The 56,166-nt window shown below is 62.1% G+C and carries 51 protein-coding genes, 2 tRNA genes and 1 pseudogene; 32 read left to right on the plus strand and 22 right to left on the minus strand.

Annotation, left to right across the window (positions count from 1 at the left end; genetic code table 11):
* Window positions 1-53: 53 nt before the first annotated feature.
* Window positions 54-254, minus strand: a complete 201-nt coding sequence (locus KHP60_RS08250) for a hypothetical protein (RefSeq protein ID WP_213563421.1) — start codon at window positions 252-254, stop codon at window positions 54-56.
* A 398-nt stretch (window positions 255-652) separates the two neighbouring features.
* On the opposite strand from KHP60_RS08250, the gene KHP60_RS08255 reads away from it, so the two are divergent.
* The 3 genes from KHP60_RS08255 (at window position 653) to speB (ending at window position 3,528) form a co-directional block, all read left to right on the plus strand.
* Window positions 653-1,168 carry an Lrp/AsnC family transcriptional regulator gene (locus KHP60_RS08255; protein ID WP_213563422.1) on the plus strand — a complete coding sequence of 172 codons (516 nt, stop codon included), beginning with the start codon at window positions 653-655 and terminating at the stop codon, window positions 1,166-1,168.
* Window positions 1,169-1,268: 100 nt separating this feature from the next.
* Complete coding sequence (gene rocD, locus KHP60_RS08260) at window positions 1,269-2,468, plus strand: ornithine--oxo-acid transaminase (RefSeq protein ID WP_213563423.1); 1,200 nt, start codon at window positions 1,269-1,271, stop codon at window positions 2,466-2,468.
* A 19-nt stretch (window positions 2,469-2,487) separates the two neighbouring features.
* A complete protein-coding gene (gene speB, locus KHP60_RS08265; RefSeq protein WP_213563424.1) occupies window positions 2,488-3,528 on the plus strand; it encodes an agmatinase in 1,041 nt (346 codons plus the stop codon).
* A 134-nt stretch (window positions 3,529-3,662) separates the two neighbouring features.
* On the opposite strand, the gene KHP60_RS08270 is transcribed toward speB, so the two are convergent.
* On the minus strand, window positions 3,663-4,622 hold the full coding sequence (locus KHP60_RS08270; protein WP_213563425.1) for a DUF1624 domain-containing protein: 960 nt from the start codon (window positions 4,620-4,622) through the stop codon (window positions 3,663-3,665).
* A 102-nt stretch (window positions 4,623-4,724) separates the two neighbouring features.
* Here KHP60_RS08270 and KHP60_RS08275 point away from each other — a divergent pair, with 102 nt between their 5' ends.
* The 4 genes from KHP60_RS08275 to KHP60_RS08290 all read left to right on the plus strand — a co-directional run bounded on the left by KHP60_RS08275 (window position 4,725) and on the right by KHP60_RS08290 (window position 7,087).
* A complete protein-coding gene (locus KHP60_RS08275) occupies window positions 4,725-5,438 on the plus strand; it encodes a Sir2 family NAD-dependent protein deacetylase (RefSeq protein ID WP_213563426.1) in 714 nt (237 codons plus the stop codon).
* Between the two features lie 127 nt (window positions 5,439-5,565).
* The gene (locus tag KHP60_RS08280) at window positions 5,566-6,186 is read left to right on the plus strand and encodes a cold-shock protein (protein WP_249688612.1); all 621 of its coding nucleotides are present in this window, start codon (window positions 5,566-5,568) and stop codon (window positions 6,184-6,186) included.
* Window positions 6,186-6,653, plus strand: coding sequence for a DUF192 domain-containing protein (locus KHP60_RS08285; protein WP_213563427.1), 468 nt, complete (start codon window positions 6,186-6,188; stop codon window positions 6,651-6,653). The genes KHP60_RS08280 and KHP60_RS08285 overlap by 1 nt, the downstream gene beginning before the upstream one ends.
* 218 nt (window positions 6,654-6,871) lie before the next feature.
* The gene (locus tag KHP60_RS08290) at window positions 6,872-7,087 is read left to right on the plus strand and encodes a hypothetical protein (RefSeq protein WP_213563428.1); all 216 of its coding nucleotides are present in this window, start codon (window positions 6,872-6,874) and stop codon (window positions 7,085-7,087) included.
* A 243-nt stretch (window positions 7,088-7,330) separates the two neighbouring features.
* Here the strand turns inward: KHP60_RS08290 and KHP60_RS08295 are convergent, their stop codons facing one another.
* Entirely contained in the window at window positions 7,331-7,591 is a 261-nt protein-coding gene (locus KHP60_RS08295; RefSeq protein WP_213563429.1) for a PilZ domain-containing protein, read from the minus strand.
* A 368-nt stretch (window positions 7,592-7,959) separates the two neighbouring features.
* Between KHP60_RS08295 and KHP60_RS08300 the strand changes: the two genes are divergently transcribed.
* The 4 genes from KHP60_RS08300 to KHP60_RS08315 all read left to right on the plus strand — a co-directional run bounded on the left by KHP60_RS08300 (window position 7,960) and on the right by KHP60_RS08315 (window position 8,833).
* A complete protein-coding gene (locus KHP60_RS08300; RefSeq protein WP_213563430.1) occupies window positions 7,960-8,130 on the plus strand; it encodes a hypothetical protein in 171 nt (56 codons plus the stop codon).
* 186 nt (window positions 8,131-8,316) lie between these two features.
* Window positions 8,317-8,393 (plus strand) — tRNA-Pro (locus tag KHP60_RS08305).
* A gap of 37 nt (window positions 8,394-8,430) precedes the next feature.
* Window positions 8,431-8,736 carry an ETC complex I subunit gene (locus tag KHP60_RS08310; protein ID WP_213563431.1) on the plus strand — a complete coding sequence of 102 codons (306 nt, stop codon included), beginning with the start codon at window positions 8,431-8,433 and terminating at the stop codon, window positions 8,734-8,736.
* 20 nt (window positions 8,737-8,756) lie between these two features.
* Window positions 8,757-8,833: transfer RNA gene (locus KHP60_RS08315), tRNA-Arg, on the plus strand.
* A 20-nt stretch (window positions 8,834-8,853) separates the two neighbouring features.
* Here KHP60_RS08315 and KHP60_RS08320 read toward each other — a convergent pair.
* Both KHP60_RS08320 and adh read right to left on the minus strand, forming a co-directional pair.
* Window positions 8,854-9,234: a DUF779 domain-containing protein gene (locus KHP60_RS08320; RefSeq protein ID WP_213563432.1), complete on the minus strand. Its 381-nt coding sequence runs from the start codon at window positions 9,232-9,234 to the stop codon at window positions 8,854-8,856.
* Between the two features lie 61 nt (window positions 9,235-9,295).
* Window positions 9,296-10,813 (minus strand): aldehyde dehydrogenase, encoded by a 1,518-nt coding sequence (gene adh, locus KHP60_RS08325; protein ID WP_213563433.1) that lies wholly within the window; start codon window positions 10,811-10,813, stop codon window positions 9,296-9,298.
* Window positions 10,814-11,059: 246 nt separating this feature from the next.
* On the opposite strand from adh, the gene KHP60_RS25115 reads away from it, so the two are divergent.
* Both KHP60_RS25115 and KHP60_RS08330 read left to right on the plus strand, forming a co-directional pair.
* Complete coding sequence (locus tag KHP60_RS25115) at window positions 11,060-11,527, plus strand: hypothetical protein (protein WP_249688613.1); 468 nt, start codon at window positions 11,060-11,062, stop codon at window positions 11,525-11,527.
* On the plus strand, window positions 11,473-12,909 hold the full coding sequence (locus tag KHP60_RS08330) for a sigma-54-dependent Fis family transcriptional regulator (protein ID WP_249688615.1): 1,437 nt from the start codon (window positions 11,473-11,475) through the stop codon (window positions 12,907-12,909). The genes KHP60_RS25115 and KHP60_RS08330 overlap by 55 nt, the downstream gene beginning before the upstream one ends.
* Window positions 12,910-12,959: 50 nt before the next feature.
* Here the strand turns inward: KHP60_RS08330 and KHP60_RS08335 are convergent, their stop codons facing one another.
* Both KHP60_RS08335 and KHP60_RS08340 read right to left on the minus strand, forming a co-directional pair.
* On the minus strand, window positions 12,960-14,834 hold the full coding sequence (locus KHP60_RS08335; protein WP_213563434.1) for an alpha/beta fold hydrolase: 1,875 nt from the start codon (window positions 14,832-14,834) through the stop codon (window positions 12,960-12,962).
* 335 nt (window positions 14,835-15,169) lie between these two features.
* On the minus strand, window positions 15,170-15,451 hold the full coding sequence (locus tag KHP60_RS08340) for a hypothetical protein (RefSeq protein ID WP_213563435.1): 282 nt from the start codon (window positions 15,449-15,451) through the stop codon (window positions 15,170-15,172).
* Window positions 15,452-15,632: 181 nt separating this feature from the next.
* Here KHP60_RS08340 and KHP60_RS08345 point away from each other — a divergent pair, with 181 nt between their 5' ends.
* Window positions 15,633-15,830 (plus strand): hypothetical protein, encoded by a 198-nt coding sequence (locus KHP60_RS08345; RefSeq protein ID WP_213563436.1) that lies wholly within the window; start codon window positions 15,633-15,635, stop codon window positions 15,828-15,830.
* 63 nt (window positions 15,831-15,893) lie between these two features.
* Here KHP60_RS08345 and KHP60_RS08350 read toward each other — a convergent pair whose 3' ends face one another.
* Both KHP60_RS08350 and KHP60_RS08355 read right to left on the minus strand, forming a co-directional pair.
* A complete protein-coding gene (locus tag KHP60_RS08350; protein WP_213563437.1) occupies window positions 15,894-16,886 on the minus strand; it encodes a phasin family protein in 993 nt (330 codons plus the stop codon).
* An 81-nt stretch (window positions 16,887-16,967) separates the two neighbouring features.
* Window positions 16,968-17,165, minus strand: coding sequence for a hypothetical protein (locus tag KHP60_RS08355; protein WP_213563438.1), 198 nt, complete (start codon window positions 17,163-17,165; stop codon window positions 16,968-16,970).
* A gap of 350 nt (window positions 17,166-17,515) precedes the next feature.
* Here KHP60_RS08355 and KHP60_RS08360 point away from each other — a divergent pair, with 350 nt between their 5' ends.
* Both KHP60_RS08360 and KHP60_RS08365 read left to right on the plus strand, forming a co-directional pair.
* Complete coding sequence (locus KHP60_RS08360; protein ID WP_213563439.1) at window positions 17,516-18,721, plus strand: efflux RND transporter periplasmic adaptor subunit; 1,206 nt, start codon at window positions 17,516-17,518, stop codon at window positions 18,719-18,721.
* A complete protein-coding gene (locus KHP60_RS08365) occupies window positions 18,721-21,867 on the plus strand; it encodes an efflux RND transporter permease subunit (RefSeq protein ID WP_311924713.1) in 3,147 nt (1,048 codons plus the stop codon). Before KHP60_RS08360 ends, KHP60_RS08365 begins: the two co-directional genes overlap by 1 nt.
* 33 nt (window positions 21,868-21,900) lie before the next feature.
* Here KHP60_RS08365 and KHP60_RS08370 read toward each other — a convergent pair whose 3' ends face one another.
* On the minus strand, window positions 21,901-22,275 hold the full coding sequence (locus KHP60_RS08370) for a hypothetical protein (RefSeq protein ID WP_213563441.1): 375 nt from the start codon (window positions 22,273-22,275) through the stop codon (window positions 21,901-21,903).
* A gap of 146 nt (window positions 22,276-22,421) precedes the next feature.
* Here KHP60_RS08370 and KHP60_RS08375 point away from each other — a divergent pair, with 146 nt between their 5' ends.
* The gene (locus KHP60_RS08375; protein ID WP_213563442.1) at window positions 22,422-24,467 is read left to right on the plus strand and encodes a prolyl oligopeptidase family protein; all 2,046 of its coding nucleotides are present in this window, start codon (window positions 22,422-22,424) and stop codon (window positions 24,465-24,467) included.
* Window positions 24,468-24,773: 306 nt separating this feature from the next.
* On the plus strand, window positions 24,774-27,203 hold the full coding sequence (locus KHP60_RS08380) for a helicase-related protein (protein ID WP_213563443.1): 2,430 nt from the start codon (window positions 24,774-24,776) through the stop codon (window positions 27,201-27,203).
* On the opposite strand, the gene KHP60_RS08385 is transcribed toward KHP60_RS08380, so the two are convergent.
* Window positions 27,190-28,368 (minus strand): M20 aminoacylase family protein, encoded by a 1,179-nt coding sequence (locus tag KHP60_RS08385; RefSeq protein ID WP_213563444.1) that lies wholly within the window; start codon window positions 28,366-28,368, stop codon window positions 27,190-27,192. The genes KHP60_RS08380 and KHP60_RS08385 overlap by 14 nt on opposite strands.
* 96 nt (window positions 28,369-28,464) lie before the next feature.
* Between KHP60_RS08385 and KHP60_RS08390 the strand changes: the two genes are divergently transcribed.
* From KHP60_RS08390 to KHP60_RS08415, 6 genes are all read left to right on the plus strand, one after another.
* Window positions 28,465-29,148 (plus strand): phosphoribosyltransferase, encoded by a 684-nt coding sequence (locus KHP60_RS08390; protein ID WP_213563445.1) that lies wholly within the window; start codon window positions 28,465-28,467, stop codon window positions 29,146-29,148.
* A 187-nt stretch (window positions 29,149-29,335) separates the two neighbouring features.
* Window positions 29,336-30,376: a PotD/PotF family extracellular solute-binding protein gene (locus KHP60_RS08395; RefSeq protein WP_213563446.1), complete on the plus strand. Its 1,041-nt coding sequence runs from the start codon at window positions 29,336-29,338 to the stop codon at window positions 30,374-30,376.
* A 10-nt stretch (window positions 30,377-30,386) separates the two neighbouring features.
* Window positions 30,387-31,235 carry an ABC transporter permease gene (locus KHP60_RS08400; protein WP_213563447.1) on the plus strand — a complete coding sequence of 283 codons (849 nt, stop codon included), beginning with the start codon at window positions 30,387-30,389 and terminating at the stop codon, window positions 31,233-31,235.
* A complete protein-coding gene (locus KHP60_RS08405; RefSeq protein WP_213563448.1) occupies window positions 31,232-32,023 on the plus strand; it encodes an ABC transporter permease in 792 nt (263 codons plus the stop codon). Before KHP60_RS08400 ends, KHP60_RS08405 begins: the two co-directional genes overlap by 4 nt.
* A gap of 6 nt (window positions 32,024-32,029) precedes the next feature.
* Window positions 32,030-33,097 carry an ABC transporter ATP-binding protein gene (locus KHP60_RS08410; RefSeq protein WP_213563449.1) on the plus strand — a complete coding sequence of 356 codons (1,068 nt, stop codon included), beginning with the start codon at window positions 32,030-32,032 and terminating at the stop codon, window positions 33,095-33,097.
* Window positions 33,097-34,419, plus strand: coding sequence for an amidohydrolase family protein (locus KHP60_RS08415; protein ID WP_249688619.1), 1,323 nt, complete (start codon window positions 33,097-33,099; stop codon window positions 34,417-34,419). The genes KHP60_RS08410 and KHP60_RS08415 overlap by 1 nt, the downstream gene beginning before the upstream one ends.
* Window positions 34,420-34,422: 3 nt before the next feature.
* Here KHP60_RS08415 and KHP60_RS08420 read toward each other — a convergent pair.
* A pseudogene (locus tag KHP60_RS08420) lies at window positions 34,423-36,296 on the minus strand (adenine deaminase).
* Between the two features lie 83 nt (window positions 36,297-36,379).
* Between KHP60_RS08420 and KHP60_RS08425 the strand changes: the two are divergent.
* Complete coding sequence (locus tag KHP60_RS08425) at window positions 36,380-37,303, plus strand: nucleoside hydrolase (RefSeq protein ID WP_213563451.1); 924 nt, start codon at window positions 36,380-36,382, stop codon at window positions 37,301-37,303.
* A 36-nt stretch (window positions 37,304-37,339) separates the two neighbouring features.
* Window positions 37,340-37,867, plus strand: a complete 528-nt coding sequence (locus KHP60_RS08430; RefSeq protein WP_213563452.1) for an ankyrin repeat domain-containing protein — start codon at window positions 37,340-37,342, stop codon at window positions 37,865-37,867.
* Window positions 37,868-37,869: 2 nt separating this feature from the next.
* On the opposite strand, the gene KHP60_RS08435 is transcribed toward KHP60_RS08430, so the two are convergent.
* The 6 genes from KHP60_RS08435 to KHP60_RS08460 all read right to left on the minus strand — a co-directional run bounded on the left by KHP60_RS08435 (window position 37,870) and on the right by KHP60_RS08460 (window position 43,130).
* Window positions 37,870-38,727, minus strand: a complete 858-nt coding sequence (locus KHP60_RS08435; RefSeq protein ID WP_213563453.1) for a cyclopropane-fatty-acyl-phospholipid synthase family protein — start codon at window positions 38,725-38,727, stop codon at window positions 37,870-37,872.
* Window positions 38,724-39,878, minus strand: a complete 1,155-nt coding sequence (locus KHP60_RS08440; protein ID WP_213563454.1) for an NAD(P)/FAD-dependent oxidoreductase — start codon at window positions 39,876-39,878, stop codon at window positions 38,724-38,726. Before KHP60_RS08440 ends, KHP60_RS08435 begins: the two co-directional genes overlap by 4 nt.
* Entirely contained in the window at window positions 39,875-40,588 is a 714-nt protein-coding gene (locus tag KHP60_RS08445; protein ID WP_213563455.1) for a methyltransferase domain-containing protein, read from the minus strand. The genes KHP60_RS08440 and KHP60_RS08445 overlap by 4 nt, the downstream gene beginning before the upstream one ends.
* A gap of 7 nt (window positions 40,589-40,595) precedes the next feature.
* Window positions 40,596-41,678, minus strand: a complete 1,083-nt coding sequence (locus KHP60_RS08450) for a type III polyketide synthase (RefSeq protein ID WP_249688620.1) — start codon at window positions 41,676-41,678, stop codon at window positions 40,596-40,598.
* A 126-nt stretch (window positions 41,679-41,804) separates the two neighbouring features.
* Window positions 41,805-42,734, minus strand: coding sequence for a DMT family transporter (locus tag KHP60_RS08455; protein WP_213563457.1), 930 nt, complete (start codon window positions 42,732-42,734; stop codon window positions 41,805-41,807).
* A gap of 90 nt (window positions 42,735-42,824) precedes the next feature.
* Window positions 42,825-43,130 (minus strand): hypothetical protein, encoded by a 306-nt coding sequence (locus tag KHP60_RS08460; protein WP_213563458.1) that lies wholly within the window; start codon window positions 43,128-43,130, stop codon window positions 42,825-42,827.
* A gap of 390 nt (window positions 43,131-43,520) precedes the next feature.
* Between KHP60_RS08460 and purT the strand changes: the two genes are divergently transcribed.
* From purT to KHP60_RS08480, 4 genes are all read left to right on the plus strand, one after another.
* Complete coding sequence (purT, locus tag KHP60_RS08465; protein ID WP_311924708.1) at window positions 43,521-44,693, plus strand: formate-dependent phosphoribosylglycinamide formyltransferase; 1,173 nt, start codon at window positions 43,521-43,523, stop codon at window positions 44,691-44,693.
* A 170-nt stretch (window positions 44,694-44,863) separates the two neighbouring features.
* Window positions 44,864-46,984, plus strand: a complete 2,121-nt coding sequence (locus KHP60_RS08470) for a PAS domain-containing protein (RefSeq protein WP_213563460.1) — start codon at window positions 44,864-44,866, stop codon at window positions 46,982-46,984.
* A complete protein-coding gene (locus KHP60_RS08475; protein ID WP_213563461.1) occupies window positions 46,984-47,415 on the plus strand; it encodes a response regulator in 432 nt (143 codons plus the stop codon). Before KHP60_RS08470 ends, KHP60_RS08475 begins: the two co-directional genes overlap by 1 nt.
* On the plus strand, window positions 47,412-48,464 hold the full coding sequence (locus KHP60_RS08480) for a histidine kinase dimerization/phosphoacceptor domain -containing protein (RefSeq protein ID WP_213563462.1): 1,053 nt from the start codon (window positions 47,412-47,414) through the stop codon (window positions 48,462-48,464). The genes KHP60_RS08475 and KHP60_RS08480 overlap by 4 nt, the downstream gene beginning before the upstream one ends.
* 212 nt (window positions 48,465-48,676) lie before the next feature.
* On the opposite strand, the gene KHP60_RS08485 is transcribed toward KHP60_RS08480, so the two are convergent.
* Entirely contained in the window at window positions 48,677-49,018 is a 342-nt protein-coding gene (locus tag KHP60_RS08485) for a hypothetical protein (RefSeq protein WP_213563463.1), read from the minus strand.
* A gap of 419 nt (window positions 49,019-49,437) precedes the next feature.
* Between KHP60_RS08485 and KHP60_RS08490 the strand changes: the two genes are divergently transcribed.
* Window positions 49,438-51,081 carry a Na/Pi cotransporter family protein gene (locus tag KHP60_RS08490; protein WP_213563464.1) on the plus strand — a complete coding sequence of 548 codons (1,644 nt, stop codon included), beginning with the start codon at window positions 49,438-49,440 and terminating at the stop codon, window positions 51,079-51,081.
* Window positions 51,082-51,089: 8 nt separating this feature from the next.
* On the opposite strand, the gene KHP60_RS08495 is transcribed toward KHP60_RS08490, so the two are convergent.
* Window positions 51,090-51,290: a hypothetical protein gene (locus KHP60_RS08495; protein ID WP_213563465.1), complete on the minus strand. Its 201-nt coding sequence runs from the start codon at window positions 51,288-51,290 to the stop codon at window positions 51,090-51,092.
* 127 nt (window positions 51,291-51,417) lie between these two features.
* Here KHP60_RS08495 and gcvA point away from each other — a divergent pair, with 127 nt between their 5' ends.
* Window positions 51,418-52,350, plus strand: coding sequence for a transcriptional regulator GcvA (gene gcvA, locus KHP60_RS08500; RefSeq protein WP_213563466.1), 933 nt, complete (start codon window positions 51,418-51,420; stop codon window positions 52,348-52,350).
* Between the two features lie 195 nt (window positions 52,351-52,545).
* On the opposite strand, the gene mdoH is transcribed toward gcvA, so the two are convergent.
* A complete protein-coding gene (mdoH, locus tag KHP60_RS08505) occupies window positions 52,546-54,741 on the minus strand; it encodes a glucans biosynthesis glucosyltransferase MdoH (protein ID WP_213563467.1) in 2,196 nt (731 codons plus the stop codon).
* Window positions 54,717-56,147, minus strand: coding sequence for a glucan biosynthesis protein (locus KHP60_RS08510; protein WP_213563468.1), 1,431 nt, complete (start codon window positions 56,145-56,147; stop codon window positions 54,717-54,719). The genes mdoH and KHP60_RS08510 overlap by 25 nt, the downstream gene beginning before the upstream one ends.
* Window positions 56,148-56,166: the final 19 nt, after the last annotated feature.

Here is a 56,166-nt window from a genome sequence, read left to right on the forward strand (position 1 = left end):
CATCGAGCCCGTTGCCGACAGGCGCTAGTAGTTGGCAAAGATGGGGTCCGGTTTCAACCTTTTGCGGCGTGGGGGCCCAGAAACCGCATGAGGTGGGAAACGGCACTGCGAAGGGTCTCGCGGCCATCTGTGCTGTGCTCGATGAACCAGTCCTCGAGGGCAACCCCCGGATACAGCGCCTCCACGCCGGCAAAGAACTGCATGAGCTTCATGGAATCGAAGGCGAGAGAGTGCGTCAGTGACATGTCCAACATGACCGCTCTCGTGCTGTCGTCGCTGAGTGAGCGGCAAAGCGAGATGATGTGCCTGGTGACATCCGCTTCCAGGAGAAGACTCATTGTTTCTGCCCCCTTGCTCTTGACGTTGAGTCATATCGGCAGAGATCGTGGTTTCAATGATGAAACGATATAAAACTGTGCAAAACAACATGAAATTGCATTTCAATTATGTAACATAATCTCTTATTCTCTTGCCTTCCTTCTGGTGGGATACTCGCATCGAGCGCAGGTTCCCGATCTCTTTGCCAACCGCCGGCCGGCAATGGCTCTGTCTCAGTCCTTATGTGGAATTGCAAGGCTTGTGCCTCCTAGGATAGAGACCTGACAATGCATCCCGGACCCATTTCGTTTTCGGGTCCCGTTCGAGCTGAACCATGAAGCCGCCCTCGAAGCTGCTGAGCCGCAGCGTCAAACTCTCTCTCGATCGTATCGATCTGATGATCCTCGACGCGCTCCGCGACAACGGGCGCATCACCTACCAGGCTCTGTCGGAGCGGGTCGGACTTTCGGCGCGTCCCTGTCTCGAACGGGTCAGGCGTCTGGAGCAGAGGGGCGTGATCCGCGGCTACACGGTTCTGATCGAGCCGGCGGCCCTCGGCCATGACATCATCGCGCTGGCAGGGATCAGCATGCGCGATCCTTCGACCGGCACCCGGCAGCGGCTCGAGCGGGCTTTGACGGCCAATCCTGCTGTGATCGAGTTGCAGGTGGTGAACGGCGAGTATGATTATATCGCCAGGATCGTGGCGCCGACCCTTGCTGCCTACGAGGCCCTGACTGAAGCCTATCTTGCCGATCCGGGATTTGGAATCGGCCGGGTTCACACGACCTTCGTCTTGAAGACCCTGAAAGATTTCGAGGGCTATCCGGTAGCCGACAACCCGGATTGATCCCCATTGCGGCGCCGGACGACAGAAACGGCTGCCGCCGAGGGAGATTTCAGCCTCAACCGGAGCGCTCTGTCCGTAAGCTTGTCCATGGAGGACTTCCATGGACTTCATTGCTCTCGAACGATCCGTTACCGCCGCCAATTATGATTCCTTGCCTGTCGTCCTGAGGGAGGCGAAGGGCGTCTGGGTCACCGATACGGAAGGGAGGCGCTATCTCGACATGATGAGCGCCTATTCGGCCGTAAGCCTCGGCCACGGCCATCCGCGCATCCTTCAGGCGATGATGGAGCAAGCCTCGAAGCTCGCCGTCACCAGCAGGGCCTATCACACGGAACTTCTTGGGCCCTTCCTGGAGCGCCTCGTCCAGATCACCGGCCTCGACATCGCGCTGCCGATGAACACGGGTGCGGAGGCCGTCGAGACTGCCATCAAGGCGGCCCGGCGCTGGGGCTATGCCAAGAAGAGGATCGCCCCGGACCAGGCGGAAATTATCGTTGCGAACAATAACTTCCACGGCCGCACGACTACCATCGTCGGGTTCTCGTCCGACGGGTCCTATCGCGAGGGCTTCGGTCCGTTCTCCGGCGGCTTCAAGCTGGTACCCTTCGGGGATGCAGGCGCGATCGAGCAAGAGATCACCGGCAACACCTGTGCCGTCCTGATAGAGCCGATCCAGGGCGAGGCGGGCATTGTGGTGCCGCCGGAGGGTTACCTGAGAGACCTGCGCGCCATCTGCGACAGGCACAACGTCCTTCTGATCCTCGACGAGGTCCAATCGGGCCTCGGCCGCACGGGCCGCTGGTTCGCCCATCAGCATGAAGACATCAAACCGGACGGTCTGATCCTGGGAAAGGCCCTGGGCGGCGGCGTCTATCCGGTCTCGGCTTTCGTGGGCACGCGCGAGGTCATGAGCGTCTTCAATCCGGGTTCCCACGGCTCGACTTTCGGGGGCAACGCCCTGGCGGCCAGGATAGGGCTGGAAGCTCTCGCCGTGATCGAAGAGGAGCATCTCGTCGAGCGCAGCGCGGAAATGGGCGGCTACCTCCAGGATCGCTTGCGCGCGATGCGCAGCAACATCGTGAAGGACGTCCGCGGCCGCGGTCTGTGGGTGGGGGTCGAGGTGGATGGCAACGTGGTCTCCGCTCGTGCGGTCTGTGATGCACTGCTCGAGAATGGCGTCCTCTCGAAGGACACTCACGGCACGGTGCTGCGCTTCGCGCCGCCTCTCACCGTCACGCGCGATGAAATCGACTGGGGGATGGAGCGGATCGAGCGGGTTTTCGCCCGTGCCATTCATTGATGCAGAGGAACGAAGATCGATGGCACAGAACCTGATGAAAAAGACGGAACCTGCAACCCGCGAGCAGCGCCTGGAGGCCTATCAGCCCTTGTCCGGGATGGTGGTGCCGCGCTTTGCCGGCATCTCGACCTTCATGAGGCTGCCCTATCTTGCGCCGACACAGGCCCCGGGCGAGATCGACATCGCGATCCTGGGCATCCCCTTCGACGGAGCCACCACCAACCGACCCGGAACCCGCCTTGGGCCGCGTCAGGTGCGCGAGGCATCGTCGCTCATGCGCATGGTCAATTACGGTACGCTGGTGGCGCCTTACGATCTCTGTGCCTGCGCCGATGTGGGCGACGTGCCGGTCAATCCCGTCGATGTGCAGGATACCCTCCGCCGCATCGAGGCCGAGGTGTCCTATCTCTACCAGGGCGGCGTGACGCCTCTCTCCATCGGCGGCGACCACATCATCTCGTATCCGATCCTGCGCGCTCTCGCCTCGAAGAGCGGTTCGATGGGCATGATCCATGTGGATGCGCACAGCGATACGGGCGACACTTATTTCGGCGGCCAGAAACTCACGCACGGCACGCCGTTCCGCCGGGCCATCGAGGACGGTGTGCTCGATCCGAAGCGCATGGTGCAGATCGGCATTCGGGGGCACATGTATTCCGCCGACGAGCGCGAATGGGCGCTCGACCAGGGTATCCGCATCATCGACATGGAAGAGGTGGCCGAGAAGGGCATTCCCTATGCGATCGCCGAGGCCCGCCGGGTGGTCGGCATGGAGACGACCTATTTCACCTTCGATATCGATTCCATCGATCCGGCCTTCGCGCCGGGCACCGGAACGCCGGAGATCGGCGGCTTCACGAGTCGTGAGGCGCTGCAGCTCGTTCGCGGCTTCCGGCACCTGAATCTCGTAGGCGCCGACATGGTCGAAGTGTCGCCGCCGCTCGATCAGTCCGGCGGCACCGCGCTGGTGGGGGCTTCCATTGCCTTCGAACTGCTCTGCCTGCTGGCAGAGGCGAGGGCGGAGCGCACCTCCAAGGAGACCCGGCTGAACGTGGTTTAGCCCTCACATCCGTTCCGTAGAGCACGCAACCACGTCATCACCGGCCTTGTGCCGGTGATCCCGATTGCACGAAGCGCCGAGCCTCTCCTTATCGGGATGGCCGGCACAAGGCCGGCCATGACGAGGAGATCGATCTACGACGGCGGGCTTTGACGCATGCATTGTTGCGCGGCACGCGAAATCCGCGTGGTGTCATCGCCAGCGGCATTGTTGTCGAGGAGGCGCTTCCAGATATCCCGCTCTGGGACCTGCTGCAGAATGCAGGAGCAGACCGGCGGGCACAGCTCCGGGTTGCCGTTCTGCGCCAGGCAGATCTGCCTGCAGGCCGCTGACGGGTTTGGGCCTAGGATCTGCGCGACGCCGTACAGGGCTCCAAGCAAGATGATTTGGTGGGTGAGGTAGATCGGCAGGCTTTTGCGCCCACCCCATACCATTAGCCTGGCGAGGGGATTGTCGGCGCGCCAGCGCGCCAGGCCGAGCGTCTCCTGTTGCGACAGCAGCATCTTTCCGACGGCCACGCCAATCAGCACGAGCCCGAACCACGGAAAGATCGGCACGTAATCGTTCGTCACCGGATCGGAAGCGCCAAGACCGAGCCAGTCGAGCCAGGGTGCATCGAAGGCCGGGCTCGTGAACAGCCAGGGGGCGATCAGGCAGAAAACGGCGAAGACGAACGTGAGAGCAGGGTTCAGTCGCAGGAAGGGCAGGGCCAGAACGCTCGAGACGGCGATACAGTGAAGGATGCCGAAGAAGATATAACTTTGGGGAAAGGCGAAGTAGGTCACCAGAGTCACGGCCAGAGCCGCACCGCCGACCTTCATGAGGCGTCTGAGGAACGGTACTCGCCGGAAGCCCTGAACATGGGCCAGGGCCAGGCCGAACCCCGCGAGAGCCAGAAACGAACCGGCGATCGCGCGTGCAAACCAGCGCCAGGCCGGGACCTGGAGGATGTTCGTCCCGATCAGCTGCAGAAAGCTGAGGTCCCAGCTGAAATGGTAGACGATCATGGCGGCAATCGCGATGCCGCGGGCGACATCGATGGCGTCCCAGCGCTGAGAGGCGGCGGCTCGGGCGTGAGGGGAGGTGGCGGTCAAGTCTGTTTGTCTCATGAGTGACGGCATTCCCTCCCGGCTCCTGGGCCTTATGTGAATGAGATGACCGAGAGCCTTAATGCATCAATCGCCACATTACAGGACATGATTCAAGACGCTCGTGTCGTGGCGGGCTTTACCGGGGCCGGGATCTCGACCGAGAGCGGCATCCCGGATTTCTGCTCGCCGGACAGTCCCTGGATGCGCCACAAGCCGATTTCGTTCGAGCTTTTCGTGAAGAGTGCGGAAGCACGCCGTGAGGCATGGCGGCGGAAATTCGCCATGGACGATCTCTATCGAGGCGCACGTCCAGGCATGGGACACCTCGGTTTCGCGTCCCTTGTCGCGGCTGGTCGAATGCCGGCCGTCATCACCCAGAACATCGATGGGCTCCATCAGGAATCCGGCCTCGACCCGGAACAGGTCATCGAGCTGCATGGCAACGGCACCTATGCCAAGTGTCTGGCCTGCGGCAGCCGGCACGAGCTCGACTGGGTGAGGCGCCGTTTCGATGCGGATGGCGACCCGCCCGATTGTCGCGTCTGCGGGGGGATCCTCAAGGCGGCGACGATCTCCTTCGGACAGGCCATGCCGGAGGGTCCGATGCGGCGGGCCCAGAAACTGACGGCATCGTGCGACCTGTTTCTGGTCGCGGGCTCGTCTCTGGTCGTCTATCCGGCAGCGGCTTTTCCGGCCTTCGCCAAGGAAAACGGGGCGCGGCTCGTGATCGTCAATCGGGAGCCGACACCCCTGGATAAGGCTGCCGATCTGGTGATCCGCGCGGAGATCGGCTCCGTCTTCTCAGTATTTCTGCCGTAACTTCAAGAACATGCAGGCTGCCGAAAATTTCATCGCCCTCGGATGCGCGTTTCTGGCTTCCCCTGATTCAGGACGATGTTATCCTCTTGTTAAGAATCGGGTTCATGATTCGAGTTTGGGTAATTTCATGACTGGCGATTACGGCTCCAATTCTTTCAGTCTCCGCGAGGAGAATTCCTCTATAGATCAGGGCCACCGCGAGGTCGCTCAGCCGACCTCGGAAGAGGCCGCGCTTGAACTCGTTCAGGTCAGCGGTCGCATCAAGTGGTTCGACGTCGCCAAGGGGTTCGGTTTCATCGTTCCCGACAATGGCATGGCCGATGTTCTGCTCCATGTGACTTGCTTGAGACGGGACGGCTATCAAGCCGCCAATGAAGGCGCTCGCATCGTGGTCGAGGCGGTTCAGCGGCCCCGTGGCCTTCAGGCCTTCCGCATCCTCTCGCTGGACGAATCCACCGCGCTGCACCCCTCCGAGCTTCCGCTGCCTCGCACCCATGTTCAGGTGGTGCCGACCAGCGGTCTGGAGCCGGCGGTCGTGAAGTGGTTCAACCGCCTGCGCGGCTTCGGCTTCCTGACTCAGGGAGAGGGGAAGCCGGACATCTTCGTCCATATGGAAACCCTGCGCCGCTACGGGATTGCCGAGCTGAAGCCGGGTGAGCGCGTCTTCGTGCGCTTCGGCGACGGCTCGAAAGGCCTCATGGCCGCCGAGGTTCGCCTGGCCGACATGGCCCTGCCGCACTCCCACTGATGGACTTGCCTGTGCTGTCGCGTATCCGGCTGGCGTTCTCGGCCTTAGGCTTTCTCGTTCTGATCGCCGGCGCGGTTTACGCGCAGGCGTTCGAAACCCTGTCCATTGCCACACAGGCGGGGCAGCGGCAAACCTTCAGGGTTGAAGTCGCACGCAACGATGCGGACAGGGCACAGGGTCTGATGTTCCGCCGATCCATGCCAGCCGACCAGGGCATGCTGTTCGATTTCGGGCGGGTCGAGCCCGTGTCCATGTGGATGCAGAATACGTATCTCCCCCTCGATATGCTGTTCATCCGGGCCGACGGGACGATCGCTCGGATCGCGGCCAATACCGAGCCCCTGTCGACCCGAACCATCTCCTCGGGCGAGCCGGTTCTCTCGGTTCTGGAGCTAAATGCCGGCATGGCAGCCAAGCTCGGGATCAAGCCAGGCGACCGGGTGGAGCACCCGATGTTCAAGCGTTGATGCAGGCCCCGGCCTGAATGCTCGGCAAGCTGGGGTGTCTCGCCACTTCCATGATTGCGGCTGTTCTGCCGGTTCCGGCAATGGCGGAGGTTGGTCCGCACGCTGTGATCAACGTCTCTCAAGAACTGCTTCGCGCCTACAAAGCTGAGGACGCTTCAGCTCTCCATGGACTTCTCGCTCCGGTGTTGCAAGCAGAATACCCTGTCGACAGGCTTCGCATGATCCTGGCCAGATGTCGGGCTCTGACGCATGAGATCGACCGTTTCAGCATTCCTTCCTGGGGAGCGCGCCACTACGGGTTCTTCGGTGTCTATGCGGAAACTGCCGTGTTCGAGATGATCCTTGAGATCGACGACAACGAGAAGATCGTCCATTGGGTGATCACGGACGACGTCACGTCGAGCAATCAGCAATGTATCGTCAGCCGTGCCTGAAAGGTCCGCCGGTTAAAACGGGGCAAGCCGGACCTCGTGACTGCGCCCTGACAGACGGTCGGACGGTGGGGTTCTACGGGAGCCCCTTGCGCATCGTGCGGACCCAGAGGGTCCTGTCGGCGACCCGCAGGGCCACGCTAGTGAAAAGCGAACCCGGTTCTCCGCTCCGAGCGACGCCCCGCTCAAGAGATTGAGCATCGGATCGATCCCAAAAAGGGCAGATCCCCTTTCGGGTCCGATGCGCTAGTCCGTGAACCTTGCTCCGTAGTGAATCCCGGTGGTCCACACCAATCGGACATTCGCTTTCGCACCCTCCGAGGGAATCTGCAGCTCGAATTCCAGCGGAACATCGGCAGGTGGAGACACCACCAGACGCACCCCGGCTTCCGACAAATCCCAAATCAAGCATTCGATCGGTGCCTGAGCGGTCCTGCTCGCGATGCGTCCTTCGAGATAGGCAAGATGACGCTGACTTGATCGGCGCTCGGGTGTCGGATGGCTCATCCCTGGGATCCTGCCTTTGAGGAAGGAACCCTTCTAGAGAGGGAAGCTGGCGTGAAAATGTTCTTTGCGTTCGCGAGCCGGGGGGGCGGACAAGTCGAATCCGGCGATGCCAAAAAAGAAGCGCCTCCCAACGGTCGGCGCTTAGTGACGATCCGTAGGGGCAAACCTGGATCGGAGTTGGGATTATGGCCTGATCCCTCGCGGAGGGAAGGATCAGGCCTCTGGTCATGAGGGGTAGGTGTGTCCCGGAAGAATAAGGCCTTTGGGATAGCGTGTCGGCCCGTGCTCGCGCGGCGCTTGTCGGAAATCCGAGGAACCGACCCGTCCGGTGAGAGTTCAGAACTTCTATGATCGGACAGGAGAGCATTATGGGAACACGAAGCTGGGCGGCATTGGCAGTCATCGCAGTCGCCGTCGTGGCGATCTTTTTCGCCCTTCGCGAGACGCATTCCGATCCCGAGGCTGCCCCAGGTCGCGCAGCCAGCCAGGATACGGTCAAGCCGGTCCCGTCCAATCCTGATACGGTCACTCCACGGTAATGTCCGTCTGACGCTTCCTGTACCCTCTGGCTTCTAACCACCTGCAGCGCCGCATCGTTTCCGGGATCTGCTCTGCGGCCTTCCATCACCCGATGGACCATAAGTTCGTTTTCGGTTGCCTCGACGAAACCGAGGGCTTGCCTAGGTGTTCTCAAATCGATAGAGAAACCAAGCTGTTGAGGATAACGGGGTGTAGCGCAGTCTGGTAGCGCATCTGCTTTGGGAGCAGAGGGTCGCGGGTTCAAATCCTGCCGCCCCGACCATCTTCGGCGGTTGAGTCTTGGAGAGAGTCCAAAACCTATGCCTGCACGGATCTACAAGCCCGCCAAATCCGCTACGCAGTCCGGGATGGCCCGGACCAAGCAATGGCTTCTCGTTTTCGAGCAGGACAAGCCCCGCGAGATCGAGGCCCTCATGGGCTGGACGAGCTCGGGCGACACCCGTCAGCAGCTCCGCCTTTGGTTCGACACGAAGGAAGAGGCTATCGCCTATGCGGAGCGCGAGGGTATCGCCTACCGGGTCGAAGAGCCGCACGAGGTCAAGCGCCGGACGATCTCCTACTCCGACAATTTCAAGTTCAACCGCGTGGGCCCCTGGACCCACTAGGCCAGGGTCTTCGGCCGAATGGCTCCGTAGCTCAGCTGGATAGAGCAGCCGCCTTCTAAGCGGCAGGTCGTAGGTTCGAGCCCTACCGGAGTCGCCACTTTCCAGAAGAATCGACGCTCAGACTGCCGAGCCTGTCAGATTGAGGGCTGCCGCCTCCTCATCGGTAAAGAGGCGTGACCGGGTCAGGAAGCGGATACCGCGGCCGTTTTCGAGGGAGAACATGCCACCCTTGCCGGGCACCACGTCGATGATCAGCTGGGTGTGCTTCCAGTATTCGTATTGCGACGGGCTCATATAGAACGGTGCCCCGCCGATGGTGCCGAGGCGCACGTCCTCCTCCCCGACAATGTAATCGCCCTGCGGATAGCACATGGGCGAGGATCCATCGCAGCAGCCGCCGGACTGGTGAAACAGAACCGGACCATACTCGCTCTGCAGGGTCGCGATCAGATCGAGTGCGGCAGGCGTCGCCGTCACGCGCAGAATATCGCCATTCATGTGACTTCTCCGGTGAATGGAGACCGGAGCACGGCAATCGCGCTCCGGTCCATTGGTGGTATCAGAAGAAGCCGAGGGCCTTGCTGCTGTAGCTGACCAGCAGGTTCTTGGTCTGCTGATAATGATCGAGCATCATCTTGTAGGTCTCGCGACCGATGCCCGACTGCTTGTAACCGCCGAAGGCCGCATGGGCCGGATAGGCATGGTAGCAGTTCGTCCAGACGCGACCCGCCTGGATGGCGCGTCCGAAACGATAAGCGCGATTGCCGTTGCGGGTCCACACGCCGGCGCCGAGGCCATAGAGGGTGTCATTGGCAATTGACAGAGCGTCTTCGTCGTCCTTGAAGGTCGTGACGGAAACGACCGGCCCGAAGATCTCCTCCTGGAACACGCGCATCCGGTTGTGACCGCGGAACACCGTGGGCTTCACGTAATAGCCGCCGGCCAGTTCGCCCGGCAGGTTGTTGCGCTCGCCGCCCGTCAGCACCTCGGCGCCTTCCTGCTTGCCGATATCGATATAGCTGAGGATCTTTTCCAGCTGTTCGCTGGAAGCCTGAGCGCCGATCATGGTCGATGGATCGAGCGGGCTGCCCTGCCTGATCGCCTCGACCCGCTTGAGGGCCTTTTCCATGAAGCGGTCGTAGATCGATTCCTGGATGAGCGCACGGCTCGGGCAGGTGCAGACCTCGCCCTGGTTGAGAGCGAACATCACAAAGCCTTCGATGGCCTTGTCCAGGTAATCGTCATCCTCCGCCGTTACGTCCGCGAAGAAGATGTTGGGCGACTTGCCGCCGAGTTCGAGCGTCACCGGGATCAGGTTCTGGCTTGCGTATTGCATGATCAGGCGGCCGGTAGTGGTCTCGCCGGTGAACGCGATCTTCGCGATGCGCGAGCTGGAGGCCAGCGGCTTGCCCGCTTCGAGGCCATAGCCGTTGACGATGTTGAGGACGCCGGGCGGCAGCAGATCCCCGACCAGCTCGGCCCAGACCAGAATCGAGGCCGGCGTCTGCTCGGCAGGCTTGAGGACGACGCAGTTTCCGGCCGCGAGAGCGGGCGCGAGTTTCCACGTCGCCATCAGGATCGGGAAGTTCCAGGGAATGATCTGCCCGACGACGCCGAGCGGCTCATGGAAGTGATAGGCGACGGTATCGTGGTCGATCTCCGCGACCGAACCTTCCTGAGCCCTGATGCAGGCGGCAAAATACCGGAAATGGTCAATGGCGAGCGGGATGTCGGCTGCCGTCGTCTCGCGGATCGGCTTGCCGTTGTCCCAGGTCTCCACCAGGGCGAGGGTGTCGAGATTTGCTTCCATCCGGTTCGCGATCTCGTTGAGGATGCGCGACCGCTCGGCCGGAGCCGTCTTGCCCCAGGCATCCTTCGCGTCGTGCGCTGCGTCGAGGGCCTTCTCGATATCGTCCTTGTCGGAGCGGGCCACCTCGCAGATGACCTTTCCGGTGACGGGAGAGGTGTTCTCGAAATAGCGGCCATTGACCGGCTCGACCCATTGCCCGCCGATGAAATTGCCGTAACGGTCCTTGAACGGCGCATTCGAGACGCTCAGAAAATCTGGCTTGTTCATTGGTTTCCTCCCTGGATGAACATGCCCGATTGAGCAATTTTCGTGCCATTTCGCTGCCGTGCCGGAAACCTCTGCATTTGCGACGCGGTAAGTCATTGAAAACGAACGAGCCAGGCCGTGGCTCTGCTTCTTGGTCCCTCGATGACTTCTTTTTGCCTTAGCTTCGCCTATCATGGAGCCTGCCGCGGAAAGAAACGCATCTGCAACACCTGTTGCAATTTGCGACACCGGGATGGGAGGACGCCATTGTCGCCAGATGCAATCCAGCATGCCCGTCAGCATTTCTTCTCGCAGAAGGCCGTCCCCGGTGGGCTCATTCCGCAATCCATTCTTCGGTCTTGGGCCCGTTGTCAGGCACTCGGCCTTGAGGGCAGGTCCAACTCGCTCCCGGAGCCCCTAACGGATTACGAATTCGCGCTCACGGCCGAAGAGGCGGAGGCTTTCAAACGCCTCTGTCGGCCGGAGGTCGAAGCGCTCTATGCGGATGCCCAAGCCACGGACAGCATCGTCATTCTCACCAACGGCTCCGGTCTCGTGCTCGACACCATCGGGAGTCTGGATTTTGCGGAACGGGCGGCTCGGGTTGCCCTAAGGCCGGGCGTTCCCTGGAGTGAGCAGATCGCGGGAACGAATGCGATTGGAACGTCCCTTGCCGAGGGTTGCCCATCGAAGTCCGCGGCGCGGAGCATTACCTCGAATGCAACCGGATTCTGAGCTGCTCCGCCATCCCGATCATCGGCCCGCAGGGAAATGTGTTGGGCGTCCTGGACCTGTCAGGGCCGGCCGAAACGCATCATGCGCATGCGCTCGGCCTCGTGAGGCTGGCGGCCGAACAGATCGAGCACCGGCACTTCGAACAGGACTTCGGAGGCGCCGACGTGGTGCGGCTCCACGTGGATCCGGCCATGCTGGGGACCTCGCGGGAAGGGATCCTGGTCTTCGAGGATGGGCGGCTCAAAGCCGCCAATCGCCATGGCCTGGCGCTTATCGGGCGACAATACGATGCGATCGGCAAGACCTCATGGGCGGACCTGTTCCGCGACCGGCTTGCCGCCTTCGCCGATGGCGGCAGCCTCAAGCGTGAGAACGGCACGACGCTCGTGGGACGCCTCGATGGGTTCAGGAAGGTCCCCGCACCGGCCAGCCGGGTTGCGCGGCCTGTACCGCCCGCAGTCCCAAGGCCGATCTTCGACCTGGAGGCCTCTCACGCCATTGCACGCGCCGTCCGGCTGCTCGATGCCGCGGTCCCGGTTCTCATCCGCGGCGAAACAGGAACCGGGAAAGAAATCTTCGCCCGCGCCGCCCATGCCGGATGTGCGCGCTCCGACAAGCCGCTGATCGCGGTCAATTGCGCGGCTCTGCCCGAAACACTGATGGAGGCCGAGCTTTTCGGCTATCAGGCAGGTGCCTTCACCGGGGCCCGGCCGGGCGGATCGAAGGGCTATCTCCGGGAGGCCGACGGCGGCGTTCTGTTCCTGGACGAGATCGGCGATATGCCCCTTACCCTGCAGACGAAGCTCCTGCGCGCGTTGCAGGAGCGGGAGGTCGTTCCGCTGGGCGGCGGGCGGGCCGTTCCGGTCGACTTCATGCTGATCTGCGCCACGAACCGGAACCTGCGGGATTTCGTCGAGGCCGGGACATTCCGCTCGGATCTTTATTTCCGCATCGCGCAATATTCGTTCGAGCTGCCACCCCTCCGCCACCGCGCGGATCGTGCTCAGCTGGTTGACGAATTGTGGGATTCCCTTGGAGCAAGGTCTCGGCGAAATACCCTGACGCAGGAGTGCCGCGCGCAACTGGTCAATTATGAATGGCCGGGCAATTTCCGTCAGCTCGTCGGCTGCCTTCGAGCGATGCTGGCCCTCTGTGAGGCGGGTGAAACGCTCACGATTGACGCGTTGCCCTCGGATGTGCGCTTCGGTGTCACGATCAGCGAGAAGAGCCTCCCTCATCGCGAAAAAGCACTGTCCACCCTGGAAGCCATCACCGCGACGGCCATGCAGGATGCGCTCCGTGCCGCCAAGGGCAATGTCTCACTCGCAGCCCGCCAGCTTGGTGTCAGTCGCAGCACCTTGTACCGGCGCATGCAGAGCTGAAACGTCGATAGCATGTCGCGGTTATCGGTTGCGCTCAGGAGAAGCGCGCATCAGGCTTGCAGCACGTAGATGCCGGGTGCGTCGCAGAGGGTGGGGTAGCCCCGTGCCGATGCCCCCAATGCGGGTGGCTTCACGAGTTCGCCTGAATGCGAAACCAGCCAGCGCGTCCATTCCGGCCACCAGGAGCCCTCGAAGCGAGGCGCAATCCTGATCCAGGTGTCGGGGTCCAGGTAGCGGCCGGCGGCGGATCGTGTCAGCACCTGGAAGCTTCCTCCGGCCCGGCTCGGATCCGCGACGATACCGGCATTGTGACCGCCGGTCGTGAGCAGGAATGTCACGTCCGTGTCTGCCAGTAGATGGATCTTGAACGTGGAGCGCCACGGCGCAACGTGATCCCGCTCTGTACCGACGGCGAAGATCGGTGCACGGATGTCGCTGACCGCGACGGGGCGGCCGTCTACCTGGAAGCGCCCCTCGGCCAGATCGTTGTTGAGGAAGAGGTGGCGCAGGTAGTCGGCATGCATGCGGTAGGGCATTCGCGTCGCGTCGGCATTCCAGGCCATGATATCGTTCAAGGACGTGCGCTCACCCATCAGATAGTGCCGAATGAGGCGCGACCAGATCAGGTCGTTCGAGCGCAGAAGCTGGAAGGCGCCGGCCATCTGCCGGGTGTCGAGATAACCCTGGCTGCGCATCAGGTCTTCGAGGAAGTGAAGCTGGCTTTCGTTGATGAACAGGGTGAGCTCCCCGGCCTCGCGGAAATCGGCTTGGGCCGCCAGGAGCGACAGGGTCGCCAAGCGCGTGTCTCCATCGCGCGCGAGGGCGGCCGCGGCGATGGAGAGGAGTGTGCCGCCGAGGCAGTAGCCGACCGCGTGAACCTTCCTGTCGGGCAAGACGGCGTCGGTCGCATCGAGCGCCGCCATCACTCCCTGTTTCCTGTAGTCGTCGAGGCCGAGATCCCGATCATCGGCGGTCGGATTCTTCCACGAGATGATGAATACCGTGAAGCCCTGGTCGGTGAGATAGCGAACCAGCGAGTTCTCGGGCGAAAGATCCAGGATGTAGTACTTCATGATCCAGGCCGGCACGATCAGGATCGGCTCCGGCCGGACCTTCTCGGTTGTCGGGTTGTACTGGATCAATTCGATAAGGTTGTTGTGATAGATCACCTTGCCAGGTGTGACGGCCACATCGCGGCCGGGTTGGAAGGCCTCGGTGCCGGCCGGAGGCTTCGACCGGACAATCCGCTTCCAATCGTCCAGGAAGTTGCGAAGACCATGAACGAGGTTCTGCCCGCCCGTTTCCAGAATACGCCTCTGCACAACCGGGTTGGTGGCGATGAAATTCGACGGGGAGGCCATGTCGAGGATCTGGCGCGTGATGAACTCGACGACGGCCTGATGCTGCTTGGTGACGCCATCAACCCCCGTCGTGGCATTCTCCCACCATTGCTGCTGCAGCAGGAAACTCTGTTGGACGAGGTTGAAGGGCCACTGCGACCACTCCCGTTCCGCAAAGCGGCGGTCCTGAGGAAGCGGTTCAATGCATGGCTCAACGGTGCCGCTAACAAGGGCACACCGGGAAGCGAATTGCGTCAGCCGCGCCCATTTGCGAGCCCCCCTGGTGGCGAGTTCGACCTGCTTGCCGGGAGAGATGGCAAGATGGACAGCCCAGTCCATGAACGCATCGACTATGGCCGCCGGCGACAGTCCGGCGGTGAGGCGAGCAAGGCCGGCATGGGTGGCGTGGTCGAGAGCATCTCGGATCTGATGGAGTTCGGCATCGTCCCAGGGCTCAGCGGAGGCTGACCGCCTTGAGGCAGGGACAGCTGCCGCTTCAAGAGTAGGGGGCAAAGTCGGCAGTTTGGCCGGTCGAGACTCGGAGGGGAGGCTCCGCTTGGACGTGGAGGATGTACGACCCGGCATATCGACCTCCCGGAGCCTCATATTCATTCAGGGGGCATAGACTGCCACATCGTGACAGAGATCTTCGTTCTGCGCGTTACGCTTCACCAGAGGATTGCTTCCAATTTCGTCCACATGATGGTCGTGCTGGAGGCATGACGGCAAGCTCCAAGGGCGCAGGTTAATGATGGACATTGCAAAGCAGGCGGAGTTGAAATGCTCAGCCGGAGCGGATGGAAAATCGCACACTGTCATCCCACGGACGAGTGTCCCTGGTCCTGAGCGCGACGAAGAATGCCGCAGATGTGCTCGCGGGGCAGGAACTTGCGGTTCCTGGGAGCGATGCCGTGACCTTTTTAGATGAATGTCGTTTCGATCCGCTCCCGCAGGGCTAGAAGTTCCTGAATGTACGGCTCGCGCCTTTCCCGGTGTTGGCGCCAAAGACTTGCGATCATCTCGCTCTTGCGCTCTTCATCGGCTGGACCATGCCTGATGGTCTCAAGACTTTTTTCAAAAGCAAAGTCGATATCGGCGAGATCGGCCAGTACGGTTTGGAGCAGAGGCAGAATGTCCGGAGAATAAACCCGGTTTGTGTTCGAGGCCTTCTGAAGACGGGAATGCTCGACGTGGGTGGCCATAGCGTCCTCCGATGGTATCCTGGCGGCGTGAGCTTCCTTTGAATGGTTAACTCAAGTTAAGATCATTACTTTGGTCGGGATTGGGCAGCTTGGCCTTGTTACGGCTGTGCAAGTGATCGTCCGGTTGGACAGCTGATCTTTGACGAGTGTCGGACGATGCGCAGGGGCAGGGGAGGCGCTCATGATCGGCTGGATCGTTCGGTTGTTGATGATTGCAGCAGGTGTCGTCACAGGCTGGTTTGTCGCCAAAGACGCTCCGATCTTCGGAGTGGCTCAGGTGATGGTGGCTCTCCTCCTTCTCACGTTCATCGTGGCGGTCCTGGCTTTCTGGCCGCGCCGATGGACCGACGCTATCGACCGTTCCGAGAAACGGCGTTGATCGGCAAACGACGTGAGTTCCGGGCCTCTGGCCAAAAGCCAGAGGCCCAGCGTCTGTTCAGAATCAGGCTGCTCGGCTGACCCGCTCTGCGAACTGCTTCACTTCGACTGTTGCAGTCCGGGAGGCTTCGTCCGCCAGCTGGATCGTAAGTTCGGCCAAGCGCCGACTGTTGTCGACGGTTTGCTCCAGGTTGTCCCGGATGAGGGAGCTTTGAACTTCAACAAGGTCGTTCATGGACCGGCAGCGGGCGAGGGCGTTCAAACCTTCGAGATTTGTCTGCAGCCGCTTCTGACTCAGCTCGAACCATTCCCGCGACACGTCCTGAAGGCCCCGCATCAGGACAGTGTTGGATTGGGCGACGGTTTTTAGGCTTTCCGAGGCCTGCTGGGTAAGTCCACGGCTGTCGCCATCGGGGCGGGCGAACATCTGCAGCGCCTGACCTGTCGAGCGGCGTGCCAATTCAGAAAATACGCCGAAGCTGTTCTGCACGACCTGCTGCATCGATTGGGCGATGTTTTGGGCGCTCTCCGTCCCCGCGCGCACGGTTTCGCCGAGATCGTCGGCTACCCGCTGGACCGCATCGACCTGCTCGCGGGCACGGCGCGCCTCAGACCGCTTCGTTTCGTCGATGGCTGCCATTTCATCCTCCACTCTCTCGATAACCGCCTCTGCCTCGTCGTCGCTCAGAACCTTGAGCACAGCCGGGAGTAGCTCCTTCCTGTCATCGCGAATATGTTGCTGGAATACCCTTCTCAGTTCAGCCACCTTGGTGAGAAACTCGCCGTTGTTCTTCGGCATGCTCTCCAGATCCGTCAGAAGCGTCGCGGTCTCCTCATTGTCGTTGAGGGCCTGCCGAACAAGGTCCACCATCCCGTGCCGTTGAAGGACCGGCAGCAGATGCTGCTCTTGCAGGGCTGCCAGCAGCTTCAACTCCTCCTGCAGGTCCGCGAACAGACGCTCACGGGTTTTGACGGCAGTGTCGGAGGTCGCAAGAAGTTTCTCAAAGAGATCCCGGGCCTTGTCGGGGGGAGTCTGGTTGAATTTTCGCGTGTTCATAATTCGCTCTCAGGGTTCAGATAGGGCATGGTTCACCGTCGAACGGAGATGTTCAGACGGCGAAAGGTGAAGGGATCCTGCCTAATGCTGAAGGCCTAATGGCCAGGGCGCAAAGAGGTTCGGCCGTCTCCACAGGACGAAATGGTCCTGCGCGGCGAGATCCAGGCTCGTGTCTTTTTCCAACAAGACGATTTGAGCTTCGATAGCTTTGAGCTCCCGCTCAAGCTTGGCTGTCCGACGCGGCTCAGAGGCAACGGGTCTTCTTTTCTTGTTCTTCATCAAGCACTCCATGGTCCGGCACAGCGCACCGCCTTCTATGAAGAAGCGGACGGCGTACGGATGGCCATGATTGTGCCCCCTGCGACTTGTTCATTCTTTATTTGATGCTGATGATACAGGAGCGCAACCGTTCGTCTGTCAGAAACCCGACACAAGGGCAGAATTTGTTAACACAAGTTAATATGCCGCAGGGACGCTGACAGCGGTCGCGGCTGCAGCGGAACTCACTCACGGGCAAGATGTTCATGCCCTAAGGATGGAGATCTGCGGCCCGCCGCTCTCCCGTGATGCGCCGATGAAGGCCTGCCCCTTCGACGGGGCAGTTCGTCCCAAAGATTCCGGAGGGCAAAGTGGTCAAGCGCATCCTCCTCATCGCCGTGGCCGGGCTTGTTGTCGCTGCAGGCGTCTACTTCTTCATGTTCCGTTCTCCGCCGGAGACCTCAACGCAGCAGACGGCGGCTTCCGGGTTGCCGACACCTCAGGTCGGCATCATGGTCGTTCAGCCTGCCGAGGTGCCTTATCCAGTGGAGTATGCCGGCCGCGTCTCCGGCTTTCGCGACATCGAAGTCCGCGCGCGGGTCGGCGGTCTCCTGCTCAAGCGTGAATATGAAGAGGGGGCGCGGGTCACGCAGGATCAGGTGCTTTTCCGGATCGATCCGGCCTCCTACGAAGTCGCGCTGAGTCGTGCGGAAGCCCAGTTGCAGCAGGCGCAAGCGGCGAACCGCCAAGCGGAGGAGAATTTCAACCGGATCGAGCAGCTTGTCCGCCGCGGCGTGTCGACGGAGGCACAGCTCGAGGATGCGCGCTCCCAGCGGGACCAGGCTCGGGCCGGCGTTCAACTCGCCGAGGCCGAGATTCAGAACGCGAAGCTGAATCTGAGCTACACGACCGTGACTGCTCCGGGAACCGGGGTCACGGCCTTGGAGTCTCCCCCCGTCGGCGCACTCATCCAGGCGCAGCAGACGCTTCTGACCACCATCTCTCAAATCGATCCGGCTTATGTGAACTTTTCCTTCACCGACGAGGAAGGCAGGGCCTTTCGCGCTCTGAACGAGCGGCGAGAGAAGCCGATCTCTGAGAAGGACCTGACCGTGGAACTGCAATATGCCCTTCAGGCGAAGTACCCGCACGCCGGTAGGATCGACACGGCTGCTCAACGGGTCGATCTGCAAACCGGGACGATCCAGGCGCGGGCGATCTTTCCGAATCCGGACGGCCTGTTGCTGCCGGGCCAGTTCGTCAGGGTGCGCCTCATCGGCATCACTTTGCCCGATGCGATCGTCGTTCCACAGCAGGCGGTCAGCCAAGGGCCGCAGGGGCCCCTGGTCTATGTGCTCGGTGAGAACGATATCGCTCAGGCGCGCCCGATCCGCCTGGGTCCCGAACTCGCGGCGGGCTGGGTGGTGCGTGAGGGGCTGACCGGCGGCGAAAGGGTCGTCGTCGACGGCGTGATCCGGGTGCGGCCGGGCCAGCCCGTCAAGCCGGTGCCGATGGATCCAAAGGCCGCGCAGACCACAGGCACTCCAAGCGCTCCGGCAAACGGGGTGCGGCCATGATCTCGAAGTTCTTCATCGACCGGCCGATCTTCGCATCGGTTCTTTCCATCGCCATCGTGCTCATCGGCCTCATCGCAATGCGGGTCCTCCCCGTCGCGCAGTATCCCGAGATCGTGCCGCCTCAAGTCGTGGTTTCTGCCACCTATCCGGGAGCAAGTGCCGAAACCATCGCCGAGACCGTCGCGGCGCCCCTGGAGCAGCAGGTCAACGGGGTCGAGAACATGATCTACATGCAATCGACCTCCACCGGTTCGGGGACCATGAGCCTGTCTGTGTACTTCCAGACCGGCACGGATGCCGACCAGGCCACCATCAACGTCAACAATCGTGTCCAGCGCGCGACGGCGGTCCTGCCCGAGGAGGTGCGGAGGCAGGGCGTGACGGTGACCAAACGGTCTTCTTCGATCCTGCAGATCGTGGCCTTGTCCTCCCCCGATAGGCGTTTCGACACGATCTATATTTCCAATTACGCGCTCATCAACATCATCGACGAACTGCGCCGCACGCCCGGCGTCGGCGATGCTTCGCTCTTCGGGGCCTCGGACTATTCCATGCGCATCTGGCTTCGGCCCGACAAAGTCGCGCAGTACAATCTGACCCCGGGTGACGTTGCCGCCGCCATCCGCGACCAGAACGCACAATTTGCGGCCGGGCGCTTTGCGGAGGAGCCGACGCCGGGGCGGCAGGCCTTCACCTATTCGGTCACGACTCAGGGCCGCTTCGCGGATCCCCGCGAGTTCGAGCAGATCGTCCTGCGCTCCGACGAGAACGGCGGCGCACTGCGGCTGAAGGACGTCGCGCGGGTCGAACTCGGTTCGCTGAACTACTCTACCGTCGCAACCCTGAACGGGGCTCCGACGGTGCCGATCGGGATCTATCTCCAGCCTGACGCCAATGCTCTCGACGTCTCGGGGGCCGTCGATGCGGCGATGAGCCGGCTCGCGCAGCGATTTCCTGACGGATTGCGGTACGATGTGCCGTACAACACGACGAGGTTCATCGAAGTTTCCATCGAGGAGGTGGTCAAGACTTTCATCGAAGCCATCGTGCTGGTCGTGATCGTAGTCTTCCTCTTCCTGCAGAGCTGGCGCGCAACCCTGATCCCGCTTCTGGCTGTGCCGGTGTCCATCATCGGCACCTTTGCCGGCATGTACCTGCTCGGCTTCTCGGTCAACCTGCTCACGCTTTTCGGGCTCATCCTCGCCATCGGCATTGTGGTCGACGACGCCATCATCGTGCTGGAGAACGTCGAACGCATCATGACGACGGAACATAAGCCACCACGAGAGGCCGCCATTCAGGCCATGCAGGAGGTCAGTGGGCCCGTTATTGCCGTCGTACTTGTGCTCTGCGCCGTTTTTATCCCTGTGTCTTTCCTCGGCGGTCTGGCCGGCGAACTGTACCGGCAGTTTGCTGTGACCATAGCGGTCTCGGTGGTGATTTCCGGGATCGTGGCGCTCACGTTGACCCCTGCCTTGTGCGCGCTTCTCCTCAAGGCGGGGCACAGCGAGCCATGGTGGCCGTTCCGCGTGTTCAATCGAGGTTTCGATTGGGTGACGCGCACCTTTACCTCCGGCACGGCCTTTTTCCTGCGCCACGCCTTTATCGCCGTGGTTCTTATCGCCGGGATGCTCGGTGCCACCTGGTGGCTATTCGAGCGGGTGCCGGGCGGGCTTGTGCCGGCCGAGGATCTGGGAAACGTTTTCGTCGTGACGGCGCTCCCGCCCGCGGCGTCCCTCGATCGCACCCTCGACATTACCGCGAAGGTGAGCGAGGAGCTCAAGCGTAATCCCACCGTCGCCGACGTGGTGACGATAGCCGGGTTCGATCTCCTGTCCGGCGTCCAGAAAACCAACGCCGGCGTATCCTTCGTGACCCTTACGGATTGGTCGGAGCGAACCGACCCGCGACTCGACGCGCGCAATCTCGCTCCGGCTTTCGCCGCTCTCAACGTAAACTTCCGTGATGGGATCGTCGTCGGGTTCAACCCGCCGCCGATCACGGGCATGAGCACGACCGGCGGCTTCGAGTTCTACCTGCAGGACCGGTCAGGCGGGAGTCTCGAGAACCTCTCGCAAGCGGCGCAGCGGGTGGTTCAGGCGGCCGGGCAGCGGCCGGAACTCTCGGGCGTCTCCACGACCTTCAACACCAATGTGCCGCAGTACCGGATCGATGTCGACCGCGACAGGGCAAAGGCGCTCGGCGTTCCGATCTCGGCCATCTTCGACACGATGCAGAGCACGTTCGGCAGCCTTTACGTGAATGATTTCAGCCTGTTCGGACGGACCTATCGTGTAAGCCTGTCCTCCGAACCCGAGTTCCGGATGAGCCCGAACGATCTGCAGCACGTGTTCGTCCGGTCCGACAATGGCACCATGGTTCCACTCAACGTCCTGCTGTCCACCTCACGCATCGTCGGGCCTGACGTGGTCGATCGGTTCAATGTGTTCCCGGCAGCGAAGATCCAGGGCAATCCGGCTCCGGGTTTCTCCTCCGGGCAGGCGATTGCCGCAATCGAACAGGTGGTGTCGCAGAATCTGTCGTCCGACTATTCCATCGGCTGGACGGGGTCGGCCTATCAGGAACTGCAATCGGCCGGGACCGGATCGCAGGGATTCCTCTTGGGTCTGGTGATGGTGTTCCTGATCCTGGCCGCACAATATGAGCGCTGGTCCCTCCCGTTCGCCGTCATCACGGCCGTACCTTTCGCCGTCTTCGGTGCCATTCTGGCCATCTGGTTGCGCGGCATCGAGAACGACCTCTATTTCCAGGTCGGACTCGTCACCCTCATCGGGCTGGCGGCCAAGAATGCGATCCTGATCGTCGAGTTCGCAGCCGAGCGGTATCGGGCAGGAGAAACCGTCTACGATGCGGCCTTGGATGCAGCCCGTCTCCGGTTCCGCCCGATCGTGATGACCTCTCTCGCCTTCATCCTCGGTGTCGTGCCGCTCGCAATCTCGACAGGGGCAGGCTCGGCAAGCCGTCATTCGGTGGGCACCGGCGTCATCGGAGGCATGCTGGCGGCCACCTTTCTCGCCATTCTATTCGTCCCGCTGTTCTTCCGTCTTGTGACGCGGGAACGCCAGCCGGTTGGAAAGGCGGCCGCACCGGTCATGCCCGAATCTGCGCCTGCTAAAGAGGTCTAGGGATGGAGCAGGGCAGGCAATAACGCTCGGACGTCAGCGCTTGCGCAACCGCTCGATAGCTTCCTTGTGCACGGCGGGATCAACATCATATTCTTCCGCGAGGCGCTGGATCTCAGCTTGCCTCTCCTCGGCAGAGAGCTTGGGACTGAGGCTTGCGATGGCGGCCAGGAAGGAGGCGCCGGCAAAGACCGGATCGCGCCGTCTCGCGGTCTGATCACGCTCCTTCTTCAACTCCGCCTGACGCTGCTTATAGGTTTCGAGTGGTCCGAACGCCCGCAGGGCGCGATTGCGCAAGGCCTGGATCGGAAGGTCGTGCTCGCCGGCAATGTCAGGCAGGGCCTGGTCCGGATCTTCGCCGGCCAACAGGGCTTCGGCAAGTTCTTCGAGTGCGGATACAAACGGATCCATGGCGGCCCCTTCGAGTGATTTATCGTCAACGGATGGTGATCCGTTCGGTTCTGAGCAAAGTGTTGCCCACGGCTCAGGCTGACCAATAATCCCTGTGACCGATTCTTGCTTACCTCATGTCACCAACCTCAACGGATTCCACCATCATGGCCGAACTGATGCAGGAGCGCCCTGACCCTTATCTCTGGCTGGAGGATGTGGAGGGCGAGGAGGCGCTCGCCTGGGTGCGTGCTTACAACGAGACCACGAAAGCTGCCCTGTGCGATGCAGCCTTCGAGGCCGACAAACAGGCCCTCTACGAGATCTCGACGCGGCCGGACAATATTCCCTTCATCACCAGGCGGCGCGGCCAGCTCTACAACTTCTGGCAGGATGCCGCCCATGTGCGAGGCCTGTGGCGGCGCACCTCGATGGAAGAGTATCGCAAGGCGGATCCGTCCTGGGAGGCGGTGCTCGACATCGATGCGTTGGCCAGCGCCGAGCGCGAGGACTGGGTTTGGAAAGGCTGCGGCACACTCCAGCCGGAGCAGCGGTACGGCCTGGTCAGCCTGTCCCGTGGTGGCGCCGACGCCGTCGTGGTGCGCGAGTTCGACCTCGTCGAGAAGCGCTTCTTGGATGGTGGCTTCGCACTACCGGAGGCCAAGGGAGGAGCGGCCTGGCTCGACAAGGATCAACTGCTGGTTTCCTCGACGCTGGGCGAGAATGCGGCGACCGCTTCAGGCTACCCACGCACCGTCCGCCTGTGGAACCGCGGGTCTGACTTCACGCAGGCTCCCGTGCTCTTCGAAGGCGAGGCCAACGACATCTATATCTCGGCATCGGTCGACCTGGAGCCCGGTTACGAGCGCACTTTCTACCGTCGCCAAATCACCTTCGAGGAAGGGATCAGCTATCTTGCGCAGGAGGATGGCGCGCCGCTGCTCATCGACCTCCCGCTCGATGCCCGCTTCGATGTGGAGAAGGATTGGCTGGTCGTGAAGCTCAAGAGCGACTGGGCTCTGCCGGAGCGAACCTATCCGGCCGATGCCCTTCTGGTGATCAGCTTCTCCCGCTTCCTGGCAGGTGATCGCAGCTTCGAGATGTTGTTCGAGCCCGGTCCCAGACGGATCCTCTCCGGGTTCTGGTGGACCAAGTCCCGGCTGGTGCTGACGGTGCTCGACAATTTGGCAAGCCAGATCTGGCTCGGCACGCCAGGTGCAGACTGGCGCCTGGAACGCCTGCAGGGGCTGCCGGATACCGCATCGGTCCACACCATGTCGCTCGATTCGAGTCAGTTCGAACGCACGGATGAGTTCCTGCTGTCGATCTCGACCTTCATCGAGCCCACGAGACTGGCTCTTGTTACCGAGGACAAGCGCATCGAGGTGCTCAAGGGATCTCCACCGGCCTTCGATGCTTCGGGTCTGGAGGTGACCCGATACGAGGCTGCATCTGTGGACGGTGAACGCATTCCCTATTACCAGATCGGACCGAGAGAACAGGGCAGCCCACGCCCGACGGTGCTTTACGGCTATGGCGGATTCTCGGTCTCCATGACACCGGGCTATCTCGGTGGCATCGGGAAGACCTGGCTCGAGCGTGGCAATGTCTGGGTCGTGGCCAACATCCGTGGCGGTGGTGAGTTCGGGGCGGCGTGGCACAAGGCGGGCATGCGCGAAGGAAAGCGCCTGTCCCACGACGATTTCGCCGCCATTGCCCGGGACCTCGTGAAGCGTGGAGTCACTTCGGAAGAGCAGCTTGCGGCCTATGGCGGCTCGAATGGGGGGCTGCTCGTCGGCAACATGCTGACCCGCTATCCGGACCTGTTCGGTGCGATCTGGTGTACCGTGCCGCTTCTCGACATGCGGCGCTATACGAGGTTGCTGGCGGGGCCCAGCTGGGTGGCCGAATACGGCGATCCGGAACGGCCCGAGGATTGGGCCTATATGGCGGGGTTCTCAGCCTACCAGAATCTTGAGGAAGGGCGGACCTATCCCCCCGTTCTGCTCGTCACCTCACGACGCGATGACCGCGTTCATCCCGGCCATGCACGCAAGATGGCGGCCAAACTCGCAGCCATGAAGCAGTCGGTCTTCTTCTACGAGCCCGATGATGGCGGGCACGGGGCCGCCAACAAGGAACAGGCGGCATTTCTCACGGCCTTGGGGCTTGCGTTTCTCAGGAAGACGCTTGCTGCCAAGGCGGGCGTCTGAGGGATTCTCTCATTCAGCAGGGGATAACCTATGGCAAAAAAGGACCGTCTGTAGCCGTGGATCCCTTGATATTGCACCCTGCAATAGACACATAGGGACGAAGGAAACAGCCACCGGATCAAGGCCTTAAGCCTGATCCTCCCGGTCTCGGCCCGAACCTGGATGGGCCGGACAGCATCTCCAGGTGCAGTCCCCTAAAACATCCGAGCCTTCTGCGAGTTAATTCTGGTTGATGCCAGAGCGGCAGGTGCATCCATGAACGACGCTGGAGCAGCGGCAAACGCGCTCCACCATGCGGAACTTTGAATGTCCAAAAAGTCTAAGGATCTTGTCAGCCTCAATCACCTGCCGGGAATCCTCCTTGCCAGCGCAGCCGAGTGCGAGCGCTGGATCGAGGCCGGGCTGATCCCTGTGGCGGAGCGTCGGACATTCCAGAAGCGTGGGCGTGCCTTCGAGGCTCCCATGTTCGATCCGGAGGTCGTTGCGCAACTGGCTGCCGAGGTGCCGGTATGGCGGGAGCAGGGGGGCGAGACCTTGAAGAGCGCACCCCACGGTCCCCGGCGTGGAGGCGAACAGCAGCCTCTCGACGATGCCGCCCATCGCCGTCGGCAGAGCGTTCTTGCGTCCGTTCGCCGAAATACGGGCCTCTACGTCGCTGAGGACATCCGCAGAACCGAGAGCGGCCGGTGGAAGCCGGAACGCGTCTTTGCGGGCTACAGGGTGGTGTTCAGCAAGCCGATGCAGGTTTTGCCCGACAGCCCTCCCATCGATATCGCCATCGAGTTCGCCTTTGCCGAACCTCTTGAAGTGGCAGCGGTCGTGCTTGCACCGGCGCGCGTGGAGCATGCCGAGCTTGCTGCGGCGTCGGAAGTTCTCGAAGCCAAGATCGTTGAGCTGCGAGACGCGACCTTCGAGGCCTGCGCGCAGGAGCTGGCAAGCTGGCGCGAGGAGCTTGAGACCTATCTGGTTGCTTACGAGGATCCGGACGAGCGCCAAGCGATCCTCGGCGGCATCCAAGTCGCTCTCGAGAAGCTCGACCACATCCATGCATCGGATAAGGGCGGTCCTGCGGGTGCAGGACGCAAGCTTCGGCAGAAGCTCGATGATTATCGTTCCAAGGCTGCTGCCAGGCGGCTGAGGCACCTGCGCGAGGCACAGATCCGTGAGGCGTCTGGGTACGAGCGCTATGCGGCGATCTTTCCCGTGGCACGATCCCTGAATCGCCGATTCCTGTTCCTTGCAGGGCCGACTAATTCGGGCAAGACCTACGAGGCCCTGAAGCTCGCGCGTGAGGCAGAGACGGCCGAGATCCTCTCACCCCTCCGGCTTCTCGCGCTCGAACACTACGAGCGCATGATCGAGGACGGGCTCCCGGCCGGCATGGTGACGGGTGAGGAGAGGGTGCTGCCGGAAGGCGCGACCCATATCGCCCGAACGATCGAAACTCTGGATCTGCACCGCGCCGTCGATGTCTGCGTGATCGATGAGGTCCAAATGCTCGGTGATCCGAGCCGCGGCTGGGCTTGGACTCAGGCCATGATCGGAGCGCCTGCAAAACTCGTTGTGCTGACCGGCGCACCGGAGGCAATTCCTCTCGTGGAGCATCTGCTCGCCATGACCGGAGAGCCGCTGGAGGTGAAGATCCTCAAGCGCAAGGGCAAGCTCCGTGTAGAAGGCGTGCCGGCGAATCTCACCAAGTTGTCTCGTGGTGATGCCGTCGTAGCCTTTACCCGCCGTGACGTGCATGACCTGCGCACCCGTCTGGTTGCGGCCGGGCGAACGGTCGCGACCGTGTATGGGGCTCTGGGACCTGAAGTCCGCCGTGCGGAGGCTGCTCGTTTCCGCAACGGCGAGGCGGAAATCCTCGTCGCAACGGATGCGATCGGCATGGGGTTGAATATCGGACCGCTCAGGAGGGTCGTCTTTTCGACCATGCGCAAGTTCGATGGCGTGCGCGAGCGTCAGCTCACGGCCATGGAGATCAAGCAGATTGCCGGCCGGGCAGGGCGCTTCGGGCATCATGACGAAGGTGTCGTGACGGCGTTGCCGGATGCAGGAGCCTATGCCCAGGTCGAAACAGTTATCGGCAATGCGCTCAAGGGCGATGCAGCGAAGTTGCGAGGCAAGGCTTTCGTGCGTCCGAACCAGGAGACGGTGTTGTCGGCGAGCGAGGTTTTGCAGACCGACCGGCTCGGACGCGTGCTCCGCCATCTGAACGACACGCTGGTCGCCGGTCATCCGGATCTGCGCATGGCCGATATGGAGGAGATGATCGCGCTGGCGACGCTCCTGGATACAGTGGACATGCCGATCCTCGATCGCCTGTCCTACGCGATGGCTCCAGTCGACGGGCGCGAGCAGCTAGCTGTCGAACTGCTGCTCGATTGGGCCCGGCAGCATGCCCTGCGTGGGCGTGTTCATGCGCCGGACTTCGGCGTGAACACGGATCTTCTGAAGCTGGAAGCCAGGGTGAAGATTGCCACCAGCTGGCTCTGGTTGGCTCAGCGCTATCCTGATGTCTTCGAGGAAGTTGAAGCCGTGGTCGACCTGCGGACAAGCCTCAACGCCAAAATCGAGGAAAAGCTTGTTGCGACCTCCGTCTCCCACCGTCGCAAGCCGGATGACAAATCCCGTCGCGACAGGGGCACGAACACACAGCGGCAGAGAAAGAACCGGCGCGGCCGGGTTGAGGCCGATGCCGGTGAGGCGAAAGCCCAGCGCGTCAGGGGGCGGTAGGCGCGAGCTCCTGTTCCACGAGCGCAACCCAGAAGGCGACGCCAGTCGGAATCGCGTCGTCGTTGAAATCATATGCCGTGTTGTGATGCAGGGCTCCGTCGATGGCGGGTCCGTTGCCAAGCCACACATAGGCCCCGGGCGCGGCCTCGCTGAGGAAGGCAAAATCATCGCCCGCCGTTGAGGGCTCGAAATCCGTCACGACTTTGGACCCGCACACTGCTCGTGCCGCCTCGAGGGCACGGGCGGTGACATCCGCATGGTTGATGACCGGCGGTATGCGGCGGCGGAACTCGTATGAAGCCTCGATTCCGAACATGGCGGCGACGCCTCGCGCCAGCCGCTCGATTTCCATGTCAAGCTGATCGCGCACTGCCGCCGAATAGGCTCGCGCAGTTCCCCCGATCTCAACGATATCCGGAATGACGTTGAGAGCCCGCGGATCGCCGGCCTGGACGGAACAGGCGCTCACCACGGCGGGCTGCAACGGATTGACGACCCGTCCTACGATAGTCTGGAGCGCAGAGAGGAAGTGGCCGCCCGCCGTGATCGGATCCTTGCCGAGATGCGGCTTGGCTCCGTGGGTACCGACGCCCTTGAAGGTCACCAGCCATGTATCCGACGAGGCAAGCTGCGGACCCGGGGTGACGGCCATCTCGCCGGTGTCCAGGCCCGGCATGTTGTGCAAACCGTAGACCGCGTCGCAGGGAAAGAGCTCGAAGAGCCCGTCTTCGACCATCTTCTTAGCCCCGCCGCGACCCTCCTCCGCCGGCTGGAAGATGAAATGCACCGTCCCTGAGAAATTGCGGGTCTTCGCCAGATGGCGCGCGGCCCCGAGCAGCAGGGTCGTATGCCCGTCATGGCCGCAGGCATGCATCTTTCCGGCGGACTTCGATTTATAGGGACGTTCCGCCTGCTCCGGCATCGCCAGTGCATCCATGTCGGCACGAAGGCCGATGCTCCGGATGCCGTTGCCGACCTGCAGGGTCCCGACCACGCCCGTCTTGCCAAGGCCGCGGTGCACGCGAAGGCCGGCCTCCCCCAACAGAGAAGCCACGATCCCGCTCGTCCGCTCCTCCTCGAATCCCAGCTCCGGATGGGCATGGAGGTCTTGGCGGAGGTTGCGCAAGAATGGTAGGTCCGCCTGGATAAGGTCCTGTTGAGGCATTGAGCTGTCGTCCTGGGTCTGCGGCCGGAAACGTTCGATAACCCGGCGGGAGACCGGCCACAATCATCCTGTGCAGATCAAGGAAAGAGGCAAGCCATGCAGCCCCACGACTTCTGGCAGGAGATCCATCCGCCTCGGACCTTCGAGCGGCTGCCGGCCGACGGGCATCACGGGTTCTTCCCGGCCGAGTTCGACGACGGCCGTCAGTTGCGCCTTCCGATCCGCGAGCTGGCGGACAGGGAGCATGCCCTCGCGTCCCTCATCATCAACCAGGCCGGTTTCGCCGTCGAAGAGGCCCTGTGCGCCGGCCTCGCGGAAAAGGTGCGCCTCTTCGAGCCTGACGTCGTCGTCGGGCTGCCGACGTTGGGGCTCACCCTGGCCAGCGGAACGGCAAAGAATCTGGGACACAGCCGCTACGTCCCGCTCGGGACCTCCCGCAAGTTCTGGTACCGAGAGGAACTCTTCGTTCCTATGAGCTCCATTACCAGCCCGGAGCAGGTGAAGCGGCTGTATCTCGATCCGCGCATGCTGCCGTTGATCGAAGGCCGGCGGGTCGTTCTCGTCGATGACGTGATCAGCAGCGGGCGCTCCGTGGTTGCAGCCCTGAGGCTTCTGGATGCCTGCGGAATCAAGCCTGTTGCCATCGGGGCGGGGATGCTGCAGACGGATGCCTGGCGGGAGCCACTTGCCGCGATCGACCTTCGGATGCCTGAACGGGTTGTGAGCGTCCTGCGGACGCCGCGCCTCAAGAAGATGGCAGGCGGATGGGTTCCCGAGTAGACCATCTCTGTTTTGCAAGGTTTTTGGGCAGAATGGCAGTAAGGTGGGCAGCGTCCCTGCCGGGCAGGGCTTCCTCGAAGCCTTGGTTGTGCTAATGCGTGGTGCCGGCGGGGCCGTCATCGCCCTTGTGAAGGGTGTCGACACCCATTCCTTGGCTGTGGAACAATGAAACGCAGGAGGTTTTGAGATGGTAGGGCGTTGGCGGAATCCGATCGCGAGCATGGCCTTGGCCCTGGTGGCTTTGTCTGCAGCTCCGGCCATGGCTCAGAACAAGACTCTCACGATCTCCTGGTGGGGCTTCAACGGCGACAAGCTGGAAGAGATCATTCTCAAGCCGTTTCGCGCCCAGTGCGGCTGCGAACTGGTCTTCGAGACGGGGAACAACGCCGACCGCCTGAACAAGATCAAGATCCGCGGCGGTGCGGGCGTGGATGTCGTCTACCTGACCGACAGCTACTCGCAGATCGGTATCCAGGAGGGCCTGTTCCAGCCGGTCGATCGCTCGAAGGTTCCCAACATCAACGGCATCTACGATCTTGCCAAGGAGCCGCAAGGCAAGTTCGGCCCGGCTTACACCATCGGTCGCGTCGGCATCATCTATGACAGCGCTAAGGTGTCGGCCCCGATCACCTCGTGGAATGACCTGTGGCGTGACGATCTCAAACGCCGCGTCTCACTCCCCGGCATCACCACGACGGCTGGCCCGATGACGGTTCTGGTCGCTGCCAACAAGGCGGGCGTCGATCCTTACAAGGACGAGAGTGCCGCCTTCAAGGCTCTCGAGCAGCTCAAGCCCAACGTCGTGAAGAACTACAACACCGGGTCCGAACTCGTGAACCTGTTCTCGACCGGCGAGATCTCCGTTGCCATGGCGCAGGACTTTACCCTCGCGCAGATCCAGGCGGCTGTGCCGACGGTGCGGTGGGCCGAGCTGAAGGAGGGCGATTACGCCACCCTCAACACCGTGAACATTGCCAAGGGTGCGGCGAGCCCCGAACTCGCGCACCAGTTCATCAACTTCATCCTCGATCCCAAGATCCAGCAGACGCTGGCCGAGCGGGGCGTGGACGCCCCGGTTGCCACTGCAGTGCAGCTGAAGCCCGAGGAAGCGGCCCGCTGGACCTATGGCCCCAACATGATTTCGTCCCTCAAGCGTCTCGACTATGAGAAGTTGAATGCGGCCAAGACCGACTGGCTCGATGCCTGGAGCGAGGTCTTCGGGAAGTAATCCTGCCATCATGACATCAAGACGCTTCTGGTGCCGGGACGGCGCAACCGGGTGGGCGCTGTCGGCGCCCGCCACCCTCGCCGTGCTCTGTTTCCTGATCGTGCCGATTGGCGCGGTGATTGCGGGAACCTTCATGGATCCCCGTGGGGCTTTCGCCCCCTACATCTCCTATTTCAACAGCGGCTTCCGCACGACGGTCCTGTTCCGGACCCTGCAGATTTCGGCATTCACGACGATCATCTCCCTGATCTTCGGCTTCATGACCGCCTATGTCGTGTCGCGCGCGCCAGCCAAGCTGAAGAGCCTGCTCATCGTGGCGGCGGTGTTTCCGCTTCTGACCGGCGTCGTGGTCCGCGCCTTTGCCTGGCTGATCATTCTGGGCCGTAACGGCATCCTGAACCAAACTCTGCTCGCGCTCGGGATCGTCAACGAGCCGCTCGAGATGCTCTATACGCAAGGCGCCGTCATCGTCGGCATGGTCTATCTCTTCGTGCCACTCATGGTTCTGTCCCTGGTCGGCGTGCTGGAGAACATCCCCAAGGATGTGCTGCAGGCCTCCTCGTCGCTCGGGGCCTCGCCCATGGCGACGTTCCGGCAGGTACTGCTTCCCCTGGCTGTGCCGGGGCTGATCGTCGGCGCGGTGCTGGTCTTCACGGGCAGCTTCACGGCCTACGCGACGCCCCAGCTTCTCGGCGGCGAGCGCCAGACCGTGCTCGCGACGCTCCTGCAGCAGCGCGCCATGGTGTCCTTCGACTGGGTCGGCGCCTCGACCATCGCGACCATCATGACGGCCATCACCATCTCCATCGTTCTCGCGATGAGTCATATCGCCCGCCGCATCAACCCCATGGCCACGTGATGTCCGACAGACCTCATCCCATCCTCATTGCTGTCGCGGCGCTCGTCTATCTGTTCCTGATGGTGCCGCTGGTCATCGTGGTCGGAGCGGCGCTGAGCGATACGACCTACCTGACCTTTCCGCCGCAGGGGCTTTCCCTGCGCTGGTTCGAGAACATCTTCGCGATCAGCGCCTTCCGGCGCACCATCGTGACGAGCCTTCAGATCGCTTTTCTGGGTACGATGATCGCCCTCCTGATCGGCATTCCGGCGGCTTATGCGCTGAATCGTTTCCGGGTCGAGCTGCCGAAATGGCTCGGGACGCTGTTCGTGCTGCCGATCCTCGTGCCTGAAATCGTGTTTGGTTTCGCGCTTCTGAAGTCGCTGACGGTCGGGGCAGGCGTTCCGATCTTCGCAGCCCTCCTGATCGGCCATACGCTGATCGTCCTGCCCTATGTGGTGCGAGTGATCAGCGCAAGCCTTGCCTCCTTCGACTTCGCCATCGAGGAGGCGGCGATCAGCCTTGGGAGCGCGCCCGTGAAAACCTTCTTCACCATCGTTCTGCCAAATGTGAGGGCAGGAGTGATCGCGGCGTTCATTCTCGCCTTCATCACCTCGCTCAACGACGTCTCGGTGTCGCTCTTCCTGACGGGACCAGGGATCAGCACCCTGCCGATCCAGATCCTGGCGCATGTGGAGCAGTTCTTCGACCCGACGGTCGCTTCCGTCTCCGTCCTCCTGATGTTCCTCACCGTGGCCGTGATGGCCATCGTGGAGCGAACTCTCGGCCTCACCTTTCTTGCGAAGTAGTTTTCCGTGACACAGCCCCTCGATATCAACGCCGTCTCCGCCCATTACGGGACGACCAAGGTTCTCGAACACCTTTCCCTCTCGGTTCGGGCCGGTGAACTCGTGTCCCTTCTCGGCGCCAGCGGCTGCGGCAAAACCACCACCTTGCGCCTCATCGCCGGCTTCCTCTCACCCACCAGCGGATCGATCGAACTCGGCGGACGCGATCTGACACGGTTGCCGACGCACAGACGCGACATCGGTCTCGTCTTCCAGAACTACGCTCTGTTCCCGCACCTGTCTGTCCTCGACAACGTGGCGTTCGGCCTCAAACAGCGAGGGGTGGCGCCGGGGGAGCGTCGCAAGCGGTCCATGGCCATGCTGGAGCGCGTAGGTCTCGCAACACTGGCTGACCGAGCTCCTGGCGCGCTCTCGGGAGGTCAGAAGCAGCGGGTGGCGCTGGCGCGGGCACTCGTCATCGAGCCGCCGCTCCTGATGTTCGACGAGCCGCTCTCCAACCTCGATGCCAAGCTCCGGGTCGACATGCGCGTCGAGATCCGCCAGCTTCAGCGGGTGAACGGCACCACCTCGGTCTATGTCACGCACGATCAGGAGGAGGCCTTCTCGATCTCCGACCGCGTCGCCATCATGAATGCCGGGCGCCTCATGCAGTTCGACCGGCCGGAGGTGCTCTACCGGCGGCCGGCCAACACCTTCGTGGCCCGTTTCGTGGGCTTCGAGAACATCATCCCGTTCAAGGTGGTCGCGCGCGGCGGCGATGCTGTGACGGCGGAAGCAACGGGAATGCGGCTGCAACTGTCTCAAAACGACTTCGGTGCCATTCCCGACGCTTTCCTGCTCGCCACGCGTCCGGATGGTCTGATGGTGTCGGCCGAGCCAGCCGCAGAAGGGCTTCCGGCCCAACTGGGCCTGAGGACCTATCTCGGACGTGCCTACCAGTATCAATGCGAAACGGCTGCGGGCCACCTCGTCGCCAACGGCAGTCTCACCACGCCGCTCGAGGCCGGCACCCAGGTCAAGCTTGTGCCTGTTCCCGAGCAATGCACCATCCTTGCCGCCGACGGAGGCAGGTGATGGCGATTCTCATCGGGAACGCCTGCCTGCTCCCCATCGATGAGACCATGAGCGTCATTGAGCGCGGGTGGGTCCATATCGACGGCAGCACGATCCAGGCGCTCGGGTCCGGCGATCCGCCGCGGGTCGAAGGGGCCGAGATTATAGACGTCGACGGCGATGTGATCATGCCCGGCATGGTCAATCCGCACGCCCATCTGGCGATGACACTGTTCCGCGGCCTCGGCGAGGATGTGGACGACCGGCTGTTTCGCTATGTGCTGCCCATGGAACGCAAGTTCGTGACGCCCGAGATGGTGCGGGTCGGTACGCTCCTTGGCGCGCTCGAATCCATCGAGGCGGGCGTCACCACGATCGCCGACATGTATTACTACGAGACGGAAGTCGGGCGGGCCCTGGACCAAGCAGGTTTGCGCGGGGTGGTCGGCCAGACCCTCGCGACCTTCGATCCTCCGGATCACAAGACAATCGACGAGGGCTTCTCTCTTGTCGAGGATCTAATCGCCGAGTTCTCCGGCCACGACAGGATCGTTCCCTCCATCGCCCCCCATGCCCCGTACTCGACGGGCATCGATGTGATGGCCCGTGTTGCACGCTGGGCGGAGGCTCATCCTGGTGTTCCGGTGCAGCTCCATCTCGCCGAGATGGACAGCGAAATGGAATGGTGCCGCAAGAACCACGGCCTGCGGCCGGTCGCAGTGGTCGAGAAGGCGGGGCTTCTGCAGCTCGGACTGATTGCCGCCCATTGCCTGCACATCGATCCCTTCGAGATCGAGCGCATGGCGAAGGCTGATGTGCGCGTGGCCCACAATGCCCGTTCGAACGCCAAGGCGGGACGTGGCATTGCGCCTGTCGAGTCCATGCGCGCGGCAGGCATCAAGGTCGGCATCGCCACCGACGGGCCGATGAGCGGCAACACTCTCGACCTGTTCAGCCAGTTCGGCCCCGTCTCCATGTTCCAGAAGCTGCTCGGTCAGAGCCGAAAGCCCATGCCGGCCGCTCAAGTGATCCGCATGGCGACGCTGGAAGGGGCGCAGGTGCTCGGGCTCGACAGCCGCACCGGCTCGCTGGAGCCCGGCAAGCAGGCGGATCTTATCCGCATCGACCTGTCTGCGCCACGCATGCAGCCGGTCTATGACGTCTATGCCACTCTCGTGTTTTCTGCCATGCCAGTCGATGTGCGAGACGTGATGATCGGCGGGCGCTGGATCATGCGGGGCCGCAATGTCGAGAGCCTGGAGCGCAGGAAGATCCTGCGCGATGCCGGCCAGATCGCCGCGGCCTTCAAGGCCGAGATGGCCCTCATCGACGCAGCCGGCTGATCCTTACCAGACGATTGGGTGGGTTTGCCCCGTCGCCACATTGATGAAGCCCTGCGGAGCGGCCTCGCACGGCGCGACCAAAACCCAGCGCCAGGGCGCACAGGTGAGGGTCGCGAACTGGAGCCGCTCCGGAAAACCCGGATACCAGCGCGGCGAGAAAGTCGGCTCATAGAGCCATTCGATCTTCTCCGCCGCCGCATAAAGCCGCTGCATCTCGGCATCGAGCTCTTCCGCCGGGCGTTGGGTCATCAGCCCGCCGATCTCGTATCGCACCTCGGCCAGAACCTTGCCGCCGCTGACCAGAACCCAGCCGCCGCCGGTTTCCGCGACGCGGTTGGCCACCATCGCCATGGCCTCGTCGGACGATCCAACGATCCAGAGATTGTGCTTGTCGTGGGCGACCGTGCAGCCGACCGCCGTGTCGGGCGTTTTCGGGCCGCAGCCGAGCCAGAACATGCGGGAGGTCTTTGCCTCGCCTGAAAAGCGGTCGACGATGGCGAATTTCGTGACACTCCGCCCTGGGTCCCGCTGCACCTCACCGTTGGCGACGGGGAGATCCATGGTGATGAAGTCGTCGTGCCAGTGGAACGGGCGCAGCAGAGCCGCGTGCATCGTAGCGCGTCCGAGCTCGGCCGCGATGGCAAAATCCTTCGGTTCGACCCGACGGCGTATGTTCACCGTCTTCGAGGCCCAATCGGGCCAGTCGATGGATGGCAGAGGACCGACATAGTCCTTTCCCTTGGACACAGGCCTTCCGTCAGCCCAAACCTCAGCGATCGAGAGCTTCTCCACGTCGTCGAGCAGCACGACATCCGCGAAGCGGCCGGGCGCGATGCTGCCGACCCATGGCGTCAACCGCATGTGGCGGGCCGGGTTGATCGTGACGCACTGGATGGCGACCTCGGGCGAGAGCCCCGACTGGACGGCCAAGCGGACGTTGTGGTCCGTGGCACCCATGCGCAGGGTATCGGAGGCACCCCGGTCATCGGTGGCGAAAGCCACCTGTGACCAGTCGGAGAGCCCCCGCTGGAGGAGCCCCGAGATGATCTCCGGCATCGAATGCGGCCTGATCTCGATGAAGATGCCGTGGCGCAGCTTTTCCCACACCTCCTCGGCCGTCCAGCCTTTGTGATCGGAGGCGAGGCCTGCGGCCGCGAAGGCATTGATGGAATCGAGATCGCGCAGGCCCGCGCCGTGGCCTTCCACGACGCCCCTCTGCTCGAACGTTGCCTGGATCATGCCCCAGAGCCGCTTGTGCGATGGGTTCTCCGGGTTCCACACGGCGGGCCAGTCCATGACCTCGTCGAGACCGGCGACCATGAGGCTCTCCTTCAGAAAACCCGCCTGCTCGTCGTAGCCGTAATACCCGCCGCCCCATTCGTATGCGGTGGGAGGAACGGCCGATCCCGGGAGCGGGAAGATCTTCATCGGCGAGCCGTGCCGTCGCGCCGTGAGCCAGAATTCGAGATTGTGGGTGCCATTCACATTCGAGAACTCATGGCTTGCCTCGCAGGTCCATGTATTGCCACGTGGCAGAACGAGCGCCGCCTCGTATTTGGGCGTGATGTGCGAGCTCTCGATATGCTTGTGCACCTCGCCAAATCCAGGGACAGCGGCGAGATCCCCGCGATCCGCCCGCGCTTCGGCCGTCCCCGGGAAGGTGCCGCCGGTCCGGTCCAGGCGACACGCCGGCCGCGGATGGCGATCTCCTGGTCCTCCGCCCAGGTGCGCGTGTGAACATCGAGCAGGCGGCCGACCCGCAACAGCATATCGGCAGGCCGCCGACCCAGGGCAACCAGGACGAGATCCTGGCGGATGCGCACCTCATCCTCCGCATTCACCAGGAGGTCGTCGGGAAGCGAGGTTGAATGGATCACGGAGCACCTGTGACTATGGTCAAATTCCGTCCGGCGTCGGATAAGCGGCTGCACGGACTCACATCAAGGTTTCTAGCCCCATCATGCCCCATTCAAAACCCCGGCTGATCGTCATCGATACGGACCCGGGCATCGACGATGCCATCGGCATCCTGCTTGCCCTTGCCTCGCCTGAATTCTCCATTGCAGGCATGACGACGGTGGCCGGGAACATCGGCATTGAAACGACGACACGAAATGCAGGCCGGCTGCTGGCTTTCGCCGGTCGCGAGGATATTCCGGTATTCGCAGGTGCGGCTACGCCTCTGTCCCGGCCAGGACCCGAGCCGCTGAACCTGCATGGGAAAGACGGGATCGGCGGTGTCGATCTGCCCGATCCCACCAAGCAGCCGGAAATCCAGCCCGCCGTCGCATGGCTGACGGAACTTCTGCTCAGCGAACCGGCCGGCACAATTGATGTGCTGGCTCTTGGACCGCTGACGAACATCGCCCGCCTCATTCTCGAAAAGCCGGATGCCGCCACTCGCATCGGCCGGATCGTTGCCATGGGAGGTGTGATTCACGAGACGGGCAATGTCGGCCTGCGCTCCGAATTCAACCTCTGGGCGGATCCGGAAGCGGCAGCTGTCGTCGTGGCATCGGGACTGCCGCTCGCGCTTGTGCCGCTGGACGTGACCCGGCGGGTGCGCGCTACGCGGGATTTCGCACAGGCGCTCGCAGCGTCCGGGAGGCCTCTTGCCGCCATGGTCGCCGATCTCATCGAGTCGTATTTCGAGACCACGACGCATCGGGAAAGCCGCCCGCTCCACGACCCTTGCGTGATGCTGCTCGCCCTGGCGCCGGAACTCTTCCGTCTGGAGGATTTGCGCTTGAGCGTCAGCACCGGTTCTGCCGAGGAGGCGGGAGCGTTGACGATCGATGAGAATGGGACACAGGTTCAAGTCGCCATGGGCGTCGATGCTCCAGCCGCTCTCGATCTTCTCGTGGCGAAATTGACCGCTATCTGAAGCATGGACCGTCTCACAACCAGTTTGGAGCGCAGGATGCAAAACGAACCGCCCAAGCCCGAACCGGACGAGGAAACCATCGCCTTTGCCCAACGGGTCTTTCAGCATGCCAGGGCGGGGCAGGCGCAGGAACTCGAGGAATTGCTGCGCATGGGGCTGCCGCCGAACCTGCGCAACGAGAAAGGCGACTCGCTTCTGATGCTGGCGAGCTATCACGGGCAGGTGGACGCCGTACGGGTTCTCCTGGCGCATGGCGCGGATCCGGAGCTCGCCAACGATCGCGGGCAGACGCCCTTGGCGGGCGCGGCCTTCAAAGGCGATATGGCAACGGTCCAATGCCTGCTGGACGGAGGCGCGGATGCCAACGGCCGCAGCGAGGGCGGAAAGACCCCGCTCATGATAGCCGCCATGTTCAACCGCACCGAAATCGTCGATGCCCTTCTCGCACGAGGGGCGGATCTCCAGGCACGCGATGTGGGCGGCCTCACCGCCGAAGCGCTTGCCGGCGCCATGGGCGCCGCAGACACAGCGGAACAACTTGCCGAGGCGGGGCGGAAATCCTGATATCAGGCAAGACTTGATGGCCTGTGGGCTGTCAGAAACCCATAGCGCATCGATCCTGTCGCATAGGCCAGCCAGATGCGCAGAAGGCTCAGGGCGAAGACACGGTTCCTGGAGTGCGCATCGAGTAAATAGCGCCTATAGTGCGAACGGGTCAGGAGCTTCTTCGCAACCCGTTGGCCGCAGAGGGTCCAGGTGCGTCTCACCTTCCGGCTGAGATCCTCAAATCCGTCCACGACGAAGCCGGCCTTTTCCGCCCATGCGCGGTACTCAGCCTCGGTTCCCATTCCAGGCAGGCGGCCTTCACGACAGATTGGCTCCAGCAGAAGTCGTTCTTCCCACGGACGGGCGTTGTCGTGGGCGAGCCAGGCATAGATTGCAAGCCGTCCGCCCTGTCGCAGGGTTCGATACGCCTCGTCGAAGAACCGCTGCTTGTCCGGCATATGCTCGGAACTCTCGATGGCGAACACATGGTCGAAGACGCCATCTTCGAACGTGTTCGTAAGCCAATCCTGCCGTATGAACTGGAGAAGGGGCGATCCGTCCGCTCGCCGTTCCGCCTGCCGGAGTTGTGCGGATGAGAGGGTGACGCCCATGACATGGACACCGTGATGCTCGGCAAGCCATTCGGCTGTCGCTCCGTAGCCGCAGCCGATGTCGCAAACATGCTGTCCGGGCCTCAGCGCCAATGTGGCGGCCAAATGGGCGATAAGAACCTCGACAGCTTCGTCCGGAGTTTCCCGGCCTGTCCACCAGAGCCCGTGATGGACGTGCTCGCCCCAGATCTCCCGATAGAACGGATCGAGCTCATCGTAATGCTCTGCGACGGCGGCGGATGACTGAGCCTCCTTAGGGATGATCATGGTGCGAACAGCGCTCTCTCGATGGAGGCCTCCTGCACACGCGTCAGGGTCGTCGCGTGCCGCATCGCAGCGGGCCAGATACGGCAGACATGAAAGACCGCTCGCTGGCCTGCCGCGTGTCGCACGGCATGGTTCAGGATGGATGCCAGCCGGATCGAGCGGCGAGTATCGGAACGAATCCGGTGGTGGAAGATCGAGCTCGCCCTGCCGTGAGCAAGAAATGTCGAGGCTGCGAGGCATCCGCTGTGCAGAGCAATCGACATGCCCTCGCCGGTAAACGATGGTATGACGCCGACCTGATCGCCCAATCGGAATAAACCTTGCGGCTCGTTGGGATCTTGCGCATGGAGAAACCCGTAGGGGATCTGGAAGATGGACAGCGCGCGTTCGAAACCCGGGAGCGCACCTTGCAGCCGCTCGGCCAGATGCGGGCACTCGCCCGTGATGCGATCGAGAAGGGCGCCCCAGCTTTTGCCGACCTGCTCAAAGCCCTGCCGGGACACGACGAGGCACAGATTGGCGACATCGTGCTCGACCATCTGGAGCCCGGCATAACCGCCTGAAAAGAGAACGACTTCTACGGCACCCTTGAGCGCTTGCCGCTGCTCCTTCGCCAGATCATAATGCATTTTGAAGCCGATCACGTCGCCCATGGCGCCGGCGGATGCCCGCTTCATCCCTCTGACGTCATGCTTGCCCGTCGCCAGGAAGACGGTATCCGCTGAGATTGGATCGCCTGCCGCAACATCGATGCGGCCATGTGATGGATCCGCAGAGATGCGCCTTACGGCTTGGCCTCTGACGATCCGGGCCCCCTGAGAACGGGCCTGCTGCAGCAGGGCCTCGTCCAGAATCATGCGGGACAATCCTCTGGCGACAAAGGGCAGGCGGACTTCCGTCATGTTTCCCCTCCGGACGAGGCGCAGGTCCGAGATGCGGCTTGCTCCGAGAGCGTCGAGGTCGATGCCGAGGTGAGTCAGAAAAGTCTGAGCCTCGATGCTCAGGAATTCGCCGCAGACCTTGTGCCGGGGCTTCGCATCGCGTTCGATCAGAAGTGCAGGGCGTCCGGCGCTTGCGAGGATGCAGGCTGCGGATGCGCCGGCGAGGCCACCGCCGATGATTACGATCTCTTCCTTGCGTTCCTCGATCATTTGGATCGGCTCACGCAGAGACGGAAGGACGGGTACCAGCGGATTTCAGCCGTTCCGGGCTCAAGACCGGCTGAAGCCAGGATGTCCTCCCAATCCTTTCGGCGGAAGCTTCGAGCGATCGAGATCGGGCCGTCATGCCGCACGAACCGATGCCAGCCGGCGGCCCAGGACAGAACGCGGAAGAAATGGAACGGGATGGGGTGGCGGTGGAGATCGGCGATGAACCAGCCGCGCGTGGCGACCTGCTCCATCCAGCGGATGAACGCAGCAAGCTCGTCGTTCGACATGTGATGCGTCGTCTGCGAGCAGATGATGAAGTCGACAGGCCGCTCCGGTCGAAAATCGAACACGTTGCCGGTCCGGAAATCTATGGAAACGCCAGGAGGTGTTGCCGCGCGGGCGATCGGCTCACTCATGGGGTTGAGGTCGACGCCGATCAGGTTGACGGGGCGGTTCCGACGGCGGCTCCAGGCATGGATCAGTCGCAGCAGGTCGCCGTATCCATAACCGACATCGAGGATCGTCACCCGATCACGTGGGCTCAGGTGGCGCATGGCGCGATCGAGCCATTTCAGGATCGGGCCGTGGGTCATGGTCACGACATTGACCGTGGCTAGATCCTTCAGACAGGAGCGATAGTCGTCGAGACTGACGGCCTCGGTGTCCATCCATTCGGTTTCCGGGCTGCGCTCGGCAAATCGATGACCCATGGAGGCCTTATCCGGCAAGAGTGAAACGGAAGGTCTCGGCCACCAGTCCCGGACCGAAGGCCATCCCGAAGCCGTTCGAACTCGCAGGAGCATCCTGCATGATCCGACCGAGAACGAACATCAGCGTGGCGGACGACATGTTGCCGAAGTCCCGCAACACACCTCTCGACCAGCGCAGCGCCTCAGGCCCGAGGTCGAGGCCCTGTTCAACGGCATCGAGGATCGTTCTGCCACCGGCATGGACTGCCCAGAGGTCGAAATCGTCCTTGATCTGTCCGCGCAGGATACCGCCATCATCGTTGCGGGTACCCTCGTGGCGAAGGGCCTTCGTGATCTGCTGGGGAACATCTCCGGACAGGCTCATCTCGAACCCCGCATCGCCGATTCGCCAGGTGATGAGATCGCGGGTGTCCGGAATCGTTGCGACGCGGAAATCCCTGAGCGCGATGCCTTTCGGTTCCGCAGAAACGAGACTTGCCGCGCATCCGTCGCCGAAGAGCAAAGCCCCGAGGATCACCTCGAGATCGGAGGTTTCCTGAAGATGGAGCGTGCATAACTCCAGATTGACCACCAGAACCTTGGCGCTCGGCTCGGACCGGACGATGTGATGGGCCACCTTGAGGGCATTGACGGCGGCAGCGCAGCCCATGAACCCGACCATGGTGCGCTCGATGGACGGATTGAGCCCTAACCGCTCCATGAGCTGCTGATCGACCCCGGGGGCTGTGAATCCGGTGCAGGAAGCAACCACCATGTGGGTGATGGACGCGAGGTCCTCATTCAAGTCGAGAGCCTCGACCGCCTGCTGAGCGAGATCGACAGCATGGGTCTCAAAGCGCTTCATGCGGGCAGCGGTGCCGGCAAACTGTCGAGGTCGGAAGAAGCCTTCCTGGTCAGCCGCTGCCTCAAGGTTCTCGCTCGGGGGCAGGGTGGAATAGCGGTGTTCGATTCCTGACCGCTGAACCATCCGTCTGAAGATCAGCTTGTCCTTCCGCTCGGGCAGAAACTGGTCGACGAAGCCGATGAAGGTCTGATGGACGTCATGATGCGGCACGGCCGTGCCGATCCGATTGATATATGCGCCTGCCAAGGGAACATCCTGCGAACTTTGGCCTGGCCCGGACATCGGGCAATCAGAGCCCTGCAGAGGGCGGAGATAGGGCGGCTCGCAGCTGTGGGAACGAACGCTGGCGCAGAAGTCGCACCCGGAGAGGTTTCAACGGGTTGCGGGACTGGAGACAGCGTCGGGTTCGACGGGCTCGGCTGGCTCGGCTGGTGCAGCACCCTGAGACTTCCCGCGCTTGAGCGTCTGCTCCCGCGCGAAGATGAACAGGCCGGCTGCAACGACGATGAAGATGCCGACGAGCGCCAGGGCATCGGGCCATTCGTCGAAGAAAAGCGCCCCGATGGCCAGAGCCCAGAGGATCTGGCTGTACTGAGCAGCCCCGAGCCGGTCGGCCGGAGCGTACATGGTCGCGATGATGAACAGGGCTTGCGCAACGAAAGCAGTTGCGGCGAAGGCGAGCAGCAGCGCCCATTGATGAGCTGTCGGCCAGGCAAAGCCCGGAATCATCAGAATTCCGGCCAGAAGCGTGGTTGCCAGGAAGACGGTTCCGATCAGGGTGAAGCGCTTCTCCGCATGACCGATCATCCTGCCCGTAATCACGCCGCCGGCAGCGCACAAGGCGGTGGCGAGCGCCGCCAGATGGCCCGGCAGAAATTCCCTGAAGCCCGGACGCACGATGATCAGCACACCGATGAAGGCCGCACAGACGGCAAGGCCACGGCGCCATCTGACATTCTCCTTGAGCACGAAGATCGAGAGCACCGTGACGAGGCTGGGCATGAGGAACAGAAGGGCGAAGGCCTCCGCAAAAGGCAGGCTCCGGAAGGCCATGACGCTGAGCGGTGTCGTGGCGGCGATCAGGAAGACCCGAAGTCCCATGAGCCAGGGCCGATTCCAGCGCACCAGGTCGAGGAGCCTGTCACCGGGTTTCATGAAGACGGGCGAGAGGAGAAAGGGGATCAGGTATCCGAAGAAGGTCACTTCGAAGGGGTCGAGGCCATGTCCGATCGCCTTCACTACGGCATCGCCCCAGGCGAACACGGCAAAGGCGACGAAAGCTAGAAGAATACCTTTGGCCATATTCGGACAATCCCGCGAAGCGGCGGCAATGGGGTGCACAAGGACCAGCCGTCGTGTGGCGCGTCCGGACGGGACGACAGGATAGAGGACTTATCGCTGCATGACGAGGCGAGGGCGCTTGCGCTCGACGACGACGACCCTTGGGCCTTCGCTCCGCTCGGACATGATCATACGCTCGGGCAGGCGCTCGGAACGGCGGGGCTGGGGCACCGATTTCAGCACCACGGGGCGGACCTCATCCTCCGGCAGCCCCATGAGCTGAGCGGCGATCTCGATCTGGCTTTCGATGTCATCGGTCAGCCCTTGGGCCGCGACAACCGCTTCCTCCAGGACCGGAGGTTCGACCCGGGTCACGCGCCGGTTTCGGCTCTCGGATGATTTCTTCTTGGCTAGCATAGGGCTTCTCCTGCGCAGACCCCTTAACCCATTGAACTTGTGATTGCGTAGTGCGCGATTGAGACGGCAGGGCTGCATACAGCGCAAGCGAGGCCAATACCCTGTCGCTGCTGTTGAACGCTACGTAAGGGAAACATGATCCATGGCATGCCATGAAAATGCCGAGAGCAGCGGGTTTCGGACGGATCTGCAAGGAGGGATCCGGGCTGACGTTATCCTATGTGAATCGGGTAAATCTGTCAGCGGACTGAACGAACCGGGACTCGACCTCGCGGCTCCTGTCGGCCATTGATGATCCAAAGCGCTGGCTCCTCCGCGCGACTGGCGGATCGGGTCTTGCTCGTCCTTCCCCGGGCGCCTCAGCCCAAGCCATGAATGAAAGGCATTCCCGTGTTCACAGCCAAGATTCTCCTCCTCGGATCGGGCGAACTCGGCAAGGAGTTCGTGATCTCGACCAAGCGATACGGCTGCCATGTGGTGGCCTGTGACAGCTACGCGAACGCTCCCGCCATGCAGGTGGCGGACGAGTCCGAGGTGTTTTCCATGCTCGATGCTGATGCTCTCCGACGTGCCATCGAGAAGCATCGGCCCGATTTCATCGTCCCGGAGATCGAGGCGATCCGCACGGAGGTGCTGCAGGAGTTCGAGGATAAGGGATTTACGGTCATTCCCTCCGCCCGGGCCGCGTCGCTGACCATGAACCGCGATCGGATTCGGGAGCTGGCCGCTACCGAACTTGGCCTGCGCACGTCCAAATACCGCTATGCGGAAAGCCTCGAGGCAGTGAGGGAAGGTGCCGAGCACACGGGTCTGCCCTGCGTGATCAAGCCGGTCATGTCCTCTTCCGGCAAGGGACAGACCACGGTGAGATCGGCCGACCAATTGGAGCAGGCCTGGAACGATGCCGTGGCGAACATGCGCGGCGACCGCAAGAGAGTGATCGTCGAGGGATTCATCGCCTTCGAGTACGAGATCACCCTGCTGACGATCCGCTCCCGTGAGGGCGTCTCGTTCTGCGAACCCATCGGGCACCGGCAGGAACGGGGGGATTACCAGGAATCCTGGCAGCCCACCCCCATGACCGAGAAGCTGCTCGGCGACGCCAAGGAGATGGCCCGGAAGGTCGTCGACAATCTCGGCGGCTACGGGATCTTCGGGGTCGAGTTCTTCGTGACCCGGGACGAAGTCATCTTCTCCGAACTCTCGCCCCGCCCTCACGACACTGGCCTCGTGACACTTCTTTCCCAGAACCAGTCCCAGTTCGACCTGCACGCCCGTGCCGTTCTGGGACTGCCGATCCCACCGGTCCGACTGCACGGCCCTACGGCCTCGGCCGTAATCCTGGCCGACCGGGAGGCCGAGCGGTTTACCGTCGAAGGGCTGAGCGATGCCCTCGCCTTGGGCTCAGCGGACGCGGACGTGGAGGTGCGCATCTTCGGCAAGCCCACCACCCGCAAGCACCGCCGCATGGGCGTCGCCCTGGCGTCCGGGGGTACGGTGGACGAGGCGCGCGAGCGGGCACGGCAGGCGGCTGGGCGGGTCAAGATCGAGTATGAGTCGTGAGCGGGCCTCAAGCCATGCTCTAGGAATGGTCGCGACGGATTGGGAGTGTCGTATCGGTCACAGGTACAGGGTGATTGTCGTACCCTATGGTACTTGGCGGAGTGCCGCCTAAATACGGACAAGCTCTGTCAGGCATCAACGAGGGGGCTGGCGGCTGCCCAGCACGGCGATTGAAGACGATCAATTTCGAAGCGCTGTTCAGCGCGTCTCCCAACCCTTACGTGCTGCTGGACCTCTCGCTCACCATTGTGGGGATGAACGACGCCTATCTCCAGGTCACCATGCGCAAGCGGGAGGACCTGCTCGGACGCAATATGTTCGAAGCGTTTCCGAGCGATCCGGATTCATCGAGCCACCGCCAGCTGCGAGGCTCCCTTGAGAAGGTCATCCGCGAGCAGGTCGCCGATCACCTGTCCCTGATCGAGTATGCCATTCCGCTGCCGAACGGCCAGGGGTTCGAGGAGCGCTACTGGAGCGCGACCCATACGCCGCTCTTCAACCACAACGGTGAGATAACCTTCATTCTCCAGCACACGGTCGATGTGACGGAACTTCATCGGCTGCGAAATCTGGCGAAGAGCACGCTCCTGCCGTCCGGTCGATCCGCCTTGATCGAGACGGACATGTTCCGCCGGGCGCAGGCCGTGCAGGAAGCCAACCAAGCTCTGAGCGAGGAGCGGCAGCACCTGCGGGGATTGTTCCAGCAGGCGCCCGGCTTCATGGCGGCCCTCAGCGGTCCGGATCACGTTTTCACCATGGCCAATACCGCCTATCTTCAGCTGATCGGTCGTGAGAACGTCGTCGGGAGGCCGGTCCGGGAGGCGTTGCCGGAGGTGGTGGGGCAGGGCTTCATCGATCTTCTCGATCGGGTTCGTCACAGTGGCCAACCTTTCGTAGGCCGCAGCATCCGCATTCTACTGAAGCAGAGCCCTGAAGATGTTCAGGAGGAGCGCTTTCTCGATTTCGTCTATCAGCCGATCTTCGACCCGGACGGACAGGTATCCGGTATCTTCGTTCAGGGCCATGACGTCACCGAACAGAGGCGCACCGAGGAAGCCCTGCGCGAAAGCGAAGAGAGATTCCGTGCCATTGCCAATTCAATCGACCAGCTCATCTGGGCGACGCAGCCGGACGGCTACCACGATTACTACAACCAGCGCTGGTATGAGTATACGGGCGTGCCGGAAGGCTCGACCGACGGCGAGGCCTGGAACGGCATGTTCCATCCGGAAGATCAGGAACGCGCCTGGAGCGTCTGGCGCGATTGCCTCGCAACGGGCGAGCCGTACCATATCGATTACCGGCTGCGGCATCGTTCCGGTGAGTACCGTTGGGTGCTCGGACGGGCGCAGCCCGTTCGTGACGAGGAGGGGCGGATCAAACGCTGGTTCGGTACCTGCACCGATATCCATGATCTCAGGCAGGCACAGGACGCGCTCCGGGAGAGCCGCGAGCGTGCCATGCGCACAGAGGAGGAAACCCGCCGGCTGGCGTCGATCCTGGCGGAGCGGATAACCGAACTCGATGTCGCGAACGAGGAGATTCAGCGCTTCGCTTATATTGTGAGCCATGACCTGAGGGCGCCGCTCGTCAACGTCATGGGCTTCACGAGTGAGCTCGAAGGGGCGCAGGCGGAGATCGAGCGGTTCTACCGCAATGTTCAGCAGGCCGATTCCACCTTGATCTCGCCCGAAACGCGGGCGGCGATCGAATCGGATCTGCCCGAGGCCATCGGGTTTATCCGGTCCTCGACGATGAAGATGGACAAGTTGATCGGGGCGATCCTGAAATTATCCCGCGAGGGAAGGCGCGTTCTGGCACCCGAACCCATCGATATGGTCCAACTGCTCGAGTCCCAGCGCGGCAGCGTCGCACATCAGCTGCAGGAGCGGGGCGCGGAACTGCTGATCGAGGCCGTTCCCGATCTGACCAGCGATCGCCTTGCCGTGGAGCAGATCTTCGGAAACCTCGTCGACAACGCGGTCAAATACCTCCACCCCTCCCGCCCTGGCCGCATTGAGGTTCGGGGGCGGGCTCTCGGGGCCAATGTTGTCTATGAGGTCGAGGATAACGGGAGGGGCATCGATCCGAAGGACTTCGAGAGGATCTTCGATCTGTTCCGGCGCTCGGGAGCCCAGGATCAGCAGGGAGAGGGAATCGGGCTTGCGCATGTACGCGCACTCGTGCGAAGGCTCGGCGGTACGATCTCCGTATCGTCCCGGCTGGGCGAGGGCTCGACCTTCACCGTCGTCCTGCCAAGCTATATCAGCATGAATTCGGAAGCCGCCTGATGCCTCACCAACAGCCCGTCACCATCATCATGGTCGAGGACGATGAGGGACATGCCCGCCTGATCGAGAAGAACATCCGCCGGGCGGGCGTCTGCAACGAACTTCGTACCTTTCCCAATGGGACGGCTGCCCTGGAGCACCTGTTCAGCGATGAGGTGCGCAATGCCGGTCCCTTCCTGGTCTTGCTCGACCTCAACCTGCCCGACATGAACGGGGTCGACATTCTCGCCAAACTGAAGGGCGACGAGAAGCTGAAACGTGCTCCGGTGGTGGTGCTCACCACCACGGATGATCAGCGCGAAGTGCAGCGCTGCTACGACCTCGGCGCCAATGTCTACATCACCAAGCCAGTGGAATACGAGTCATTCTCTCAGGCGATCCGCCAGCTTGGCCTTTTCCTTTCAGTCATTCAGGTACCCGAAGCCCTATGAGCGAAGGCGTCTCGGAGGCAGCACCGATCCGGCTTCTGTATATCGACGACGATCACGGCCTCGGCCGCCTCGTCGAGCGCACCCTGTCACGCCATGGCTTTCAGGTCAGTCATGCCCTGAGTGGCGATGAGGGGCTTAACCAACTTGCTGCCGAGCACTTCGACGTGATCGCGCTCGATCACTTTATGCCCGGCAAGGAAGGCCTCGAGGTTCTCAACGAGATCCGAACCCTCGCCAATCCGCCCCCGGTCGTCTATGTGACCGGGGCCGATGAGGGGAGGATCGCGGTTGCTGCCCTGAAGGCGGGGGCGGCCGACTACGTCATCAAGGACGTGGGCGGGGTTTTCCTCGATCTCCTCCGGACGGCTGCCGAGCAGGCGCTCGCTGGTGAAAGACTCCGCCAGGAGAAGGAGGCTGCCGAAAGGGAGATGCGCGAGGCGCGGGAGCGGGCAGAGATGCTGCTCCGCGAGGTGAACCATCGCGTTGCAAACAGTTTGCAACTGGTTGCCTCTCTCGTCGCCATGCAGCAACGGGCACTCGGCAGCGATACCGTCGCAAAAGACACCTTAAGGGAAACTCAGAGCCGCATCACGGCCATCTCGCAGATCCACCGGCGTCTCTACACCTCGAACGACGTTCGATTCGTCGAGATGGATACCTACCTGCAAGGTCTTGTTGAGGAACTCGAAGGCGCCATGCGTGCGGCCGGGCGCGAGCACACGATCACCCTGTTAGCTGAGCCGATTTCGATTCCGACCGACAAGGCGGTCTCCGTCGGGGTTATTGTAACGGAACTTGTCACGAACGCGTTCAAATATGCTTATCCGGCCGGCAAGACGGGTGACATCCGTGTTGCCCTGTCTTCCGCAGACGGGCATGCGGCTCTCGTTGTCGAGGATGACGGGATCGGGTGGAAAGGCACCGGGGTGGTGCAGGGAAGCGGTCTTGGCACGAAGATCGTGAAAGCCATGGCGTCCAATCTACAATCGGCCGTCGAGTTCGATCAAGACCATGTGGGAACCCGAGCCGTGCTCTCCTTCAGGATCTAGATTCCTGAATGTGGCCCTGGATCAGCTTTGAAGGCCGGCGCATCATGCGGAGCCGGCTTTCCGCGCCAAATAGCTCGCTATAAAACAGTCGAGTATCGGAACTCACCCACCAATTGGTTTATCTTGGGATCCGACGCGCCAGTGTTATCGCGTAAAGTGCTGCACCCGGCATGGCGTCGATCAACCTCCTTCAGACGTACAGGATTTTAAGCTTACCGCTGTTCGTTTTTCTTAGAGATCCCGGCGCTCAAACGCGTCCGGATCTCTCCGACGATGATGCTGAGCTCCCGTTGCAGCCGGTTAAGCCGTGAGAGCAACTCTCCGTCCGGCATCCCTGTCGGATTCGGGCGGGATTCTCCGTTGGCCACAGGATGCGTCATGCTGCGCAACTCCTCCAATGTCGTCGGGCCTATATTGGGGACGGTCAGCCACTGGGCATCTGAAATGCTGGCAACTTCACGGATGGTGGGGCACCGACCCTGAAATTCCGCCAGAATAGCTCCTCGAACACGTCCGGAGCATTTCTCGATTGGAAATGGATCGTCCAAACCCATCTCGCGCCCTCGCATACCAATCAGTGAGATACCGTCAATCAACGCCCGAACCGCCTTGGAACTTAGCTTTGTAGGTCCCTCCATGCGTAGCGACTATATGGAGAAAAGAGCAGACGACCTTAAGGAGATGCCGGCATGCGTTAGGAGTAGCCAAATTGATATCACCTAAGCCTTTGCAGCTTTTGCATTTATGCCCAAACCTTAATGGCCGAGCTTTTCTGTCTGGCCGGGTGCCAAAGCACCCGTGGCAGCAGGACGGAGCTTTCCCGCCGCCGCGTCTTCGAAACGGACCGTCCAAGGTGATTTTCTGAAGATTATTCCGCTACATGGTCATTATTAGCCGGCAACCTTATTGCGATCGCACCGATTGGTGAGTAAGCAAGAGGATTGTGCCGCACTTCTCGAATCCAGAGGACTGAATGTCTGCTACCTCCGTCTTGATCCACCTTTTCGGTGAGATTGCCCTGCTTCTATGGGGCATCAACATGGTCAATAGCGGGGTTCAACGCGCTTTCGGGAGCGATCTGCGCTGGATTCTCGGGGTCGCGCTGAGGACGCGTCTGCAAGCCTTTCTCGCCGGCGTCGGTGTGACAACGGTCCTGCAAAGCAGTACGGCGACGGCATTGATGGTGGCATCCTTCACGGCCGGAGGGGCGGTCGACATCGTTCCCGCCCTGGCCGTGATGCTCGGGGCGAATGTAGGCACGACGCTTATCGTGCAGGTGCTCTCGTTCGACGTGTCTCTGATCTTCCCGGCACTGATCTTCGGCGGCTTCGTTGCCTACCGGCGAGGAAGAACAAGCCGGATCAAGGATCTTGGGCGAGTGACCATCGGCCTCGGACTGATGTTGCTGTCGCTTCATCTTCTGAGCGAAACGATCAGGCCCATCGAATCCTCGAAGGTTATCAAGGACCTCCTGGCCGTCATTGCGCCCGATCCGCTAATCATGGTGCTTCTGTCGGCAATCTTTGCATGGCTTGCCCATTCCAGCGTTGCCGCGTTGCTGTTCATCATGTCCCTCGCAGGCGCCGGCGTGATCGATGCCCACTCGGCGCTCGTAATGGTGCTGGGAGCCAATCTCGGTAGCTCGCTCAATCCCTTGCTGGAGGGCACCAGTGGCGATCCCGTCAAACTGCGTGTTCCCTTCGGTAATTTCGCCATGCGGGTTATCGGTTGCCTCGTGGCATTGCCGCTGATTGACCCGATCCTCTCGGCAATGTCGATCTTCGACCCGCATCCGGAACGCTTGGCGGCAAATTTCCACACGCTGTTCAACGTCATGGTCGCCGCGATCTTCATCCTGCCGCTGCCCTGGATCGCGCAGTTCCTGCTCAAATTCTTTCCGGAAAAGCTGCGCAGCTCCGATCCAGGCGCACCGCAATATCTCGATAAGGATGCCCTCGATACGCCCTCCGTTGCCCTCTCCAACGCCGCCCGTGAGGTCCTGCGCATGGTCGACACGGTTGAATCCATGCTGCGGAGCTCTCAGGACCTGTTCCGAGAGGACGATATCAGCCGGGTCGACCAGGTGAGCCGCACCGACGATGTGTTGGACCGGCTTTTCAGCGCGATCCGTCGCTATCTGAGCTCGATCAACCATGAATCCCTGAGCGAAGGGGAGGCGAAACGTCTGTCCGACATCCTCGCCTTTGCCATCAACCTGGAGCATGTGGGCGACATCATCGACAAAAACCTGATGGAATTGGCCGCCAAGCGCATCAAGAACCACCTGCGCCTGCCGAAGGACAGCCTGGAAGACATCACCAGCATGCATGCGAAACTCCTGGAGCATCTGCAGCTTGCCGCCTCCGTGCTCATGTTCCAGGATCTCGGTTCCGCCCGCAGGCTCGTGTCCGAGAAGGAGCGGTTCCGCGATCTCGAACGCGCGGTCGCCCAGAAGCATCTGGATCAGCTTCGATCCGGCAGGGCGGCGGGCGATACGAGCACGCTTCAGCTCGACATCGTGCGGGATCTCAAGCGTATCGAGGCCCATATCGCCTCGACCGGGCATTCGCTCCTCGAACAGAGCGGAGAGCTCAAGCCGAGCCGCCTGACGTCCTGAACGCCGGGCTACTTCTCGTCTTTCAGGAGGCGCCAATCCATATAGCGGATCGGTTCGGGAAGGCCGATGTCGCGCCTCTCGTGATCTGAAAGATGGCTCAAGTCGGAGATGATCGGCGCTTTTCTCCGGAAAACAGGCCGGAACCAGAGCTTCACCTGCAGCCAAGCGCTCTCGACGCCGCGAAGGCGGCGGGCATCTTCGTATCTCATGACAGCCTACCGTGGTTGTTTGCCTGGGCCTCGAGGCCCTCGCTGATGAGATTGAAGATGCGCCTGCCGAGGGAGCTTGACAAAGCAAATGCCAATGGGCTGGCATAAGGCAGCCTTATGGATCCCTATGTCTAAGCTGCCGTCAAAACTGCCCCCAATGAGTGCCGTCAGAGTCTTCGAGGCGGCAGCTCGCCATCAGAGCTTTACCCGCGCAGCCGAGGAACTCGGCATGACGCAGGCCGCAGTGAGTTACCAGATCAAGATCCTCGAGGACCGAGTCGGGGCACCGCTGTTCATCCGCTTGCCTCGCCAAGTGAGGCTTACAGCGAAGGGGCGCCAACTTGCCCCGGCTGTGACGGAAGCTTTCGAGGCTTTGCGGAATGCGTTCGAAGGCGTCGAGGAGATGGTCCAGACGGTTCTGTCGATTACCACCCTTTCGACCTTCGCATCCAACTGGCTTGTGCCGCGTTTGGGGCGCTTCCGGCAGCTTCATCCGAACGTTGCCGTTCAGATCGCCGTCGCGACGGAAATCGTGGAGTTTACACAAAGTGAGTTCGACATGGGTATCCGGAGCGGCACGGGCGACTGGCCGGGTCTTGAGACGCATGTTCTGTTTCCCAACCAGTTCATCCCCGTTTGCAGCCCGGAACTCCTCCGAGGGGTGGAAGTGCAGGAACCTATCGACATTCTCAAACTTCCGCTCATCTCACCGAGCGATCCCTGGTGGCAGGATTGGTTCGCTGCGGCGGGGGTGAAAAATGTCGATCTCTCCCGGCGTCCGGACAATTCGCTCGGGGTGCAGCAGTTCGAAGGCATGGCTGCCATCGCCGGCCAGGGAGTGGCGCTCATCAACCCCTTCTTCTTCCCTGACGACTTGGCGTCCGGACGTCTCGTAAAGCCCTTCGATCTGCTGGCCACAACGGATCGGAGCTATTGGCTGGTCTATCCGAAGGCCCGTAGACGATCCGCCAAGATCGAAGCCTTCCGGGACTGGGTGTTGAGCGAGGTGGCAGGGGACAGCGAGCGGACCGTCGCGGCTCATGTGAAAACCGCGACCTGAAAGTCTAGCCGGGAATTCATCCGTCTCGTCATCACCGGGCTCGTCCCGGTGATCTCGATCGGAAAGGCACGGCGCCTCACCGGATCGGGATGGCCGGCACGAGACCGGCCATGACGACAGGATGTATGGTCTGCAAGGCTGTAAACTCTTACTTCCTGGTCTCGGCCAGACCCCGAGGTTCCAGGTTCGAGAGAATTATTCAGCCGCCTGAGCCTCAGGGGGCTTGGCTTTCAGATGGACGAGCATGTCGATGAGCGCCCGGTCGTGGAGAACGACCATGCGTTCCTTGTTGTGCAGCCAGCTGATCGCATCCTCGATGGTCTCGGCATCGACGAGTTTGGCTTCCGCCAGAGCCCGTTCCGTCTCGATGACGCCGCGTTTGCGAGGCTGGGCGGACGGAAGCATCTCGATATGGCGCTCCCTCAGGTTCGCATCCGCATAGATGGCCCGGAGACTGTCGGCATCGTCGAACCCGAACGTAACGTTGCGGGCCTGCAACTCGTTGGCGCGTGTGGCAATCGCCGGTGGCCGATACTCCTCGGGGGTCCGCAGAAGTCCCAGCCGTTTCAGCGCAAGGCCGGCACCGAGCTGGCCGCTGAGCCATGAGAGAGGAATGGCAAGCAGTAGGCCGATGATCGTAGGAGACATCCACAGGAACAGGGACGTGGCTATCATGAAGGCCGAGATGCCAGCCAAGGCGCCGAGAACCGTATGAGCCCGATGGCGACGGACGATGTCCTTGAAAGGAATGGACCCGTCGTCGCGGCGCTGCGGCTGCCAGCCCGTGTCGCGTCCGAGGAGGATCTGGAAGACGGAGCCCGACTGGATGAGCATCAGGATCGGCGCCAGCAGCGCCGAGAGGATCATCTCGATCGTGGACGAGATGATCAGGCGGATGCCACCTCCCGAGGCTCGTCGGTCTTCGCCTCGAATGAGCATGAGCAGAAGCCCGAAGACCTTCGGCGCCAGCAGGATGCCCATCGTCATTGCGAAGAGCGCCAGGGCTCGCTCGGGATCGAACCGGGGCCAGATCGGGTAGAGCCGGAAGTCGCGGGCGAAATACTCGGGCCGTATGTAAGTCGTCTGCAGAACGAGGGCGATACCGACGATCAGCTGGAACAGCCAGAACGGCGAGGCCAGATAGGACATGATGCCGGTGGCGAAGTGCTGCCGTGTCGGGAGCTTCAGGCCCTTGGCCGCAATGACTCGCGTGTGCTGGAGATTGCCCTGGCACCAGCGCCGATCCCGGGCTGAGAGATCGATGAGGGAGGGCGGGCTCTCCTCGTATGATCCTTGCAGATCCGCCAGCATATAGACGGACCAGCCGGCACGGCGCAGCAGCGCCGCCTCGACGAAGTCATGGCTCAGAATATGGCCGCCGAACGGAGGTTTGCCCTTCAGATCAGGCAGGCCGCCATGGTCCGCGAAGGCCTTGGTGCGAATGATCGCGTTGTGACCCCAATAGTTCCCGTCGCGTCCCATCCAGACCGCGAGGCCCATGGCAATGACCGGACCGGTGACGCGGGCGGCATATTGCTGAAGGCGGGCAAAGAGCGTGTTGCGGTTGATGATGAGAGGCAGTGACTGGATGATGCCGGCATCGGGATCGGCTTCCATGGCGGCTGCGAGGCGCACGATGCATTCGCCGGTCATGAGGCTGTCGGCATCGAGCACGAGCATATGCTCGTAATGCCCGCCCCAGCGCGACACGAAGTCGGCGATGTTTCCGGCTTTGCGGTGATGGTTCTTCTGCCGGTGGCGATAATAGAACCGCGCTCCAGGACCCAGACGCTCCCTCAAGGCAAGGAATGCACGCTCTTCGGCCACCCAGGCGTCGGGGTGCGTCGTGTCCGAGAGAATGAAATAATCGAAATGGTCGCCAAGGCCCGTCGCCTGAACCGATTCATAGATCGCCTCAAAGGCGGCATAGGTGCGATCAGTCTGCTCGTTGTAGACCGGCATGACGATGGCGGTGCGCTGCTGCAGCGAGGAGGGCACAGGCCCCCGGTGTCCGGGGCGTCTCAGCAGGGCGAAGAAGCCCAAGAGAGCGCTGGTGAACGCGATCGCAATCCAGGAGAAGTTCACTGTGAACAACGCAACGAGCACCCACTGGAGTGCAGTCGTGCGGCTGACCGACACGACCTGGTACATCTCGTAGGTGCCGTAGGCCGTCAGCAGCAATCCGCCCCCGAAAACGAACAGGCGAGACAGCCAGATCCCCAGCTTGGGATGCTGCAGAAGCGGCTTGCGCTCCTCCGATTCCGACCAGCGCCGGAGCGACTGGGTCGGCATATCGAGGCGCTTTTCAGGGGGCATAGCCGGTGCGGGCCGCTCCAGAGCAGCCACATTCGGGTTTGAGTCGGGACTTACGGTGTCCAACGATAAAGCCATGTCTCGCTAATCGGTTTCCCGCCTGCTTCAAGGATCAGGCGCATCTCACACGCGTTTTCGTTGCCCGGGTCAAGCTCGAACGCAACTCGTACCGTCTTTCGCTCCGGATATGGCAAAAGTTTGAGGTTCTGGAACGTCCCAGGGCCAACGGTTAGGACCGATTTAAGGTCCGCCGGTAAATTGTCACCTAGCGCATCGCCGGAAAAGTCGACCGTGAATCGCCGCCTTCGGCCGCCGCCGCCACGGCCGGATCGTGTGGCCGATACCGTTGCGAGCGGCGGACGCTCGGGCGAGTTCCATCCCCAGTACTGCCGGTACGCAACGGCAACCTCGGATCCGGCCGCCATCGGCGCCTTCGGACGCCAGTAGGTGAGAATGTTATCGTTGATTTCGGCGTCGGTCGGGATCTCGAGCAGCTGTACGCTGCCCTGGCCCCAATCGCCGAGCGGCTCGATCCAGAGGCTCGGACGGCGCTCGAAGCGCTGGTCGTCGTCCTGAAATGCATCATAGGAACGTTCCCGCTGCAGCAGGCCGAATCCACGCGGAGAACTGTCGACGAAAGCCGAAATCTGAAGCGTTTCGGGATTGTGCAGCGGGCGCCACAGCCATTCGCCCGAGCCGTTCAGCATCTGAAGACCCGAGGATTCGTAGACAGCCGGTCTGATATCGTCCGAGTTCAGGAGATCGTTCGGTCCATAGAGGTAAGTCGACGCAATGCCGCCCAATCCCACATGCTCCAAGTTGACGCGTGGGAAGAGGGTCATTTCCACATCGACGATGGTCATATCGCCAGGGCGGAACGTCATGCGCACCGCACCGGTGGTCGATTCCGAATCGAGCACGCCATGGACGGTGATGGTGTTGCTGCCAACCGCGGGGCGCTCGAGCCAGAAAGCACGGAAGACGGGAAATTCCTCGCCACGCGCTTCAGCGGGCCGCAGGGTTAGCGCCCTCGCGATAGCTCCGTAAGTCTGGCCGCGAGCGATCGCTCGGAAGAAGGTGCCGCCCTGAACGAAGGCGAAATCGAATGGCTTGCCGTTTCCGAGCTGTGCGATCAGCTTGAAGCCGGAATAACCGATATCCGGTATATTGTTCGGCAGCGCGATGCGGCCATAATCGAACTGAGAGGGGCTGAAGCCGATCCGGCGGATGGAACCATCCTCCACGACGAAAAGGTCGACCGCGTCCCTGAAGACGAAGCCGCGATGGAGCGGCTCCACGGAAATACCACGGGCTTCCGTGCTCCAGATCGGCGGTTGGGTGTACCGGATGGCGGAGTACTGCTCCTGATTCAGATTGGCAAAAACATCCGGGAGATCGTTGGGAGCTGCCACGTACGGCTTCTTCGAGAGCTGCCGTGCAATGTCGATCACAACTGCAGGATCGAACCGCTGATTCTCGCCCATCCTTCCCGAAATCGTCGCT

The organism is Microvirga sp. 3-52, from assembly GCF_018383585.1.
Taxonomy (GTDB): Bacteria; Pseudomonadota; Alphaproteobacteria; order Rhizobiales; family Beijerinckiaceae; genus Microvirga.

What these genes read in the sequence shown, in the direction of transcription:
- KHP60_RS08425 (WP_213563451.1), top strand. Translation starts at nt 36,380, where the DNA reads ATGCCCCATTCAAAACCCCGGCTGATCGTCATCGATACGGACCCGGGC.
- KHP60_RS08295 (WP_213563429.1), bottom strand. Translation starts at nt 7,591, where the DNA reads ATGAGCCATCCGACACCCGAGCGCCGATCAAGTCAGCGTCATCTTGCC.
- KHP60_RS08475 (WP_213563461.1), top strand. Translation starts at nt 46,984, where the DNA reads ATGCCTCACCAACAGCCCGTCACCATCATCATGGTCGAGGACGATGAG.
- KHP60_RS08290 (WP_213563428.1), top strand. Translation starts at nt 6,872, where the DNA reads ATGATCCTGGCCAGATGTCGGGCTCTGACGCATGAGATCGACCGTTTC.
- KHP60_RS08385 (WP_213563444.1), bottom strand. Translation starts at nt 28,368, where the DNA reads ATGCCTCAACAGGACCTTATCCAGGCGGACCTACCATTCTTGCGCAAC.
- KHP60_RS08490 (WP_213563464.1), top strand. Translation starts at nt 49,438, where the DNA reads ATGTCTGCTACCTCCGTCTTGATCCACCTTTTCGGTGAGATTGCCCTG.
- gcvA (WP_213563466.1), top strand. Translation starts at nt 51,418, where the DNA reads ATGTCTAAGCTGCCGTCAAAACTGCCCCCAATGAGTGCCGTCAGAGTC.
- KHP60_RS08300 (WP_213563430.1), top strand. Translation starts at nt 7,960, where the DNA reads ATGGGAACACGAAGCTGGGCGGCATTGGCAGTCATCGCAGTCGCCGTC.
- KHP60_RS08510 (WP_213563468.1), bottom strand. Translation starts at nt 56,147, where the DNA reads ATGGGCGAGAATCAGCGGTTCGATCCTGCAGTTGTGATCGACATTGCA.
- KHP60_RS08355 (WP_213563438.1), bottom strand. Translation starts at nt 17,165, where the DNA reads ATGAAGAACAAGAAAAGAAGACCCGTTGCCTCTGAGCCGCGTCGGACA.
- KHP60_RS08320 (WP_213563432.1), bottom strand. Translation starts at nt 9,234, where the DNA reads ATGAATGGCGATATTCTGCGCGTGACGGCGACGCCTGCCGCACTCGAT.
- rocD (WP_213563423.1), top strand. Translation starts at nt 1,269, where the DNA reads ATGGACTTCATTGCTCTCGAACGATCCGTTACCGCCGCCAATTATGAT.
- KHP60_RS08370 (WP_213563441.1), bottom strand. Translation starts at nt 22,275, where the DNA reads ATGGATCCGTTTGTATCCGCACTCGAAGAACTTGCCGAAGCCCTGTTG.
- KHP60_RS08430 (WP_213563452.1), top strand. Translation starts at nt 37,340, where the DNA reads ATGCAAAACGAACCGCCCAAGCCCGAACCGGACGAGGAAACCATCGCC.
- KHP60_RS08345 (WP_213563436.1), top strand. Translation starts at nt 15,633, where the DNA reads ATGATCGGCTGGATCGTTCGGTTGTTGATGATTGCAGCAGGTGTCGTC.
- KHP60_RS08380 (WP_213563443.1), top strand. Translation starts at nt 24,774, where the DNA reads ATGTCCAAAAAGTCTAAGGATCTTGTCAGCCTCAATCACCTGCCGGGA.
- KHP60_RS08460 (WP_213563458.1), bottom strand. Translation starts at nt 43,130, where the DNA reads ATGCTAGCCAAGAAGAAATCATCCGAGAGCCGAAACCGGCGCGTGACC.
- KHP60_RS08350 (WP_213563437.1), bottom strand. Translation starts at nt 16,886, where the DNA reads ATGAACACGCGAAAATTCAACCAGACTCCCCCCGACAAGGCCCGGGAT.
- KHP60_RS08375 (WP_213563442.1), top strand. Translation starts at nt 22,422, where the DNA reads ATGGCCGAACTGATGCAGGAGCGCCCTGACCCTTATCTCTGGCTGGAG.
- KHP60_RS08485 (WP_213563463.1), bottom strand. Translation starts at nt 49,018, where the DNA reads ATGGGTTTGGACGATCCATTTCCAATCGAGAAATGCTCCGGACGTGTT.
- KHP60_RS08250 (WP_213563421.1), bottom strand. Translation starts at nt 254, where the DNA reads ATGTTGGACATGTCACTGACGCACTCTCTCGCCTTCGATTCCATGAAG.
- KHP60_RS08285 (WP_213563427.1), top strand. Translation starts at nt 6,186, where the DNA reads ATGGACTTGCCTGTGCTGTCGCGTATCCGGCTGGCGTTCTCGGCCTTA.
- speB (WP_213563424.1), top strand. Translation starts at nt 2,488, where the DNA reads ATGGCACAGAACCTGATGAAAAAGACGGAACCTGCAACCCGCGAGCAG.
- KHP60_RS08495 (WP_213563465.1), bottom strand. Translation starts at nt 51,290, where the DNA reads ATGAGATACGAAGATGCCCGCCGCCTTCGCGGCGTCGAGAGCGCTTGG.
- KHP60_RS08275 (WP_213563426.1), top strand. Translation starts at nt 4,725, where the DNA reads ATGATTCAAGACGCTCGTGTCGTGGCGGGCTTTACCGGGGCCGGGATC.
- KHP60_RS08395 (WP_213563446.1), top strand. Translation starts at nt 29,336, where the DNA reads ATGGTAGGGCGTTGGCGGAATCCGATCGCGAGCATGGCCTTGGCCCTG.
- KHP60_RS08255 (WP_213563422.1), top strand. Translation starts at nt 653, where the DNA reads ATGAAGCCGCCCTCGAAGCTGCTGAGCCGCAGCGTCAAACTCTCTCTC.
- KHP60_RS08310 (WP_213563431.1), top strand. Translation starts at nt 8,431, where the DNA reads ATGCCTGCACGGATCTACAAGCCCGCCAAATCCGCTACGCAGTCCGGG.
- KHP60_RS08340 (WP_213563435.1), bottom strand. Translation starts at nt 15,451, where the DNA reads ATGGCCACCCACGTCGAGCATTCCCGTCTTCAGAAGGCCTCGAACACA.
- mdoH (WP_213563467.1), bottom strand. Translation starts at nt 54,741, where the DNA reads ATGGCTTTATCGTTGGACACCGTAAGTCCCGACTCAAACCCGAATGTG.
- KHP60_RS08390 (WP_213563445.1), top strand. Translation starts at nt 28,465, where the DNA reads ATGCAGCCCCACGACTTCTGGCAGGAGATCCATCCGCCTCGGACCTTC.
- KHP60_RS08445 (WP_213563455.1), bottom strand. Translation starts at nt 40,588, where the DNA reads ATGGGTCATCGATTTGCCGAGCGCAGCCCGGAAACCGAATGGATGGAC.
- adh (WP_213563433.1), bottom strand. Translation starts at nt 10,813, where the DNA reads ATGAACAAGCCAGATTTTCTGAGCGTCTCGAATGCGCCGTTCAAGGAC.
- KHP60_RS08440 (WP_213563454.1), bottom strand. Translation starts at nt 39,878, where the DNA reads ATGATCGAGGAACGCAAGGAAGAGATCGTAATCATCGGCGGTGGCCTC.
- KHP60_RS08480 (WP_213563462.1), top strand. Translation starts at nt 47,412, where the DNA reads ATGAGCGAAGGCGTCTCGGAGGCAGCACCGATCCGGCTTCTGTATATC.
- KHP60_RS08335 (WP_213563434.1), bottom strand. Translation starts at nt 14,834, where the DNA reads ATGCCGGGTCGTACATCCTCCACGTCCAAGCGGAGCCTCCCCTCCGAG.
- KHP60_RS08280 (WP_249688612.1), top strand. Translation starts at nt 5,566, where the DNA reads ATGACTGGCGATTACGGCTCCAATTCTTTCAGTCTCCGCGAGGAGAAT.
- KHP60_RS08415 (WP_249688619.1), top strand. Translation starts at nt 33,097, where the DNA reads ATGGCGATTCTCATCGGGAACGCCTGCCTGCTCCCCATCGATGAGACC.
- KHP60_RS08435 (WP_213563453.1), bottom strand. Translation starts at nt 38,727, where the DNA reads ATGATCATCCCTAAGGAGGCTCAGTCATCCGCCGCCGTCGCAGAGCAT.
- KHP60_RS08455 (WP_213563457.1), bottom strand. Translation starts at nt 42,734, where the DNA reads ATGGCCAAAGGTATTCTTCTAGCTTTCGTCGCCTTTGCCGTGTTCGCC.
- KHP60_RS08400 (WP_213563447.1), top strand. Translation starts at nt 30,387, where the DNA reads ATGACATCAAGACGCTTCTGGTGCCGGGACGGCGCAACCGGGTGGGCG.